Genomic DNA, 47,234 nt, shown 5'->3' with positions numbered 1-47,234 from the left:
GCTTCTGGCGCGCGGGGCGGTGGTGTTCGGCATGCTGCCCATCCTTGCCGCCACCAAGCTGTCTCCCCCCGTGCCGACGCCGTTCAAGGTGACAATGGTGTGGGGCGGGCTGCGTGGCGCCATTACGCTGGCGCTGGCGCTGGCGGTGACGGAAAACGAGCATGTTTCCAGCAGCATCGCGCATTTCATCGGCATTATCGCCACGGGCTTCGTGCTGATCACCCTGTTCGTCAATGGCCTGTCGCTGCGTTATCTGGTGCTGTTCCTGAAACTGGACCAGCTTCCGCTGATCGACCAGGCGCTGCGGCACCAGATCCTTGCCATCGGGCTGGGGGAGGTGCGTGACCAGACGCGTGACGTGGCGGGCGAGCTTGGTTTCTCTCCCACCGTGACCAGCACGGTGGTGGAAGTGCTGGACCGCCGCGTCCATGCCGAGGAACAGGCCAATACCTTTGATACCGCACTGGGTGACCGCCAGCGCGTGACGCTGGCGCTGATCGTAATCGCCAACCGGGAGCGCTCCATCCTGCTGGACCTGTTCCGCATCCAGGGCCTGTCGCGCCGGGTGATGGAAACGCTGCTGCGTTCGGCCGAGGCAATGGTGGACGGCGCGCGGCTGGAGGGGCGCTTTGGCTACGTGCGGGCCCTGCGGCGCAGGCTGCGGCCTTCGCTGCGGTTTCGCGTGGCGCAGATGATCCATCACCGCTTCAATTTCGACGCCCCCCTCATGTACTGCATGATGGAGCGGTTCGAGATGCTGATGATCGCCTATTTCGTCTCGCTGTCGCTGACGCGCTTCATGCGCCAGCGTATGGAGCCGACGCTGGGCCACCGCATAAGCGACATCGTGGGTGAGGTTCTGGACCGCCAGTGCAAGCTGCTGGACGAGGCATTGCAGACCCTGCGCCTGCACTACCACGGGTATTCCGAGGCATTGGAAAACCGGATGCTGCGCCAGATCGCCCTGAGGCTGGAAGAAGAGAAATACGATACCCTGATGTCCGAATCGCTCCTGAGCGAGGAACTGCACCGCGAACTGCATCGCGATGTGGAACATAGGCGCGAACAGCTTGATTTCAGGCTGAAGTTCAACATCCGCGCAGGCATCGAAAGCCGTATCCACAACTTCCCCGTGTTCGAGGGGGTGGCCGACGGCGTCCTGCACGACATCGCCATGAAAATGTCCATCCACTTCTCATCCCCCGGGGAGCGGCTGTACCGCAACGGGCAGAAGGTGCGGACCGTGTATTTCATCAGCGCCGGGCTGGCGGAGACGCATTACCCCAAGCATGATGTCCGCTTTGGCGCAGGTGCGGTGCTGGGCGCGGTGGAAGCTCTGAAGAACGGGCGGGTGAACGCCACCAGCCGCTCGTTGCAGTTCGGGCATTTCATGACCATGAGCGCGCGTGATTTCCGCAAGCTGGTCGAGGACTATCCCCGGATTGGCGAGAACCTTGAACGCCTCACCCAGGCGCATGCCAAGGGTGAAATGCCCGATGCGCAGCTTCTGCCTGTCTCTGGGGATGATGCGTCGGAAGCCCTGCCGTCCTACGATGCCATTGACCTTGCCACGGCTCCGGTCAACCGCGTCTTTCCTTCAACCAAGACCGACCAGAAAACCGATGCCTGATGGCGGCGCTACCGGACGCAGGGTCGTCCGGTAGAAGGGGGCGGGAAGTTGCCTGATAGGTGAGCATTTCACCTGTCGGGTGCAGCGTTTTCGAGAGATGCCGCCTTTTTTCAAAAAGGCGGCACCCAAAAACTTTTATTTTTCAGTTGGTTATTTAGAACGCGCGCAGCAGCCGGTCGAGATATTCCAGTTCCTCGGGTGGGCGGGTGCGGTCCGCGTCGCGGCGGCGGAGTTCCTGTTCGATCTCCCGCGCCCGCTCACGGCTGGCATTGTCGGGAACATGGGTGTCATTATCCATACCCTGCCGTGTATCGCCCGTCTTGCGGCCTAGCGGGTCGCGGTCGTTCTTGCTGTCTGCGGGTTGCTGGTCGGCATCGTCATCATCATCCTGATCGCCGGGGCGGTTGCCGCCACTGCCGCTGCTGCCCTGGCCATTACCCTGTGACATCATCGGCATGAAAATGGTCATGCTGCCCTGTGCGCCATGGTTGCGGATGGACTGGCGCATCTGCTGGTCGCCCTGCTGCAGGTCAGCCAGCACCTTTTTCTCGGCACTGGCAGCGTCCGTGTCCTTGCCAGTGCCCAAGGCTGCGCGCACCGCCTTCATATCCGCCTGTGCCTTGTCCAGGGCCGGGGTGTCCTTGCCGGAGAACTGCTTGAACTCATGGCGCAGTTCATGCAGCGCACGGGCCAGCGCATGCTGCACGGCGCGGTCGGCATGCTGCTGGGCGGCGCGGGCCTCGGGCGTCATGCTTTCTGGCGGCGGTGGTTTGGGGGGCTGCTGGGTCGGGGCGCCATCGGGGGGCGTGATCCCCAACTGGCGTAGCAGGTCGGCCGTGGACATGTTGGAAAGGTCCGGCCCGTCGTCATCCATGTCCGTCTGGTGTCTGGCGGCTTCACGTTCCTGCTCGCGCTGCGCCTGATCCAGCCGTGACTGGGCATGGTCGAGCAGTTGCGACTGGCGGGCCGTCAGGTCACGCAGGGCGTGGCGCAGTTCCTTTGCCCGCTGGCGGGCCTGCATCTGCTGGGCAAGCTGGACCATATCCTGCGGGGTCGCGTTGCGCATGCTCTCGGCCATGTCCTCCATCTGCTGGAGCTTCTGCATGGCGTCGGCATCACGGCCATTGGCGGCGTCGTCCTGCAACTGCTGCATCATGCGGTCGAGATTCTGCGTACCGCGCGCGGTCATCTGCGGCAGGGCGGGCATGGCCGAATGGTTGCGCATGGCCTGCTGGGCAAGGGCCTGCATCTTGCGTGAGATCGCATCCTTCAGCGCCTGCATGCGGTGCTGGAGTTCGGCCTGCTGGTCGGGGCCCTGACCCTTCGGGCCCATCTGGCGCATGTGTTCAAGCTGCTGGCGCACGGCTTCCTGCGCGGCCTGTACCCCGAAATCGGCCTGTTCATTGTTGATGTCATGGCGCTTGTGCTCGATGTCGAGCGCAAGGAACCACAGCCGCCCGGTGGCCTGCGTTATGGCGTAATCATCGGGCACATCCTCGCTATCCAGCAGTGCTGCCGTGCTGGTCAGGGCAAGCATCAGCCCGACCTGATGGGTCAGGAGGGTGTCGGCCTGACCCAGCGCGAGCAGTTCACGCATGCCCTGCGTGCGGTTTTCACGCCGTAGGGCGATTCGCTTGCGGATATCCAGTATCGCCTTGGCCAGCGGGTTGTTGAAGTTCCGCGCCCCGATCCGCAGCCGCACCGGGGCGGAGGTGGCCGTAACACCGCTGCTGCTTGTGGCGACAAGGCGTGCCGTCACGTCTTCCCCCGCCCACGGGTTTTCGGACAGGTCAACGGTTGCCACATCATCCGCCACGCGCGGGTGGCCGTTGAGCGGGATCGGCACGTCAAGCCTGTCGTGCGGGCTGTCCGGCATGACCAGTTCCGCATGCAGGCTTGCAATGCCGTAGGGCTGGGAGACGTGATAGGGCAGGCGGGTCCGCCATTCGCCATCCTGGCTGCCGGGATTCTGCCCCCATGCGATTTCGGGCGCGGGGTTTGGCGTGACCTTCAGGTGCCACCGCGCAAGCGTGCGCCCCCGCCCGCGCAGGGTCAGTGTGCCGCTGGCTAGCAGGCTGGCCTGCGTGGTCCAGCTTGCATTGCCCAGCGCGCGGAAATCATGCGGCCCCAGCGCGGGATATTGCGGCCCGCGCATGTGCAGGGCGGGGTGGCCGTTCAGCCCGTTCAGGGTCACGGTCAGTTGCGCGCCCGCGGGAATGGTGGCGTCCGTATGTGTGGCGTCTAGGAAGACCGGCGCGCCGGGGGCGTAGTCGGGCATGGTGATCCATGCGTTGATCTGCGCTGCCGGTGTGTCGGCATCATCCATGCCGGGCAGGAAGGCGGCCATGACCCGGCTGGGCGCATGCCCGCCGGACCAGACCAGTCCACCGGCCAGCACCACGCCCAGCACCACCGTCACCCGCCATTGCCCCGTGGCATGCAGGCGGGGCCGGGGCCAGCCGCCGCGCAGGTGGCCAAGTTCCGCCGTGATGCGTTGCAGGTGCCGGTGCCACAGATAGATGGTCTGCGGTGTGTCGGGGTTGGCGGGCCGGTCGAATAACGTGCGCAGTGGCTGGCCGGACAGGCCGGATGCCTGCTCCACCCGCCGGTCGGTTTCCTGCGCGGTGGGGGGGCGGATACGCTGGGCCGCCCGCCATGTCATGTAACCCGCGCCTGCGGCAATGCCTGCCAGCGCAAGCGCGTGGACGGAATCAGGCAGGGACTGGGGCAGGCGTGTCAGCCCGAGCACCGCCACGCCCAGGGCCGCATCGGCCCCCGGCAGCATGAGCGGCCACAGGCGTTCCGCCCACAGGGCGCGACGGGCCTGCTGGCGGGCATGGGCCAGACGTTGCGGCAGGTTGCCGCCGGGCTGGGTGCTGTCCTGCCCGGCTGTCATAGGCCTCCGCCAGCAGTGGCGAGGGATGCCCCGGCCCATTCGGGAATACGGTCAGCGGCCCACAGGTCCTCGATCTCCTGCCGTTCGCGGATGACGGCCCAGCGGCTGCCATCCACCATCACCTGTGCTGCCAGCGGGCGGGCGTTGTAGGTGGAACTCATGACCATGCCATAGGCCCCGCAATCCAGCAGCGCGAGGCGTGATCCCGCCTCCATGTGCGGCAGGGTGCGGTCATGGCCGAATGTATCGCCACTTTCGCATACCGGGCCCACCACATGCACCTGCTCGGTCGGGGCGACGGCCCCGGCGGCGGAAAGGGGCACGATGCCATGCCACGCATCATACAGGCTGGGCCGCATGAGGTCGTTCATCGCCGCATCCAGCACAAGGAAGGGCGGCATGCCGTCATAGCCACGCTTGCGCAGGATGACCGTGCTCAGCAGCACGCCAGCAGGGCCAGCCAGCCAGCGGCCCGGCTCGATGGCAAGGCGCGTGCCCAGACTGCCCAGTTCGGCATGGATCGCGGCGGCAAGGGCTTCGGGCGCGCCTTCGGTTTCATCGCGGTAGGAAATGCCAAGCCCGCCGCCACAGTCCAGCACGTCCACCGCCAGCCCGCGCGAACGGATGGTCCGCACCAGATCCGCAAGCTTCGCATAGGCGGTGCGGTAGGGCTGCATGCGGGTGATCTGGCTGCCGATATGCATGGCCAGCCCGACGGGCCGGATGCCGGGCAGGCCTGCCGCGTGGGCATAGAGATCGGCCGCGCGGTCATAGGGGATGCCGAATTTGTTGGTGGCGAGGCCGGTGGTGATCTTGGCGTGGGTGCCTGCGTCCACATCGGGGTTGATGCGCAGGGCGATGGGAGCGTCGATCCCTTCGGCCCGGGCGACGGCGGAGAGGAGTTCGAGTTCCTCCGCGCTTTCAACATTGATCTGGCCGATGCCCGCGCGCAGGGCCAGCCGCATCTCATCGGGTGTCTTGCCTACGCCGGAAAAGACGATCCGCCCCGCCGGGATGCCCGCCATCATGGCCCGGCGCAGTTCACCGCCGCTGACCACGTCCGCGCCAGCGCCTTCGGCCGCCAGTACGCGCAGCACGGCCAGGTGGTCATTGGCCTTGACCGCGAAGTGGATCGAAACCGGGCGGCCCGTGGCCTCAAGGGCCGCAGCCAGCCGCCGGTAGCGCGCGCGCAGCGTGCCCGCGCTCATGACCCATGTGGGTGTGCCAAGCGCGTCGGCAATGGCGTTAAGGGGTACGTCCTCCAGCACCAGCCCGTCCACGGCATGCATGGACAGCGCCGGACGGACGGCCAGAAGTTCGGCAACGGAAGGGTCCTGTCCGGGACAGGTAAGGGGAGCATCAGCCATGATGGGCTGCACGATACCGCCTTGCACCGTCCCTTCCAAGGTGCTTGACGCACGAAAGGCGGGGAAGCAAACATCAGTCATGAAAAATGACCCTCTGGTGCGCGCGGCGGTTGATGCACGGCTGCGGGCCTATGCCCCGTATTCGCGTTTTCAGGTCGGCGCCGCTGTCGAAACCGTAGATGGGCTGATTTTTGCCGGATGCAATGTTGAAAACGCCGCCTATCCGGAGGGAACCTGTGCCGAGGCCGGGGCCATCGCGGCCATGGCGCTGGCGGGCGGGCGGCGTATCCGCCGTGTGGTCGTGTGCGGCGGGGGCGATGCGCCGTGCACCCCATGTGGCGGATGCAGGCAGAAAATAAGGGAATTCGGGGTGGCCGACACGCGGGTCACCATGGTCTCGCCACAGGGAGAGACCATGGTTGAACGGACGCTGGCGGACCTGCTGCCCGACAGTTTCGGGCCGGGCAACCTGTCCTGAGCGCTTACCTGTCCGTGCTGGGGTAGCTGCGGTAATAGGCGGTCGAATGTTCCGGCGGGCGGGGCGTGCCAATGCGGCCACATGCATCAAGCGTCGTGGCCATGACCGCCAGCAGGCCGGTCAGCAGTATGAATGTGGCTATGCGCCTGTGCCGGGTCAGGAGGCGGCTCATTTTTCCGCCCCCAGCGCATCAAGCCAGCGCGCGGACTGCGCGCGCACGTTGTCGCTTGCCGTACCGCCATGGCTGGTGCGCGAGGCGATGGAGGAATCGACATCCAGCACCGAGAAGATGTCGCTGGTGATGCCCGGCTCCTCGGCCTGCATTTCCTCCAGTGTCAGGTCGGCCAGCCCCACGCCACGCGCTTCCGCCTTGCCAACCAGACGGCCCGTGACATGGTGGGCGGTGCGGAAGGGCACCTTCAGCACGCGCACCAGCCAGTCCGCCAGGTCGGTCGCGGTGGAGAAGCCTGAACCGGCATAGGCGCGCATCTGTTCGGCATTGACGCTCAGGTCACGGATCATGCCGTCCATGGCCGCAAGGCTCAGGGCGGCGGCGTCGGTCGCCGCGAAAACGGGTTCCTTGTCTTCCTGCATGTCCTTGGCATAGGCCAGCGGCAGGCCCTTCATCACCGTCAGCAGTCCCACCAGCGCGCCGGTAATGCGCCCGCCCTTGGCGCGGACCAGTTCGGCCGCATCCGGGTTGCGCTTCTGCGGCATGATGGATGAGCCGGTGGTGAACGCATCTGACAGGCGGATGAAGGAGAAGGGCGCGGAACACCAGATCACGATTTCTTCCGCCAGCCGCGACAGGTGCACCGCCATGATGGACAGGGCGGACAGGTATTCCAGCGCGAAATCACGGTCGGACACGGCATCGAGCGAATTGGCGGTCGGGCGGTCGAAGCCGAGGGCCTTTGCCGTCATCTCCCGGTCGATGGGAAACGACGTGCCCGCAAGGGCTGCCGAACCCAGCGGGGATTCATTGAGCCTGCGCCGCGCATCCGCCAGCCGCCCGCGATCACGCGCCAGCATTTCCACATAGGCCAGCAGGTGGTGGCCGAAGGTGACGGGCTGGGCGGTCTGCAGGTGGGTGAAGCCGGGCATCGGGGTCGCGGCGTGTTCCTGCGCGCGGCGCGCCAATGCACGCATGAGCGAGGCCGCCTGCTGGTCCAGCCCGTCAATCGCATCACGCACCCACAGGCGGAAATCGGTCGCGACCTGATCATTGCGTGAGCGCGCGGTGTGCAGGCGCTTGCCGGCCTCGCCAATGCGGTCGGACAGGCGGGATTCGATATTCATGTGAATATCTTCCAGCGCGGTGCTGAACTCGAACGTGCCGGCCGCGATCTCGCGCCCGATTTCGTCCAGTCCCTCGGTAATGGCGCGCGCATCCTCGGCGGAGATGATGCCGGTCCTGGCCAGCATGGCGGCATGGGCCTTGGAGCCCGCGATGTCCTGCCGCCACAGCGCCTTGTCAAACCCGATCGAGGCATTGATGTCCTGCATGATCTCCGCCGGTCCCCCGGCAAAGCGTCCGCCCCACTGCGCGTTGGCCTTTGGCGCGTCCTGATCCGTCAGCGTTTTCGCGTTCCCCGGCATTCCGTGTTCCAGCTACCCCAAGTGTGATTCAAGGACCATGCGGCATGATGCCGTGGTTGCCGCGCACCCTACCCACGTGGGCGGCCAGATACAATCATTCCTGCGGGATGTGGGTTGTAGCACGGGGTCTTTTACTCATGCGGCTTGGGCTGTAGGGTCGTCACGCAATCCGCCCACGGCCAGAGGACGCCCCGCACAATGCAGCACGCAGCCCTTGCGCAAGAGCCGTCACGTCTGCTGACGCAGGGTGATCCCGCACCCGTCATCCAGTTCGCGCCCCCGCCCGATGCGGGTGATGCCGCGCCGTCCGGCCTGCCTTTCGTGCTGGTCAGCGATCATGCGGGCCGCGCCATTCCCGCCGCGCTGGGGGATCTGGGGGTCAGCGCCGCCGACCGGGCGCGCCATATCGCCTGTGACCTCGGCATGGCCGAGACGGGCCGCCTGCTGGCCCGCGCGCTTGGCTGCACCCTGATCGAGCAGGCCTATTCCCGCCTCGTGATCGACTGCAACCGCGCGCCGGGACACCCGACATCCATCGTGCGGCGCAGCGATGGCACCGACGTGCCGGGCAACATGGAGCTTACCGCAACGCAGGAAGGCCAGCGGGTGGAGGAGATATTCCTGCCCTATCACCAGCGGATCGAGGGCGAGGTCTCCGCCCGGCTGGAGGCTGGCCTGCCGGTCGTGCTGGTTTCCCTGCACAGCTTTACCGAATGCATGAACGGGCAGGATCGTCCGTGGCATACCGGCGTGCTGCATAACCGCAACCCCGCCTTCGGCCTGCGGGTGCGTGACCTGCTGGCGGCGGAAGATGGGCTGGTCGTGGGCAGCAACGAACCCTATGCGCTGACCGACGCCAGTGATTACACCGTGCCCGTACATGCCGAGGGGCGGGGCCTGCCCTATCTTGAAATCGAGATTCGCCAGGATCTGGTGTCCTCCGCCGAGGGGCAGGCGCAATGGGCCGAACGCCTTGCCCGCATCCTGCCGCAGGCATGGGACGAGTTCAGCCGCCAGAGTGCCGGTTCACGCAAACAGACAGCCTGATGGAGCCTATGGAAAAGACAACGCCGCGCGCCCCGCGCATTGACGGGCATACACTTCTGGCCGGGGTGATCGGCTGGCCGGTGGCGCATTCGCGTTCGCCGCTCATGCATAATTTCTGGCTGGAAAAATGTGGCGTCAACGGCGCCTACGTGCCGCTGCCTGTCCGGCCGGGACAGTTCGAGACGGCCGTGCGTGGCCTGCAGGCCGCCGGGTTCCGGGGGGTGAACGTTACCATCCCGCACAAGGAATCGGCCTACGGGATCGTGGACCGGCTGGACCGTTCGGCCGAGCGTTCCGGCTCGGTCAACACGCTGGTTTTTGCCGATGACGGCAGGATTGAGGGCTATTCCACCGACGGGGACGGATTCGTCGCCAATGTCGAGGCGCATGGAATCCCCGTCCATGGTGGCTGCGCGCTGCTGCTGGGGGCGGGGGGCGCCGCCCGCGCAATCGCCGCCAGCCTGCTTGACCGGGGGGTGAAGGTCATCATCGCCAACCGGACCCGTGCGCGGGCGGAAGCACTCGCGGCCTCGCTGGCCGGAATCACCGTGATCGACTGGGCGCGGGCGGGCGAGGTGCTGGCGGAATGCACCCTGCTGGTCAACACCACCTCCATCGGGATGGAGGGGGCAGGCAATGCCGCCTTCCCGCTCGATCTGGGGCAGGCTGACAGGGCGCTGGTGGTGTGTGACATCGTGTATGTGCCCCGTCAGACCGCGCTGCTTGTCCAGGCCCAGGCGCATGGCCTGCGCTGTGTGGACGGGCTGGGCATGCTGATCCATCAGGCCGGGCTGGGATTTCGTAAATGGTTTGGCGTGACAGCGCCGATCGGGCCGGATGTCGAGGCCCTGCTTGATGCGGACCTGCATGCCAGCCGCACGGGCTGAAGGGCGGGCCATGCGGGTGCTGGGGCTGACGGGCGGCATCGGCATGGGCAAGTCCACGGCCGCCGCCCTGTTCCGCCGCGCGGGCGTGCGGGTGTTCGATGCGGATGCGGAGGTCCGCGCCCTGCAGGAACCGCATGGCCGTGCATTGACCGCCATTGGCAGGCTGGTGCCCGGCTCGGTGCGAGAGGGCGTGCTGGACCGGGGGATGCTGCGGCGCGTGGCGTTGTCGGACCCGGCCATCATTCGCGGGCTTGAGGGGATTCTCCACCCTATGGTGCGCAGGGCGCGCGAACGCTTCATCCAGCGCGCGCGGCGCGACGGGTGCCGCTGGGTCGTGCTGGATATTCCCCTGCTGTTCGAGACCGGGGCCGAGCGGGTATGTGACGCCGTGGCGGTTGTCAGCGCGCCCGCGCGGATACAGCGCGCCCGCGTCCTGCGCCGGGGCAAGATGACGCCCGCCCAGCTTGACGCGGTGCTGGCGCGCCAGATGCCCGATGCCCTGCGCCGCCGCCGGGCCGATGTGGTCCTGCAAACAGGGCTGTCGCGCCATGATACGCTGCGGCAGGTCCGGCGCCTGCTGCGCGCCATGCATGAGGGCACGGTGCCCGCACGGGCACGGACCAGAAGGAAACACGCATGAAACGCACGATCCTGTTTGATACGGAAACCACCGGCCTTGATCCGCTCAAGGGCGACCGGGTGATCGAGATCGCGGCGCTGGAACTGGTGGGCGACCTGCCCACGGGGCGGAATTTCCATGTCCTGATCGACCCCGAACGTGACGTGCCCGAGGAAGCGTCCCGCGTGCATGGCTTCACCCGCGCCGATCTGGAGGGCAAACCCAAATTTGCCGAGATCGCGCAGGGGTTCCTGACATTCATCGGCAATGACCCCCTGATCGCCCATAACGCCCGGTTCGACTTCGGCTTCCTGAACGCGGAGCTGGCGCGCGCGAAGCTGCCGGAGCTGGATATGGGCCGCATGGTCGATACGCTCGACATGGCGCGGGAGCGTTTTCCCGGCATGCCCAACAGCCTTGACGCACTGTGCCGGCGCTTTTCCATCGACCTGTCGGAACGCACCACCCATAACGCCCTGCTGGACTGCAAGCTGCTGGCGGCGGTCTATCTGGAACTGACCGGCGGCAGGCAGCGCGGGCTTGGCCTGGCGGTGGAAGAGGGCGATGGCGGCGGCGTGACAGGTTACAATTACGTGCGCGAACCGGGGCATGTGCCCGTGCGGGTGCGGCCGACAGAGGCGGAACTGGCGGCCCACGCGGCATTCATCGCCCGCCTGTCCGATCCGCTATGGCTGGGTTGAACTGTGCGCAGGCCATAAAGGGTTTGGCCAGCGCGCGATGTGTGGTCTAGGATTTGTGAACACACCGCACCTGATGTCTTGAAACAGGAAGAGAGCATTGTCCACGGACGAGATTGTCGATCCCACGATTGCCCCTTCCGACCAGTTCAGGCGCTTCCTGCTTCATATCGGCATTCCCGTGGCCGGGGTGGTCTCGGTCATTGCCATCATCGCGGGGGTGGGGTGGCATTCCTACCAGACCGCGCGCACGGGCGCGCTGGCCCTTACGCATGACCTGCTGGTCAGCCAGCAGGATTACATCGCCAAGGAAGTCAGTTCCTTCCTCATGCCCGCTTCCGCCGGGGCGATCGTGGCGCGTGACATGCTTGAACATGGCGCCCCGTCGGTCGAGCAGAAAATATTCAATGGCTACAGCAGCACCATGCTGCGCAACGTGCCGCAGATCCAGTCCTTCTACCTTGCGGATGGTGACGGCAGCTTCAGCGAACTCGAACGCGGCGGCAACAATCAGGGCATTTCCGTCACGACGCTGCAGAACCGTGGAACGGACAAGGCTACCTTCGCCCATGAACTGCGCGACGGGAACGACAAGGTCATAAAGCAGTGGCAGACCCCGGCGGGCAATTACGACCCGCGCGGGCATAGCTGGTTTGCCGATACCGTCAAGGCGGGGCAGGAATTCTGGACCCACCCCTACGTTGTGGAGGTAACGCGGCAACTGATCCTGACATCTGCGGTGCCTTACAAGGGCGCGGATGACAAGACGCATGTCTATGCCATCAACATCTCGCTCGACCACCTGAACAAATTCCTGAACTCGCTCAAGATCGGGGAAAGCGGCAACGCCATCCTGCTGGACCATGACGGGCACGTTTTGGCCGGGCATGGCATGGAGGAAACGCTCGTCCAGGCCAATGGCGACCCGATGAAGATGGTGATTGATCCCGCCCGCTTCCCGGTCATGACCAAGGCGTTCGACCAGTACCGCGTTCACGGCTACGGCGCGCGGACCGTCCGGGTAAATGACAAGAACTACGTCACGATCACCGCGAACCTGCCCGTGGGCAAGGATAGCTGGGTTCTGCTGCTGGTCGCGCCGGAAGATGATTTTTCACGTTTCGCCATGGCGTCGGGGCGGCAGAACCTGCTGTTTTCCATTCTGGTCGTGCTCATGGCGTCCGGGCTGGGGTTCATGCTGTTCCTGCAGGCCCGCAGGAGCGAACGCCTGCGGCGTGAGATCGAGCAGTCCCATGCCGTGGCCAATTACGAAAGCCATGCCCTGCAGTCCGTCGCGGCGTATCCCGAACTGTTCAACCCGGAGGATAACGCCCTTATCCTGACCGAGGCGCTGGCCGACCAGTCCCATGCCCGCCGCGCGGCCATATGGCGAATCCTGCATGACGGGCACACCCTCATGTGCATCGATTCCTATGACCGGCAGCAGGATGTACATTCCGGTGGCTTTGAAATGGCCACCACCGACCTCAAGAGCTTTTTTGATGCCGTCTCCCACGGGGATGCGCTGGCCATAGCCAGTGCGGCGGATGACGAGCGGACAGCCGCCTTCTACCGCGTGTACATGCGCAGCTTTGGCAGCAAGGCCCTGTTCTGCAATCCCATTCAGGGCGCAACCGGCCCGGTGGGCGTCATCACGCTGGAAGACGCGCCACGGGCGGACATGGTCTCGCATTTTGTGGACATGATCGCAGGTGTCGCGGCGGCCCGTTTCTCCGCGCAGCATTTCACCGCCGTCGCCGCCGCACGGGAGGAACTGGAAAGCGAACCCCCGGCGGATGAGGAGCCGCACGATCCCAGCCAGGGCTTCCTGCTGGCGCCCGGCGCGCTGGCCATGAACGGGCAGCAGGCCCCGGCGGACCTGAAGGAGATGAACGGTTTCTATCCCGCCGTCGCCATCATGGTCATAAGCCTGTCCGATATGGTGATGACGGCCCAGAACGACCCGACGGCCAACATCAAGCTGATTGATACGATGGCCGGCCTGCTGCAGGACATCGCGCATCAGTGCGGGCTGTATTCCATCCGTATGCTGGGGCACCGGGTCGTATGCGTGGCGGGCTGCTCGCACACGCCGGACAAGGGGGCCTCGTACCGCATGGCCAATGCGGCGCTGATGATGCGTGAGAACATGCTGGCCATGCTGGCCAAGGAGGATCTGGACCCCATATTCCGTATCGGGATGGATGTGGGGCCGGTATTTGGTGGCATGCTGGGCAAGGAGCCGCAGGCGTTCAACCTGTGGGGTGACGCCATGGGCATGGCTGAGATGATGGCGCAGGGCGCACCGGATGTCGGCACCATTCAGGTGACGGAGGATGTCTATCTTGCCCTGCGGCAGAACTTCCTGTTCCGTGAGCGCGGGCGCTTCTTCATCCCCGGCGTAGGGCTGACCCGTACCTATGTGCTGGCCGGGCGGCGATGACGGACGCTCCCCCTCCCACCACGCCGCAGGCGGGCGGCGGCAACGGGGCCGCGCCGCCGGAAGCTACGCCGCACGCCGAGGAAGATAACCGTTTCGTGCAACTGCTGGGGCGGTTCGCGCCCTGGCTGGCCAGCATCGGGCGGCTGACACGCCATCAGGTCCGTTTCACGCTGCTGCTGATCGGGGCAGGGTGGGGCACGCTGCGCGAGAGCCTGCGCCCCAACTCATGGCGCAGGCCGGTCCGCTATGAATTCCGCGCCACATTGCGGCAGGTGGTGGGCGGCGGGTTTCTGAGCATCGTGATCACCGCGACGCTGGCGGGGCTCATGGTCGTGTCACAGGCGGCGTACTGGCTGGGCTATGCCGGCATGGCGCAGATGACCGGCTCCATCCTCGTTTCCGTGCTGGTGCGTGAAATCTCACCCATTCTTGTGGGGATCATCCTGATGGGCCGCAGCGGCATGCTGTCGCTGACCGAGATCGGGATGCTGGTTCTGGGCGGCGAGGTGCGCAGCCTGCAGGTGCGCGGCATCGACCCGTTCCTGGCGCTGGTCATGCCGCGCACGTTCGCGTTCACGGTGGGGGGCTTTACGCTGGGCATGATCTTTTCGGTCGTGTCGCTGCTGATGGGCTTTGTGGTGGCCCATGCCAACGGGGTCATCACATCCTCGGTCTGGACGTTCTTCTTCAACGTCCTCGCTGCGATGACAACGTGGGATTATCTGGTCATTCCGCTGAAATTCGTGCTGGTCGGGTTCTTCGTGGGGCTGGGGGCGTGCATTAGCGGGCTGACGGTCAGCAGCAATGACACCATGGCCACCATCATGCCGCGAGGCTTTGCGCGCGGGATCATGCTGGTGCTGGTGGTCAATATTCTCTTCATGCTGGATTTCTGACCATGACGGCAAATGCTCCCCTGCTGGAACTGCGCGACGTCGTGCCCTCGTTTGCGGAAACCGGGCTCATGCCCGCGCCCTACAACCTGCGCATGATGCCCGGTGAATGTGTGGTGATCGACTGCCGTGACAGTGCGCGGGCCGCCATATTTGCGGATATGTGCTCGGGCATGGTTTCGCTCACGCAGGGCAGCATCAGGTTCATGGGGCTGGACTGGAGCACGCTGCGTGACAGGCAGCTCAACGCGCTGCGCGGGCGTATCGGCCGCATCTCGCGCCACGGCAGCTGGCTCAACCTGTTTGGCACGCATCTCAATGTCATGTTGCCGCAGCTCTACCATACGACCGATGAGTTCGAGGACGTGGTGGAACACGCAACCCAGCTGGGGTACAGGTTTGGCCTGCCCGGACTGCCCATTACCGCGCCGGACCGGCTTTCTGGTGCGGACCTGGCGCGGGCGGCCTGCGTGCGGGCCTTCCTCGGGCGGCCGGAGCTGCTGGTGCTGGAAGATATATCCGACACCCTGCCCGAGGAGAGCGTACTGCCGTTCTTCGAGACGGTCACCGCGGCGCGGGACCGAGGGTGCGGCGTGTTATGGTTCGTCCGCTCCCCGGCGGCGTGGCGCGAATATCGCAAGGCGGTGAATCTCCACATGCGCCTTCTTGATGAAGGTCTTTTTCCCATGCGGGTGGTGTAATGGTCCAGAAACAACAGTCAGACGGAATCCGGCAACTGGTGCGTGTCCGTTACGCGGATGAGTGGGTCGGGATTCTGGTTCTGGTCTCCCTCGTCATCCTGTTCGGCGCCGTGATCGAGGCCGGCGTGCTGCATGACTGGCTCACGCCCGCTGGCCGGTTGCGGATCGTCCTGCCCGAAAATGGCGTAAGCGGCCTTTCGGTGGGTGATGACCTGGAGGTGATGGGCATCCATGCGGGCACGGTGCGGCGCGTGCGCATCAACCCCTCGGGCGGGATGTACGCCATCGCGGAAATCGATCCGGACATCGAACCCTATATCCGCCGTGACAGCACGGCCATCATCCGCAAGCGTTTCGTGGTGGCCGGGGCCAGCTACATCGACATCTCGCGCGGGGTGGGGGACAAGCTGGACTGGAGCTACGCCGTGCTCAGCGCCACCAACGCGCCCAATCCGGCCGATACCATTACCCAGACCTTCAGCGATATCCGTGACCGCGTCATTCCGGTGCTTGATAACGCCCAGCACATGATGGCCACGATGGATGCGACCATTACCGACATGCATGCGGGCAAGGGCTCCATCGGGCGTCTCATGACGAATGACGACCTGGTCCGGCAGGCCGAGCAGATGATCACCACGCTTGACGCCACGATCAGCCAGCTCACGCCCATTGAAAAGCAGCTTGCCAGCGTGATGGACAAGGCCAACGCCAGCATGACCAACGTGCGCAACGCCACGGGCGACCTGAGCAACGCCACGCCCGCCATCACCCGCAACCTGCAGGATGCCAGCCAGCAGCTTCCGGTCCTGCTGGTGCAGGCGCAGAGCACGGTCAGCAGCCTGCAGAAGCTGGTCGACCAGATGCGTGGGCTGTGGATACTGGGTGGCAGTTCAAACAAGGTGAAGCACGGGCACCGTCTCCCGGCGCAGAGGGTGCAGCCATGACCATGAAAAAGGACTACGCGGCCATGGCGCTGCTTCTCGCGCTGGCAGGATGCGGCGGGGGCGCGCAGAAGGCGGACTCCCCCACCGACACCACCCTGTCACAGGATATGGATACGGCGGGCGAGGCCGTGGGGATGGACCGCCTTGCAGTGGCGGAGCAGCAGTACCGGGCTGCGGGTGAACGCGCGCTGGCGCGTGATGATGTCACGGCGATAGGCGATTCCGGCTATAATCTGGCCACCGTGCAGCTTGACGCCAACAAGCCGCAGGATGCGCTGGCCACCATCACCGCAACGCGCGCGGCGCTGGCGGTGCGCGGGCAGTCAGGCGATGATTCCGGGCTTGATCTGGTGCAGGCGGGTGCGTTGCACCGCCTTGGCCGTGAGGCCGAAGCCGCTACGGCCGCCGCGCGTGCGGCAGGCGCGCAGGATTCGGATATTGCGGAAAAGGGGCAGTTCATCCGGGGGCTGATTGCCGATGATAGCGGGGATCAGGCCACGCTGGCCTCGGTCGCGGCCTATTTCGCCACGCTGACAGGCCGGGTTCCACCGTCATGGAGTGCGGATGCGAAGGAAATCGCGGCCCGCAACCTGCTCGCCACCAATGGCGATGCCCGGACGGCCTGGCAGGATGCGCTGCAGGCCGTCACGATCCGGCGGCATCAGGTAGCGTATCGTGATATGGCCCGCGCGCTTGGCGTCGCGGCCCGCGCGGCGGACAGGGCAGGGGACGGACAGGCCGCGCTACAGCTTTATGCCCGCGCCAGCCAGAGCGCGCGGCAGGCGGGTGATACCGCCGCGGCTGATCGCTGGGCCAAGCTGGCGGGCGCACCCGCAGCGGACCCCTTTGCCCAGCCCGCGCCCCCCGCGCATACGAAATAGTCCTTGCCCCGCGCCGTTTCCGGTCTCCGGGGCGCGTGGCTGGGGTCAGCCCTGTGACTGCAGGGCGGTATGGCGTTCAAGCAGCGAACTGCTGGCATGGTTCAGCCCGGTCAGTTGCACCTGCTTGCCCTGCGCTTCCAGCCTGCCCACCAGTTCCTCAAGCGCGCCAATGGCCGTCATGTCCCACAGATGGGCCTGTGTCAGGTCAATGGTGATGGTGCGCGCCGTGTCATGCAGGTCAAAGGCATCGGTAAAGCTGTCGGATGAGGCAAAGAAGACCTGCCCGTCCACCCGGTAGGTCCGGCTGCCGCCATCGGCGGACAGCGTGCTGGTGACCGAGAGCATGCTGGAAACCTGAAAGGCGAAAAACAGGCCATTGAGCAGGACACCCACCGCAACGCCTGCCGCCAGGTCATGCGTGCCGACAACAACGGCTACGGTCGCGAGCATGATGACGCTGGTGGTGCGCGGGTGATGCGCCAGATCGCGCAGCGACGACCATGAGAATGTGCTGGCCGATACCATGATCATGATCGCGACCAGCGCCGTGACCGGCACCTGCGCCACCCACGGCCGCAGCAGGACCATGAGCAGCAGCAGGAAAGCCCCCGCCACGAAGGTGGACAGCCGCCCCCGCCCGCCATAGCGCAGGTTGCCCACCGTCTGCCCGATCATGCCGCAACCCGCGATGCCGCCAAACAGGCCAACGGCGATGTTGGCCACACCAAGGCCCACACATTCCTGTCGCTTGCTGCTGTGGGTTTCGGTCATGTCGTCCACAACGCGGGCGGTCATCATGGATTCGAGCATGCCCACGCTCGCCATGGCCAGCGCGTAGGGCGCGATCACCTCAAGCGTATCAAGCGAGAACGGCACGTCCGGCCAGACCAGATGCGGCAGGCTGTCGGGCAGGCGGCCAAGGTCGGCCACCGTATGCAGTGGCATGGGGTGAAGGACCGACACCACCGTCAGCACCACGATGCAGATCAGGGGCGAGGGAATGGCCGTGAACACACGCGGCACGGTGTAGATGATGGCCAGCCCCAGCGCGATCATGGCGTAGCTGTGCCATGTCACATGCAGCATGTGCGGAACCTGTGCCGAAAAGATCAGGATGGCCAGCGCATTGACAAACCCGGTGCGCACCGGGCGCGAGACATAGCGCATGAGCACATGCAGCCGCAGCATCCCGAACACGACCTGCAGCAGCCCGCATAGCAGGGTGGCCGCCAGCAGGTACTGCACGCCATGCCCGCGCACCAGTGCCGCCGCCACAAGGGCGACCGACCCGGCCGCGCCCGAGATCATGCCCGGCCTGCCCCCGGTCAGGGCGATCACGACGCTTATGACGAATGACGCATACAGCCCGACCGCCGGGTCCACGCCAGCCACGAATGAAAATGCAATGACTTCCGGTATCAGCGCGAACGTCCCGACCATTCCGGCCAGTGTGTCGCGCGTGATGTTACCGAACCATTCCTGACGGTAACGGACAAAAGCTGACATGGATGCGGCGGGGCCTTTCAACGGTGGAAATGGATCAGGTGTCGGCAATGGTCATGTCCGGGCGCTGCCACCAGCACTGCGCGGCGGGGCGCGGCCGGGGCAAGACGGCAAGGGGATCACCACTGTAGCGGACGGTGTTGGTGGGCGTTTCCTCGATTTCGAGGGTGGCGCAGGTCAGTATGCCCCCGTCATGCGCCAGAAAGGCGTTCAGCTTGGCCATGAGCAGGCAGGCCAGCAGCTCGGTCGTGGGGTCGCCGGGCGTGACCAGTATGCGCCGTGCGCGCTGGGGTTCATGTTTGGCAAACCATTCCAGCAGGGGGTCACGCTCGCCCAGTTGCAGCGCGTGGTCCACATGGCCGTCTATGAAGCGGTGCCATGTCTCCTTCGCGCGCTGGAAGGGCAGGACCATGTTGGCGCGCCCGTCCAGTGCGCCGGGGGTGGTGGCGCGCAGGCTGGCGCGGACATATTCATTATGCCCGTGCGGCAGGGCGCAGCGTTCGCTCCCGCCGGACAGCAGGCGGTGCGCCATGGAAAAGCGGCGGGTAAAGACCAGTTCAAACATGGTGGCGTTCTGCCATGAACCGTTCCCATCCGGCCTTGCGCAACAGGCAGGCCGGGCATGTGCCGCAGCCATGTCCCCATGCATGCAGCGTGCCGCGCGTGCCAAGGTAGCAGCTATGGCTTTCGTGGTTGATGAGCCTGACCAGCGCGTTGCCGCCAAGCTGGAGGGCAAGCTCCCATGTCTGGGCCTTGTCGATCCACATGAGCGGGGTGTGGATGATGTAATGGCTGTCCATGCCCAGGTTGAGCGTGACCTGAAGCGACTTGATCGTGTCATCCCGGCAGTCGGGGTAGCCGGAATAATCGGTCTCGCACACGCCGGTCACGATATGGCGGACGTTGCGCCGGGCCGCGAGGGCGGCGGCAAAGGTCAGGAAAATGAGGTTGCGCCCGGGCACGAAGGTATTGGGCAGCCCGCCTTCGGTCATGGCGATCTCGGCCTCACGCGTCAGCGCGGTGTCCGATACGGTGCCAAGGGCCGCAAGATCCAGCGTATGGTCCGCGCCAAGGCGCTGCGCCCATGTCGGGTTTTCGGTGGCCATGCCCTCGCGCAGCGTAGCGCGACATTCCAGTTCAACCGCGTGGCGTTGCCCGTAGTCAAAGCCCAGCGTTTCCACCCGGCCAAAGCGTGACAGCGCCCATGCAAGGCAGGTGGCTGAATCCTGCCCGCCGGAGAACAGGACAAGGGCGGCTTCGTCTTCAGGGCGGGAAAGGGGCGGGGGAACGCTCATGTCAGGGTATCCCGATCAGCTTGTGGGTCTGCAATGATAGACGCCATTGCGGATGATGCATGCAGTAATCGACCGCTGCGGCGGTATTGATGTCACGATGGGCGTTATCCATCGGCTGGAGCCAGAATTTCTGGAAATCCAGATCCGCAACTTGTTCGGGCGGCAGGCCGGGCTGCGGGTGGACGAGCTTCAGCTCATCCCCGCTTTTCTGCACAAGCACGGCGCCGGCCTTGGGGCTGACACAGAGCCAGTCGATCCCGTCGGGCGCGGCAAGGGTGCCATTGGTTTCCACCGCAATTTCAAAGCCGCGCTCATGCAGCGCCGCGATCAGTGCGGCGTCAAGCTGGAGCAGCGGTTCCCCCCCGGTAAAGACGACAAAGCCCGGCCCCTGGCCCTGCGCGGGCCAAGCGGCGGCAATGGCGTCGGCCAACTGTGCGGCGGAGGCAAAGCGCCCGCCGCCCGGGCCATCCGTCCCGATGAAATCGGTATCACAGAACCGGCAGGTGGCTTGTTCCCGGTCCCGTTCAAGGCCGGACCACAGGTTGCACCCCGCAAAGCGGCAGAATACCGCCGTGCGGCCAGCCTGCGCGCCCTCACCCTGCAGGGTGGGGAAAATTTCCTTTACCGTATAGGACATGTTCCAGATTTCGTAATGCACGCGTCCGGACACGGACCAGCGCGGGAAAATGCCCTGCCGGCCCGCGCCGGCTGCGTCGGGTTCAGCCCTGTTTGTGGGATGTATGCATGCCCAGCCGGTCAAGCAACTGCCGGTCGCGCGTGGCGGCGGGATTGGGGGTGGTCAGCAGGCGTTCGCCATAGAAAATCGAATTGGCACCCGCCAGGAAGCACAGGGTCTGGGCCTCGTCGGTCATGTCCTCGCGCCCGGCGGCCAGACGCACGCGGCTGGCGGGCATGGTGATGCGGGCGGCGGCAATGGTGCGCACGAACTCGATCGGGTCCACCATCTCATCCGTCCGGTCGGCCAGCGGCGTGCCTTCCACGCGCACCAGCATGTTGATCGGCACGCTTTCGGGGTGCTGGGGCAGGCTGGCCAGGGCCGCGATCATGCCTGCGCGGTCGGTGCTGTCCTCACCCATGCCGACAATCCCGCCACAGCAGACATTGATGCCCGCGTCACGCACGTTGTCCAGCGTGTCGAGCCGGTCCTGAAAGGTGCGGGTCGAGATGATGTCGCCATAATATTCGGGCGAGGTGTCGATGTTGTGGTTGTAGTAATCCAGCCCCGCCGCCTTGAGCTTGTGCGCCTGCCCGTTATCGAGCATGCCCAGCGTCACGCAGCTTTCCAGCCCCAGTTCCTTTACGCCCTTGACCATGGCGCACACGGTCTGCAGGTCGTGCTCCTTCGGGCTGCGCCATGCCGCGCCCATGCAGAAGCGCGTGGCCCCGGCGGCCTTGGCGGCGCGGGCTTCCTTCAGCACTTCTTCCACCGCCATGAGGCGGCTGGCCTTGACGCCGCCATCCTCATGCTGGGCGCTCTGCGGGCAGTAGGCGCAGTCTTCGGGGCAACCGCCGGTCTTGATGGACAGCAGGGTGGAGACCTGCATTTCCGTGGGGTCGAACCGGGCGCGATGCACGGTCTGGGCACGGTAGATCAGGTCGGGAAAGGGCAGCGCCATCAGGGCCGCGACTTCATCACGCGTCCAGTCTGTCCTTACGGGGGGCAGGCTGGTGGGGCCAGCATGCGCGTGCAGGGTTTCCGGGCGGCTCCCATCGGGCATCGGTCGTGATCCTCTGGCGGTCATGATGTGAAAAAGCCGTTCTGCCTGTGCCATATAACAGGGCTGAACACCATCATATTTATATTTTATGGCACGGGTGGCGCGGACCATCTCGGTCCGTGCCACCCATGTCCGGGCGGGATCAGCCCAGCACGCGCGCCAGCGTGGTGCCCAGCTCCGCCGGGCTGGGGGAGACGTGTATGCCCGCTGCGTGCAGGGCCTCTATCTTCGCACTGGCGGTTTCATGCCCGCCGGTAATCACGGCGCCCGCATGGCCCATGCGGCGGCCCGGAGGGGCGGTGGCGCCCGCGATGAAGCCCACGACCGGCTTGCGCGTGCCGCTGGCGCGGATCAGTTCCGCACCCTCGATTTCCGAGGTGCCGCCGATCTCACCGATCATGACGATGGAATGCGTGTCCGGGTCCGCGATCATGCGCTCGAGCACATCGGTAAAGTCCATGCCCTTGACCGGGTCGCCGCCAATGCCGACGCAGGTGCTCTGCCCCTGGCCGATGGCGGTGGTCTGGGCCACGGCCTCGTATGTCAGGGTGCCCGAGCGCGAGACGATGCCCACATGCCCGCGGCGGTGGATGGGGCCGGGCATGATGCCGATCTTGCATTCATCGGGCGTGATGATGCCGGGGCAGTTCGGGCCGATCAGGATGCTGTCGGACTGTTCCAGTGCTGCGCGCACGCGCACCATGTCCTGCACCGGAATCCCTTCGGTAATGCACACGATCAGCGGGATGCCGGCGGCTATGGCCTCAAGGATGGCGTCGGCCGCGCCCACGGGCGGCACGTAGATGACCGAGGCATCGGCCCCGGTGGCCTCACGCGCCTGGGCAACGGTGTCGAACACCGGCAGGCCGAGATGGAGGCTGCCGCCCTTGCCCGGGGTGACGCCGCCGACCATGCGGGTGCCATAGGCAATGGCCTGTTCGGTATGGAAGGTGCCCTGCGCGCCGGTAAAGCCCTGCGTGATCACCTTGGTGGAACGGTTGACGAGAATGGACATTCGCTCAGGCTCCGGCGTTACGGACGGCGGTTACGATCTTGCGGGCGGCGTCGCCCAGATCATCGGCGGGAATGATTGTCAGGCCGGATTCAGCCAGCAGCGCCTTGCCGCGTTCGACATTCGTGCCCGCCAGGCGCACCACCAGCGGCACGTTCAGCCCGGTTTCGTGCGATGCGGCGATGATGGCCTCCGCAATCACGTCACAGCGCATGATGCCGCCGAAGATGTTGACAAGGATGCCGCGCACCTTGGGGTCACCGATCAGGATGCGGAAGGCGGCCGCCACCCGTTCCTTGGACGCGCCACCGCCGACATCGAGGAAGTTGGCCGGCTCTTCGCCTTCCATCTTGATGATGTCCATCGTCGCCATGGCCAGGCCCGCGCCATTGACCATGCAGCCGATGTTGCCATCCAGCCCCACATAGGCCAGCCCGTATTCGGCGGCTTCACGTTCGCGGGGGTCTTCCTCGTTCTCGTCACGCAGCTTCGCCACCTCGGGGTGGCGGAACAGGGCGTTCTCGTCGAATGACATCTTGGCGTCGAGCGCCAGCAGGTCGCCTGCCCCGGTCACGACCAGCGGGTTGATTTCCACGATCGCGGCGTCAAGGTCGGTAAAGGCGTCATAGGCGGCGCGCACCACGTTCTGGAACGCGCGGATTTCACGGCCCTTGAGCCCAAGGCGCACCGCCAGGCCACGGGACTGGTAATCACACAGCCCCCGGGCGGGGTCGATGCTTTCCTTGAAGATGCGTTCGGGCGTCGCCGCCGCCACATGCTCGATTTCCATGCCGCCATCGGGCGAGGCCACGATGACCAGACGCCCGGTCGAGCGGTCCACCAGCAGGGAAAGATACAGCTCACGCGCGATGTCACAGCCGGACTCGACATACAGCGTGCGGACAAGGCGGCCCGCCGGGCCGGTCTGGAGGGTGACAAGCACCTCGCCCAGCATGGCGTCCGCTGCTTCCGAGACCTCTTCAATGCTGCGGGCCAGGCGGACGCCGCCCTTGCCTTCGGGCCTGCCGGCAAAATGCCCGGCCCCACGCCCCCCGGCGTGAATCTGTGCCTTGACCACGGTAACCGGCGCACCCAGTGCGCGGGCGGCCGTTACGGCTTCATCCGTGGTGGCGGCAGCACGTCCTTCAGGCACGGGCATGCCGTAGGAGCGCAGCAGCGCCTTTGCCTGATATTCGTGAATGTTCATATGGCGACCCAATCTGTCTTTCTTATTGGCGGTGTCGGGCAACGCCCCTAGCACGATATGGGACCGGTATGACAGGGGGAGAGCGCGCGGGATTGGCGTAAACGTGAAACATGTGTCATGTCCTCCCCGGCAGTGGCACGTTCCGGATGCCGTTATGGAGAACATGCAGAAGACAGGTTGAGATGAAACACTGGCGCATTGAACAGATGAACTGGGACCGTTTCGACCCGCAGCGGGTGGATCCTGATATTGTCCCCTTGGTCAAGGCCGCATCGGTTGTCGAGCGCAATGGCCTTGAATACGCCCATTACCTGAAGAACGTGTTCGCTGATGACCCTGACTTCAGCCAGGCGGCGGATAACTGGGCGCAGGAGGAGGTCCAGCACGGCGATGCGCTGGGCCGGTGGGCGATGCTGGCCGATCCGTCATGGGATTACATGGCCGCGTTCGCGCGCTACCGGCAGTCCTACCGGCTGGATGTGGATGTGGATGCCTCCATCCGTGGTTCACGCACGGGGGAACTGATCGCGCGCTGCATGGTGGAAACCGGCACGTCATCTTTCTACACCGCCCTGGCCGACGCCACGCGCGAGCCGCTGCTGCAGGCGATATGCCGGCAGATCGCGGCGGATGAGTACCGTCATTTCAAGCTGTTCTATGACCATATGCAGCGCTACCTGCGCCGGGAGCGCCTGGGCGTGTGGCAGCGCACGCGCATCGCGCTGGGCCGGGTGACGGAAAGCGAGGACGATGAACTCGCCTCCGCCTTCCACACCACGAACGAGCCGCCCGGCGTGCCTTATGACCACCGGCGCTGCATCGCGGCCTACATGTCGCGCGCGCTGCGCTTTTACCAGCCGCGCCACGCCGCGCGGGTCACGGGCATGATCCTCAAGACCATTGGCTGGACGCCGCACGGGCGGCTGCATGCCGTGCTTGCGGCGGGGATGTACCGCGTGCTCCAGATGCGCCAGCGCAAATTCGCCCGGATCGGGGCGGCCATGGCCTGATGATACCAACCTACTGATTTACAGGAACAAAGACGGACAGGATGAAGGTTAAGCATATCAAGACGCAGGGTGCGGCGTTTCTGGCCATGGGCGGGCTTCTGCTGGGGGGTGTGGCGCATGCGGATACGCCGCCCGCGCCCGCCCCGGCGGCACAGGCTGCATCGGCCGAGGAAACGCCCATCAGTGACGCCACGCGCGCGCAGCGGGTCATGGCATCACGGATCGGGCTGCGCACCTTCACCTCGGCCGGGTTCCACATGGGTACCGTCCGTCATATTGTCCTGATGCGCTTCCTGCCCACCATTACCGATGCCCAGCGCGCCGAAGTTGTGCGGCGGTTCATGGCCCTTGCCCAGATTTCGCGGCGCGAGGATGGTTCACCCGTCATCGCCGCCATCGAGAGCGGTGCCCAGATCAGCGGCGAGGGCGCGGATGAGGGGCTGCAGCAGGCCTTCGTGGTCACGTTCCGCTCCGAAGGGGACCGTAACTATTACGTGGGTCGCCCCGTGGTGAACGACCCGGCCTATTTCGATCCCGCGCATGAGGCATTCAAGAAATTCGCGGCACCCTACATCATCGCGACCGTAGTGTTCGACTACGCCGTCCCGTCCGCATCCCCCCGCCACGGCGCGCCCGCACGGCCCGCGCATGTGCAGATGCCCCAGCCACAGGGCTGACAGGTCGGGCCTGTCCCCCCTTCAAGGAGTGAAATGACATGACAACCGTGACCCTCGGGCATCTGGACACGACCGTGCAGCAGGCATCCGCCGCCGCCGTGGCGCGCGTGCTGGAAGCCTATGAACTTGAGATAGAATACGTCGTGGCCCCCCGTGCGGAAATGCAGGAACACATGCGCCGTGGGGATGTGGACCTGTTCGTCTCCGCCTGGCTGCCGGATGTGGATGCCGGGTTCCTTGCCCCCGATCTGGGCATGCAGGCATTCGGGCAGCTTTACCGCCCCGCCTTCGGCTTCGGCGTGCCCGCTGCGGCGGGGGCTGGTGTCACATCGCTTGCGGAGCTTGCCGCGGCAGGTAGTGCAATCGGGCGGGAAATCGTGACGCCCGCATCGGTTCTGGATCGGGTAAGGCAGGTCGTGGCGGCCTATGACCTGACGGCGGCGGGCTACACCATTGCCAGCCGCCCCGATGCGGAAGCCTTTGCCCATGCGGCGGAGGTGCTGGAAAAGGGCCAGCCTGAACTCATCCCCACATGGCAGCCGTCCTCCCTGCATTACGGCAGCCGCATGGTCGAGCTTGCAGACCCGAAATCCGCCTGCGGCGCGGAGCAGGAGGCCCGTATCCTGATCCGCTCGGCCATCCGCGCCGATATGGATTCGGACCTGCTGGATGAACTGGATGAACTGACGCTGGGCAACAAGGTGGTCAGCGCGCTGGACCACGCCATGCGCAATGACGGCATGAGCGCCGAGGACGCTGCCGAGGCTTGGCAGCGCGGCAAGCTGCTGCCGCGCTGAGGCCCGCCATGACCAGCAATGAAAGTGGCGCCCCCGGCGCAGGGGATGCGCGTGACGCCGGGCTGCAGGCCCAGTACGAGCAGTATCCCTATCCCGCCCGTGACCCGCGTGAGGAAAAAAGCAGGCTGCTGATCGGCAGCCCCAGCCACCTGCGTGAGATTGATTACTGGGTGTTTGGCGCAACCCGCTCCCGTTCCCTGCCGCTGCGCGTGCTGGTGGCCGGGTGCGGCACGGGGGATGGCGCGATCATGCTGGCCACCCACATGGCGCGCGAGGGCCGACCGGGGGAGGTCGTGTGTCTGGACCGCTCCGCCGCTGCGCTGGAAACGGTCCGTGCCCGTGCGGCGGTGCGCGGGCTGGAGAACATGCGTTTTGTCAGTGGCGACCTGACGGACCTTGCTGGCGCGGTGTCCGGCCCGTTTGACTATATCGACTGCTGTGGCGTGCTGCACCACCTGCCGGACCCCGATGCCGGGCTGGCGGCACTTGAGGGCGTGCTGGCGCCCGGTGGCGGCATGGGACTTATGGTCTATGCGCCCTATGGCCGGACGGGCGTGTACATGCTTCAGGACGCGCTTGAACGCCTTGCCCCGTTGGCGGAACCCCCTGCGCGGCGGCTGGATACAGCGCGTCGGGTCATGCGGCACCTGCCCGCTACGGCATGGCTGCGGCAGAATACCAATTTTGGTGACCACCTGACCGGCGGTGATGCGGGGCTGTACGACCTGCTGCTCAACCCGCGTGACCGGGCCTATGACATAACGGCCTTCCATGCCCTGCTGGACCGCGCGGGGCTGGCGGCTTCCTGCCTGATGGAACCGGCGCGCTACGACCCGGCCCTGCTGCTGCCCGACCCACGGCTGCGTGAACGGATCGCGGCGCTGCCCGAACGCGCCCGGCAGGCCGTGGCCGAGGACGTGGCGGGCAACATGGCCACGCACGTCGCCTATGTGCGGCGCGCGAGCGAGCCGGTCCGGCGGGCCGACGCATTCGCCCCGGATGCCGTGCCGGTCATGCGCGAGATTCCCGGTCTCGAACTGGCCCGCATGATCGGGCCGGATGACCGGCTGCCCTTCGCCTTCGGCACGTTGCAGGTATCCATCCCGCTGCCGCCACAGGCACGCGGTATCCTGCCGCTGATTGATGGCGTGCGCAGCGTGGCCGACCTCGCCGCGATCTCGGAGACACGGGGCCTGTCGGCCTCACGCTTCGCCCGGGCGTGGGAGCAGATCTTCACCACGCTGGAATCGCTCAACCGGGTGCTGCTGCGCGCACCGGACTGACCCACCATGCAGTGTGGAGCGGGGATGGCCCTGCCAGTCGTCATCTTCGGCGCGAAGCTGCGGCCGGATGGCACGGCAGGGCGCACGCTGCGGTTGCGCGTCGCCGCCGCCCGGGCCTTTGGCGCGGGGCGGGATGGGGCGGTCATGTATATGCCCACCGGTGGTCTGCCGGGACCAGCGGGGCTGACGGAAGCCGCCGTCATGACCCGCCTGCTGGTGGAAGCCGGTGTGCCGCCTGACGCCGTGATGGCGGAGGAAACCGCACCGGACACACTCGCCTCGGTCCTGGCCTGTTCGCGGCTCCTGCAGCGGCAGGGATATGGGGGGCCGGTTGCGGTGGCCAGCAGCGCCTATCACCTGCCGCGCTGCATGCTGCTCATGCGCATGATGGGGTGGCGGGTGGTGCGTGTGCCACCGCCCGGCGTGCCCGCCGCGCGCGGATGGGGCCGACGCTGGTTCTGGCGCCTGCGTGAAGGTGCTGCGCTGCCATGGGACGTGCTGCTGCTGGCGCTGTGGCGGCTGCGCCATGGGCGCGGGGGTGATTGACACTGCCTGTCATAGCCCGCATCACGCGGGGGCGTTGAAGAAACAATATCAGTCTGGATGGAAGCCATGCCTGTGCAAGCCTTTGTTTTCCCCGGTCAGGGAAGTCAGTCAGTTGGAATGGGACACGATCTGGCCCAGGCGTTCGCGCCGGCGCGGGAAGTGTTTCAGGAAGTTGATGACGCACTGGGCCAGCACCTCTCGAAGCTGATTTTCGAAGGGCCGATGGACGAACTGACCCGCACCGATAACGCCCAGCCCGCGCTGATGGCGGTCTCGCTGGCCGTGCTGCGGGTGCTGGAGCGTGAGGGCGGGCTTGACCTGAAGCGTGACGTGGCGCTGGTGGCCGGGCACTCGCTGGGGGAATATTCAGCCCTTGCCGCCACCGGCGCGCTGGGTGTGGCCCAGACCGCGCGCCTGCTGCGCCTGCGCGGCAACGCCATGCAGAAGGCCGTGCCCCCGGGTGAAGGCGGCATGGCCGCCCTGATCGGCGTGGGCATGGACCTTGAGCGCGCCAGCGCCCTGTGCGCGCAGGCCGCCAGCTTTACCGATGAGGCCGGCCAGACCCACCGGCAGGTGCTGGAAGTCGCCAATGACAATGGCGGCGGCCAGGTGGTCGTGGCGGGCGAGATGGCGGCGATTGACCGCGTGATCGCACTGGCGAAGGAGCAGGGCGTCAAGCGCGCGCTCAAGCTGCCGGTTTCGGCCCCGTTCCACTGCTCCATGATGGCGCCCGCGGCCGAGGAAATGCGCAAGGCCCTTGCCGATGCGCCGATCAACGTGCCCGTCGTGCCGGTGGTGGCCAATGTCACGGCAGCCAAGGTGACCCAGCCCGACATGATCCGCGACCTGCTGGTGCGCCAGGTCACGGGCACGGTGCGCTGGCGCGAAAGCGTTGACGCGATGGTGGCCATGGGCATCGACAGCTTTGTCGAGATCGGGGCAGGCAAGGTGCTGGCGGGGCTGGTGCGGCGCATCAATGGTGATGTCGCCACCTGCTCGGTCGGCACGCCTGCGGATATCGAAGCCTATCTCGCCGCGCGCTGAGCGCTGGCGGCACCTGTTTCATTGATGGATAGCTTGGGGGACGGAGGGTTCATGTTCAGACTGGACGGAAAGGTTGCGCTAGTAACCGGCGCATCGGGTGGAATCGGGCGCGAGATTGCCCGCGCGCTGCATGCGCAGGGGGCCACCGTGGTGCTGTCGGGCACCCGGCAGGCGGTGCTGGAGGAAGTGGCGGCCGATATCGGCGCGCAGGGCGGGGCCGAGCGGCTGCATGTATGCCCTGCTGACCTGTCCGATGCCGCCGCGGCTGACGCACTGGTCGCCAGCGCCGAGGAAAAGGCAGGCGCGCCGCTGGCCATTCTGGTCAACAATGCGGGCCTGACGCGCGACACGCTTGCGATTCGGATGAAGGATGACGACTGGAACCGCGTGCTTGACGTGGACCTTGCCGCCCCCTTCCGTCTGTGCCGCGCGGTGCTGAAGGGCATGCTGCGCCGCAGGGCGGGGCGGATCATCAACATCGCCTCCGTCGTGGGGGTTACGGGCAATGCCGGACAGGCCAATTACGCCGCCGCCAAGGCCGGCATGATCGGCATGGGCAAGTCCCTGGCGCAGGAAGCGGGCGCGCGCGGCGTGACCGTGAACACCATCGCCCCGGGCTTCATCCAGACCGCCATGACCGATGTCCTGCCTGATGCGCAGAAGGAAAAGCTGGTGGGCGCCATCCCGCTGGGCCGCATGGGCCAGCCGGGTGACATCGCCCCCGCCGTGGTCTATCTGGCATCGGACGAGGCCGGATGGGTGACCGGGGCCACCCTGCATGTCAACGGCGGCATGGCGATGCCCTGAGGGATGTGATATTTTGCTGGACAGCGGGCCCGAAGTGACAAAAAAGATAGGCCTGACAGCCCGGCTGTCCCCTTAAATTCGGGGCGAACGGACACGAAATGCAATCGCTGCCTTGGCGATGGCATCAAAACCGTGCTAATCGCCCGCAGCTTCGTCCGAAGCAGGCCGGTGTGCAACATCGGCGCGCAGGGACGTTACACGACGAACACGTTTCGAACCGCCCGTTTCTTTCAGGGGCAGACAGGAAGCAGAGACAGATGAGCGAAATCGCCGATAAGGTTAAGAAGATCGTAGTCGAGCACCTTGGTGTGGACGAAAGCAAGGTCACCCCGGATGCGTCTTTCATCGACGACCTGGGCGCGGACAGCCTGGACACGGTCGAGCTGGTCATGGCTTTCGAGGAAGCTTTCAGCGTCGAAATCCCTGAGGACGCCGCCGAGAAGATCACGACCGTGAAGGACGCGATCGATTACATCGAGAAGCAGAAAGCGGCCTGATCGGCTTTACGCCGATCACACTTTAATACGAATTCAGTCAGGTATCGTTACTTTCTAGGGAGCAGGACGGGTTGATGCAGTCTACCGGATTGACGTCTGGACAGCGGCGCGTTGTCGTAACCGGTATGGGCATGGTCAGCCCTCTCGGACTGGGTGTTGAGCGTAACTGGTCACGTCTCGTGGCCGGGGAAAACGGCTTTGGCCGTATTTCAGCGTTCGATGCGTCCGACCTGCCGGCACAGGTCGCGGGCGAAGTGCCCGCAGGGCCAACGGAAAGTGGCGGCCTGACCCTTTCGGACTGGGTGCCGGTCAAGGACCAGAAAAAGATGGACCGCTTTATCCATCTTGGTCTCGTGGCGGCGACCGAAGCGGTCGAGGATTCGGGCTGGAAGCCGGAATCGGAGGAAGATCGCTGCCGTACCGGCGTCATGATCGGTGCGGGTATCGGCGGCCTCCAGACAATTTACGAGGCATCGGTAACGGTAAAGGAAGGCCGGGCACGCCGCCTGTCGCCTTTCTTCATCCCGTCCGCCCTGATCAATCTGGTCTCGGGGCATGTCTCCATCAAATACGGTTTCAAGGGGCCGAACCATTCGGTCGTCACGGCCTGCGCCACGGGTGTGCACGCCATTGGCGATGCCGCGCGCATGATCATGCTGGGCGATGCGGATGTTATGGTCGCCGGTGGGGCCGAGGCCGCGGTGTGCCCGCTGGGTATTGCCGGGTTCTGCTCCGCCAAGGCTCTTTCCACCCATTTCAACGATACGCCGGAAAAGGCATCCCGTCCGTGGGACAGGGACCGCGATGGCTTCGTGATGGGTGAGGGTTCCGGCATCGTGGTGCTGGAAGAATACGAACACGCCAAGGCCCGTGGCGCCAAGATCTATGCCGAGGTGATCGGTTACGGCATGTCGGGCGATGCCCATCATATCACGGCGCCCGCGCCGGGGCATGAAGGGGCATATCGCGCCATGCAGAACGCCCTGCGCAGCGCGGGGCTGACCACGGCGGACATCCAGTATGTCAACGCGCATGGCACATCCACCATGGCGGATGACCTTGAGCTGGAAGCGGTCGAGCGCCTGTTCGGTGATGACGCGCGCAAGCTCGCCATGTCCTCCACCAAGTCTGCGACCGGCCACCTGCTTGGCGCGGCCGGGGCGATCGAGGCGATCTATTCCATCCTCGCCATTCGTGACAATGTCGCGCCGCCCACGCTCAACCTCGACAACCCGTCGCGTGAGAGTGTGATCGACCGCATCGCGCACACGGCGCAGGAGCGCAAGATCGACACGATCCTGTCCAACAGCTTCGGCTTTGGCGGAACCAACGCCAGCGTGATCCTGCGCGGCGTGTAAAGGGACGTGCCTGCGGGCACACCCTTGCCAGAAATACGTAAGGAGATGGGGTGCGCAGGGTTCTGACGGCCCTGGGGCTGGTGTTCTTGCTGCTGGTCCTGTCAGGTCTGGGCATCGTGTTCGTGGGGGCAAGGCACTACGCCGCCCCCGGTCCCCTGACCGAACAGCGTACGGTTGTCATTCCCCATGGTGGCGTGGCGCAGGTTCTTGCCACCCTGCAGCAGGCGGATGTGCTTGATCGCAGCCTGCTTACGCAAAAAGTATTCATGGGGGCTACGGCCCTGACCCGCGTTGACGGGTCTTTCCATGCGGCCGAACTGGTCTTTCCCGCACATGCATCCATCCGCCAGGTACTGGTGGTCCTGCGCCATGGTAGGCCGGTCGTGCACCGTCTGACCGTGCCGGAGGGGCTGTCCGCCATCCAGATTGCGGCCTTGCTGGACCGTGCCCCCTATATGGATGGCAGCTTTCCCTTCCCGGCGGAGGGATCTGTCATGCCCCTGACCTATGATTACGAATGGGGCATGCCACGCGCCCAGATGCTGGCGCGCATGCAGCATGCCATGGATCGTGCCCTTGATCAGGTATGGGATGGGCGGGAGGTTGACCCTGCCGTGGTGAACCGGCACGACCTGCTGGTCCTGGCCTCGATGATCGAACGCGAGACAGCGGTTGCAGATGAGCGGCCCATGGTTGCGCGGGTGTTCCTCAACCGCCTGCATAAGGGCATGCGGCTCCAGTCCGATCCCACAGTGGTTTACGGGCTGAACAAGGGGGTGGGGCCGCTTGGGCATGCGCTGTCGCGTGCCGATCTTTTACAGCCCACGGCCTATAATACCTATGTCATTCCCGGCCTGCCGCCGGAGCCGATCTGTTCCCCCGGTCTGGCGTCGCTTCAGGCCGCAGCGCACCCGGCGCAGGGGGACCAGCTCTATTTTGTGGCAAACGGCCATGGCGGGCATGATTTTGCATCCTCACTGGATGACCATAACCGCCATGTCTCGGTCTTCAGGGCCGCGAAGCACGCGCAGGACGCGCCGCAGCCTGCAAAATAGCGGCCGCGCCGGTCCTGTCCTGCCGTTTGCTACCCCGTTCCTCTGGTTACTGGGGGGGCAGGCTCTGGCTTGTAACCGCGCCAGCGGGGGCCGTGGCCACGGGCTGGGGTGACGTGCTGGTGGTTGATGTGGCGGCACTTCCTGTCTGGCCATTCTTGCCCGGGCGGCTCTGGGCCGTGGCCAGCACTTCCGACAGGGCGGCGCGTAGCGGGTCGGCCCCGGAGTTGTTGACCCGCATCGACACCACAATATCCTCCGGTCCGACAACCTGGTTGTAATAGGCCCGGTTGGCGGCGCTGTTCACTCGCATCTTGGAGCCGCCAAGGGCCGCCCCGGCAAACAGCCCCTTGGACTTCTGCACCCCGAGGATGCTGGTGTTATGTTCGCCCGCCGTGCCCCGCTCCAGTCCGGAACCGGAGGAGGCGAAGGACGTGCCGACATCGGCGCTGAGCTTGAACTGGCTGTCCAGCAGCGACTGCACGCCCTGATCGGTCATGACGAACAGCATGACCTCAACATCCTGCATGCCGAACTGCACGCCGAAATTGGCCGAACTCATGCGGTAGAAGGCCGGGTCAGACCATGAGCCATGGGCATCACGCGTCAGGAAGACGCAGCCACCACCGCCACCGCCAAAGGCGATCGACATGCGAAAGACCGAGGGGCAGACAATCACCCCGCGGGAATCCGCAAGGTAATGGGTGATCCTGCTATCGGCCGTGGCAGAGGTGAACATGTCCCGAACGGTCAGGGTCGCGCGGTCAACCAGGTTCTGTTCTTCTTCCATGCTCGCTGCCAGGGCGGCATGCAGCGGCATCATCAGGGCCATGGCGGCGAGTGATGTCCTGATGAGATGAAACTTGTGCAAACCCATCCTCCCTTTCCGATTCGTAACCGCAGATCCACCCAGACGGCCCATGCGCTGGAGTGGCCTGTTTTCATGGCTGAATCATGGCCGGTTAGGCAAGCCCGTTCATACCCATGCCGCCCGTATGGTCAAAAGGATACGCCCACGGCATCCGACAGGGCATCGGCAATGCCGGGAGCCGCCGCGAGGATGCTGATGCCGTCCGTAAGCCCGCCATCACGCAGGAAGGGGGAGACACGCGCACCGGCTTCTTCAAGCAGTACCAGCGCGGCCGCCACGTCCCACAGGTTGATGCGGATTTCCAGGTAGCCATCCTGCCGCCCGCAGGCGACTTCGGCCAGCGCAATGGCACCGGACCCGCCCGAACGCGGCATGGCGCCCAGATTCAGGATGGCGTCGATCTTTTCCTGAAACACGCCGGGCGGTACGCGGTTGCTCCACCCCATTTCAATCAGGGAGGAAGCGGTATCCGTCACCGGGGAGGCATGGATGCGCTGGCCGTTGAGGAACGCCCCGTGCCCGCGCACGGCGGTATAGGTCTCGCCAAGGGCAGGGGCCTCGATAATTCCGGCAACCGGTGTATCGCCATCCATCAGGCCCAGCGAGATACACCAGCGGTTGCGGCCGCGCGCGTAATTGGAGGTGCCGTCGATCGGGTCCACGACCCAGCGCAGGGTGCCGGTGCGGGTGCGGCCTTCTTCCTCGCCCTGAAAGCCATCTTCGGGGAACAGGGTGCCGATTCGCTCCGAAATGAAGGACTCGACCGCGCCATCGGTTTCCGTCAGCCAGTCCTGCGCACTCTTCTGGGTGCCCTTGGGGCCGCCGGGGGCGGGGCGCATTTTCATGGCCAGGGCGGCGGCATCGCGCACGACCGAACGTGCGGCTTCAAAACGGCTCAGAATGGCCTGTGTCATGGGGTAACCTTTCCTGTCTCAAACTCTATTCCACGCGTAGCGCCGTTTTGACCGCGTGTTCCACCTGCGGCATCTCGATGCGGCCCAGACGCCCGGCGGCCTCGATCGCGAACTGTAGCGTCAGCCGCCGCCTGCGGGCCGGGGCAAGGGGCATGCGCGGCGGGTGGCGGATAATGGCACAGTCCACGCAGGTGGTCATGCCATCCACGCCGTGGCCCGTCGCGGCCACGATCAGGCCGGTGTCCTGGGGCAGCACATCGGGGGGAAAGTCCTGACTGACCGCAAAATACATCTGGTCGCACCACGGCAGGTAATCCTGCCATTTATGGTCGGCACGGAAATCCGGCAGGCCGGACTTGATCTCGATACAGATGAAGGAGCCATCGGCCGTCAGGGCCATAATGTCGGCCCGCCTGCGGTCGGGCAGGGTGAACTCATGCAGTACCGCCCATCCATGCAGCCTGCACATCTGGCTGGCTCCGGTACGGATGGCGGACTGGACCTGCGGGGCTGATGGGCGGGACATTGCGTGGGAGGGCAGGCCCTCAGCCCGCCGGTGCGGTGGAGAGAAGGCGCGTTACAAGTTCAAGGTCGGCCGGCTTGTCCACATCCACGGCGGCCCGGCCGAAGGGCAGTGGGATCAGCGCGACCCGTGCGCCCGAAAGGCGGCCGATACGGCGGCAGACATCGGCACGTGTCAGACGCCGCAGCACGAAGCGCAGCAGGATGCCAAAGCCGAGGATGCGGGCCATCTTGAGCGGGTTCTTGCGGTCGGCTTCCAGTTTCTGCCACAGCCGGATCACGCCATGGGCGGCGGGCGTGCGGAACAGGAACATGTTGCAGCCTGAAAAGGCGCCATCCGCCAGCCGGATCATGGTGCGCTTGGTGTCCGGCACATCGCGCAGGATCTGGGGTTCCATGGCAATGCCGGCGGCAACGTCACACCCGCTGTCCTGCGCGGCCCGTACGAAGGCACGGACCCATTCCGGCTCAAGCAGGGCGTGGTCGGCGGTGGTGACCAGCAGGGGCGTGCCCAGCATGTCCAGCGCCTTGAGCACGCTGGCGCTGGGGCCTGCCGCGGGCGGGATAAAGGTGACGCTTTCCGGCACGACGCCGTCAAGCACATCGGGTTTTTCTATGCAAATGGCGATGCGGCCAATCGTCTCGACCGCCTGCAGGGCCTTTATGACCCGGCTGATCATGGGAACGCCGCAGACGGGCAGGATGGCCTTGTGCGATATGCCTGCCGCCTGGGCCATCGGGTCGGGGCGTCCCGGGCGGCTGCCCGCCAGTATGAGTACGTTCAGCCCCATTGTGCCGCTCACGCCGCGTTGCGGGTGATGTTCGCCCCATCGGGCCGGTCACGCGGCGGCGCGCCGGTTTCTTCCATGACCCAGGGGTACTGCTGCGCTTCCTTTACGTCGTAGCCGAGGTTGAACACGCTCGGGCTGCGCGGGAAGCTGCGGGCATCGACATAATAGCTGCCGAACAGGCGGTCGGCCACGAAGCTGGTGATGCCGTAATTGCCGTTCTCGTTATGGAAGTGATGCAGGACGTGGCGCTGCTTCATGCGCTGGATCCAGCTCATGCGCGGCTTGTAGTTCAGGTGCTGGATGCAGTGGAAGAATTCGTAGATGCAGGTGATGGTCAGCCCCGCGCCAAAGGCGGCGGCGGCCCCGGCCATGTTGCCGATGGCATAGCCGATGGGCACGGTCACGATGGCGATGGTGGGAATGGTGTTGAGGGGCGAGCCGAACAGCACGTCAAGCAGGTGCGGGTCCTGGTGGTGATCGAAGTGGATGCGCTTCCACAGCGATGCGCTCCATTTCATGCGGTAGAGGAACCGCCCGTGCAGGATGAAACGATGGATACCGTACCACACCAGCGGGTAGACGAGCATGACCGATACAATGCTGATCGCGATCGGAAGCAGGGAGGTGTGCGCGTACACCATGACGGCGTAACTGGCGATGGCGAGGGCGAAATACAGCATGATGGTGGGATAGGTCAGGTAGGCAATCCAGAGCTGACGAAGGTTCATCTTGCCCAGGTCGAAGCTTCGGCCTGTCCGGATGGAACTGTTCTTCAGGGTGTTCGTAATCATCGCTCTTCGATCCTCAGTAGCACGGTAATGACGCCAAGGATGAAAATGAGAATCCCGACGCATATTGCCATAAGTGAAGGCAAGGTTCCCGCATTGCCCAGGGCGCGCAGCAGCCCCTGGAACACGACAAATAGCAGACCCGCGCCCAGGCACCATATCGGAAGCCAGCTACGCGCACCGGCACGCGGTGGGATATAGACCACCGGCACCGCCAGTAACAGCATAACCGTAAATGTCACGGGTAACATGATGCGTCCCAGTATTTCCGTCAGGAAAAAAGACGGGGACTGGCTGGAAGCGAGTACGCCACGCTGTTCATCAAGCATGGTGCCGATGGACTGGGTGAAGCTGACCGTAAGCTGCATGATGTAGCTGGGGGTAAGCGATGGCGGCCAGTCCAGCCGCACGACCTGGCCCTCCTGTATGTCCAGCAGGTCCACCCGGGTCGGGCTGATGACGCTCAGGATTCGTGACGGCGTGCCATACCAGTGCCCGTGCACGTAATGCACATCCGCCAGGGTCGTGACCTTCTGCAGCAGGGCTTGATGGTCGCGGTGATAGACGGTCACGTTCTTCATGTGCGTGCCGCCACCATCGAGATAGTTGATGTTGATCAGGTCGTCATGGGAGCGGATCCAGTAATTGCGCCATGTGGTCGCGGCGTTGGGGGATGTGGCGTTCCACCACCGCGCCAGCGCGAGTTCACTGCGCGGGGTGATCTGGTCATCCACGATTCCGCTCAGCACGCCCAGCGCGAGTATGGTGGGCAGGAACAGTTTGATCAGCCCCGGCGTGGACAGGCCGGCCGCCCGCATGATCGAGATCTCGTTCGATGTGGTGAGCTGCAGCAGCGTCAGCAGCGAGCCGATCAGGACGGCAACCGGCATGGCGTTGCCAAACAGCAGCGGCATGTGCAGCACCGCGTAATACAGCACGCCCGACAGCCCCAGATGGCGGTGCATGATTTCCGTGACCTGCTCCAGCAGCGTCAGGATTTCCATGAGCGCCACCACGATGATGGTCGTGGTGAATACCTTGGTCAGAAGTTCGCGCGACAGGTACCCGATCAGGACCGTGCCGCAGGCCATGCGCAGCCTGTGCTTCATGCCGGGCCTTCCGCAACGTGGCGTCGTGGCAGGCCATCGGCCGAGAGCTGGCGGGCAGGCAGGGCCGGGCCACGGGTCAGCAGCATGCGCAGTCCCCCCGCCTGCCGGATCAGCATGCCAACGCAGATGGTTGCGAACCCGGCGGTGGGCAGCCAGATGACCAGCAGCGGCGACATATGCATGTTGGCGACGAAGCTCAGCCCCATCTGCAGCGTATGGTCGAAGCCGACCAGCGTGATGGCGGCGATGGCCAGCCCCGGGTTGCCGCGCTGGCGCTTGCGCACACCCGCCAGTGCGCAGGCCAGAAGGGGAATGAAGGGAATGGCGACGGTGCGCGCCAGACGGAAATGCAGTTCGGCCACCATGTAGGAATGGCTGAGGCCATTATAGCCGTGGCGTATGCCCTCATACAGTTCGGGCACCGTCAGTTCGCGTTCGGTCTCCCCCCGGTTGCGGTAGGCTTCGTCATCCAGCTTGTGGTTGGGGGAGATCAGCTGGGTGGTGCGGCTGAAGCCGGTGATGCTGGGCGGCTTGTCCAGACTGTCGGTTATGATCGTGCCGTCCACCAGGTCCAGCCGTATGTTCGACCCGTCGGAGGGGTTGTAGAGGTAGCCCTTCTGCGCGGAAATGAAGCGGACATGCGACTTGTCCGTGTTGTCGCGGATGAAGACATGCCACATGCGCGAACCGGCATGGTCCACCGTCTCCGCCGTGAGCACGATATTGTCCGATACGGCGAACATCTTGGACTGCAGATGGGGCGCCCACCCGGCATGGCTGGCGAAGTAGAAGGCCGCCCGGTAATCATAGCGCGCGTAAGGCTGGATGAACCCGTAAAGCGAGAAGGCAAGCAGGCCGAATACCGCGCCGGTCAGCACGAAAGGCTGGCAGATGCGGAAGATCGAGACGCCGCTGGCCATCAGCGCATCGATCTCGTGGTTCGTGCTCATGCGCCGGATGACGGAAAACACGCTTACGCACATGGCCGCGGGTAGCGCCAGCCCCAGATAATGCGGGATCAGGTCACTGAGCAGGCCGAAGAACGTTTTCATCGAACTGCCATTGGCGGCCAGTATGTCAAACAGCACCAGCAGCCGTTCCAGCAGCAGTGCGATCATGACCACACCAAGCGCAATGGAAAACGGCGGCACAACCTGGCGCAGGAGATAGCGATCCATTGTGCCGGGCAGCAGTTTTCCCATTATCCGGTGCTGAAAGGACATGCGGCTCATCAGGGCGTGCTTATACCCGAAAAACGGCTGGATGGAGGGGGCTGTTCAAAAATAGTTTCCTGCGTTGTGCCGTCCTTCCCCTCGGCTGGAAAGAAACGTCTTGTAACGCCGAGTGTGTAGCCAGCCCCGTTTCCGGCCACGGTAATACGATTCCAGGCCGCTGCGCGCAGGGGATCACACGATCGTGCTGAAGCCGAGGCGATCCCGACCACTGGTACGGCCCTGTCAGGCCCGGGCAGGGAGGACAGGGTGGAAAGATGCACATGTCCGTGCAGGACCATCTCGGCCCCTTCGTGTGCAATGCAGGTGGCGAAATCATCCATATCCGTCAGCGCTTTGCGCGGGGATGCAAGACCGGGCACGGGGGGGTGGTGGATCATGACAATGCGGCACAGGCCCTGGCGTGCCGTCTCGTGCAGCACGGTGCGCAGGCGCTGCAACTGGTGCGCGCCCACCCGGCCCGTTGCCAGGAGCCAGGGCACGGGCACGCATGAACTGACACCGATCAGCGCCACATTTCCGATCCGGCGGACGAAGGGGAAGGGCAGGGGCCCCATCCATGGCGCCCACAGGCCGACCGTATCGTGCCAGTTGTCCTGAACAAGGGTGTCATGATTTCCGGGTATGACTGTACACGGCGCCGGCATCTGTTCCAGCCAGCGCATGGCCTGACGACATTCACCCGGCAGGCCCATATTGGTCAGGTCGCCGGTCACCGCGATCATGTTGACGGAACTGCTGCGGATATCGGCCATTACACGGGCCAGGATTTCCGGGCGATGTATGAAACGGCGGCGTCTCTTCCATGAAAGGTAGCTGAACATGCGCTTGTTCAGTCTCTCCCGCAGGCGGGGCGGGACCATCTCGGTCGGCAGGTGAGGGTCCGAAAGATGGGCGATCGTGACAGTGCTCAAGCTGGTGTCTTTCCTTGCCTCAAACCCGCCCCGGCTGGTCCGGGCGGATGTTATGCCTGCCGGTCCGTCGGGGGGAACCATCGTTTCGTGCCTTGCAATAGAAGGCAGATGGTTGCTTATGGCCTGTACGTCAAATTTCAGACAGGGATGGGATAATCAGTGACCGGACGTTTTGCGCTTGTTTATAATCCGCGCAGCCGGCGGAATGTGAATGACGGCAGCCTGTACGCCCGGACAGCCCGCAGCCATCTGGGGGAGAATTTCATTGATCCCGCAGATCGCGCCCATCTGGATAACCACATAGCGGACCTGGCCGCGCGCCAGATGGACTGCATCGCCATTGACGGGGGTGACGGCACCGTCAGCGATGTCATGACGGCGGTCCATCGCCATTATGCGCCCGACAGGCTGCCTGCCCTTGCCATCCTGCCTTCGGGCAATACCAACCTGATTGCCGGGGATGTCGGGTTCGGCATGCGCGGGATCGAGGCGCTCGAACATCTCCTTACCCTTGCCGCGTCGGACACGCTGCGGCGTAACGTGCGCAGGCGCAGCGGGCTGGTTGTCGAATGGCCCGAGGCCGATGGGCGGGAGCCGGTGGTGGGCATGTTCCACGGGGCGGCGGCGTTTACGCGCGGGATCGAACTGGCCCACCAGCCCGCCATTCTGAATCACTACGCGCATGAGACGGCTGTTGTGGTTTCGTTCCTGTCCTCGGTCGCGCAACTGCTTACGCGGCGCTCGCGGCAGGAATGGATGCAGGGCGACCCTATCGGCATAAAGGCGGGCAAAACGGTGCGGCCACAGGAAAACTGCTTCCTGTTCCTGTCCACCACGCTGCAGCACCTGCCTTATGGTATCTGGCCGTTCTGGACGGACCATGGCGCGCGTGATGATGTCATCAATTACCTGCATGTGGCGGCTTCCCCCTCGCGCCTGCTCAGGACGGCGGTGACGCTGCTGCGGGGGCGGCACCCGGGCTGGCTGCGCCGGAACCCCGATTATTGCAGCGGATGCGAGGCGCGCATCGAAATGACGCTGACATCCGATTTCGTGCTGGATGGTGAGGTGCTTTCGCCCGGTGCAAGCGGGCGGATCACCCTGTCATCAACCGCGCCCATAGACTTCATTCAGGCCTGAGGATTGGTCAGCATGCCGCACGCCAGCCCACTCCGTCTTGCCGCCGCGGGGCGGATTGCCCACCTGCTGGCCAATGACCTGACGCAGCCGGTCGCCCTCTCGGTTACGCAGTTTGTAACGCAGATGGTCGGCACGGCGCGCCCCATGGGGGTTCTCTTTTACGGCTCGGTCCTGCGTGAACCCGATCCTGAGGGGATTCTGGACTTCTATGTCATTGTCGAGCGGCTGGAGGACTGGGGCGCTGGCTACATGGCGCGTGAGGCCAACCGCCTGCTTCCCCCCAATGTGGAATATCACGAGATTACGGTGGATGGCCGCGTCATGCGCGCCAAGGTGGCGATCCTGTCCATTGCCCAGTTCCGGCGCATGACGGGGCAGGCGACGCTTGATACCACCGTGTGGGCGCGCTTCTGCCAGCCCGTGCGGCTGGTGTGGGTGCAGGGGCCGGAAGCGGCGGACGCCATTCTTGCGTGCATCATCCGCGCGGTGGCGCAGGCGGGGCGGTGGGCCGCCGCACTCGGTCCGGAGCGGGGAACGGCGGACGAATTCTGGCTGGCCCTGTTCGCCCATACCTATGGGGCGGAACTGCGGGTGGAAAATGGCCGCAGGCCCCGGACCCTGCTGGATGGGGCGGAAGCCCGCTACAGGGCGCTCCTGCCGGACATATGGACTGCGGAGGGGCTTGCCTTCGATCAGGACGGCGCGACCCTGGTGCCTCATCTGGCCCCTACGCAGCGCCGCTCCCTGCAGGATGGGTGGTGGCTGCGTGGACGGCTGGGGCGGGTGCTGAATGTCAGCCGCCTGTTCAAGGCCGCCTTCACGTTTGAAGGCGGTGCGCGCTACATCGCCTGGAAAATCCGGCGTCATTCCGGCATTGAACTGCCGCTAGGGCCGTTTTCCGAACGGCACCCCCTGATCTGCCTGCCTTATCTGTTATGGAAGTTAAGGCAGGCCGGTCTATTCAGGCGGCGTGGTTAAGACCCATTTCCCGCGCCACGACCGCGAATATCTCAACAGCGCGGTCAACCTGTTCGGGTGTATGCGTCGCCATGACGGAGGTGCGCAGCAGCGGATGCTGGTCCGGTGTTGCGGGCGGGAGGCTGAGGTTGACGTAAACCCCCAGATCCAGCAGCCGGTTCCAGAACGCCACGGCAACCGGAATGTCATCCAGCACGACGGAAACCACCGGGCTGGCCTGCGGCCCGGTGCGCAGACCGGCGGCCTGAAGCCCCGCATGCAGCCTGCGCGCATTGTCCATCAACTGCACACGCAGTTCGGGATGGCGCTCCATTTCGTCCAGCGCGGCCATGGTCGCGGCAATGACTTCAGGCGGCAGCGATGCGGTGAACATGTATGGGCGTGAGCACAGGCGGATCAGATCCAGCCCGGCATGGTTGGACACGCAGTATCCGCCAACCGTGCCCAGACTTTTGGAAAAGGTGCCGACGACGAAATCTACATCGTCTTCCACGCCGTCAGCTTCCGCCACGCCGCGCCCGTGTTCACCCATGACACCAACGGAATGGGCTTCATCGGCCAGCAGCCACGCACCCGTTTCCCGCTTGACTGCCGCGAACTCCGCCATGGGCACGACATCACCCATCATGGAGTAGATGCCTTCGACCACGACCAGCTTGGCACCCGGCGTGCCATCAAGGCGGCGCAGGCGCTTGCGCAGGTCATCGGCGTCATTATGGCGGAAGCGGATGACCTGCGCATGACCCAGGCGGCTGCCGTCATAAATGCTGGCGTGACTATCCGCATCCAGCAGCAGGTAGTCATCCTTGCCCGCCAAGGCGGAAATCGTGCCCAGATTGGCCTGATAGCCGGTGGAAAACACCATGCAGTGCCGCCGCCGGAAAAACGCAGCAAGGCGCTGCTCAAGCTGACGGTGCAGCCCCTGCGTGCCATTGGCGATGCGTGACCCGGTGGTGCCGACGCCATAGGCCCGCGCGGCCTCGACCGCGGCTTCAATCGCGGCGGGAGACTGGCTCAGGCCAAGGTAGTTGTTGGTGCCGAAAAGCAGGGTCTCGCGCCCCTCGATCAGCCCGACGGTGGAGGAAATGGGCTTTTCGATAACGACGTTGAAGGGGTTGCGCCCGCCCCCGGCCGTAACGGCTTTCAGCGAGGATGCCAGCGATTCATATTTGGAAAAGATGGACATGGCGCGTCAGGACGCCTGCTTGAGGGAGACGATACACGCAGCCAGATCATCAATCGTGCGGATATCGGCCAGCCGGTCCAGCGGCACGGAAACATCGAGGGTATCCTCGATTTCCATGACGAAATTCATGACGGCCAGTGAATCAAAGGCCAGATCCTCAACGATCTTGCTGCTGCCATTGATATCACGGGGAACCTTGGGGTTCGCCAGCAGCGTCTTCACGATCAGCGCGGAGACGCTCGCTACCGTTTCAGTCATTCCTACATCCTTATGGCACGTCCTGCCTGGGCAGGGGATCAGCATGAATGGCCAGCCCGCAATTCATGAATCACGGGTGGGGCTGCAATCCGGCCCCTGACCGGAAGTTTTATGATCGAAAAACTGGTTTTTGGCCAGTCCCGCTTTACACTTCCGCCCGTGCGGAAAAACGGGCTGGCCGCAACCCGTCAGACAACCGGGACGGAACTTGTCTCAAGCGGCTGGAACGCGCCGGAAAGCAGCATGGCCTTTGCCCGTGCCCGTGTCAGCTTGCCTGATGATGTCTGCGGCAACGTGTGGGGCGGTACAAGGATAATGGAAACATCCACCCCATGCTGCCGCCGGAACAGGCTGGCGGTTTCCGTCTTCAGCGTCTCACGTGCTTCGGGGGAGGACGCACGGCACTGCACCAGTGCCACGATCTTTTCCCCTTCGTCCTCATCCACGGAGAAGACGGCCACATCGCGGCTGCGCAGCGTGCTGATTTCGGTCTCGGCCGACCATTCCAGATCCTGCGGCCAGATATTGCGGCCGTTGATGATGATCAGGTCCTTGGCCCGGCCGGTCACGACAACCTGCCCGTCCAGCATGTAACCCAGATCGCCCGTATTCAGCCATCCATCGGAATCAAGCGCGCGGGCGGTTTCCTGCGGCCTGCGGAAGTAGCCCTGCATCAGGCTCGGGCCACGGACAAAAATGGTGCCGACCTGACGGTCCTGCAGTACGCGGCCCTGCGCGTCACGCACCTCTAGCTCATGCTCTGGCAGCACTTCGCCACAGATGACGAAAGTGCGCAGCGCCCGTGCCGGATCGTTGGAGGGAATGGCCTCCCCACGTGTTTCCAGCGCGCGCAGGTCGATCGTGTCGGTGCGGATACCCGAGCCGAGCGGGGCGAAGCTTATGGCCAGCGTGGCCTCGGCCATGCCGTAACTTGCGGTAAACGCGCGGCTGTCAAAGCCGGAAGCGGCGAAGCGCTGGGCGAAGTCCTCAAGGATATGATAGCGGATCATATCCCCCCCGATGCCAGCGATCCGCCATGATGACAGGTCAAGCTCGATCGAGGTGGCGCGTCGCGCGCAGAGTTCGTAACCGAAGGACGGGCTGTAGGAGATCGTGCCCCGGTTGCGGCTGATCAGGTCAAGCCAGACATGGGGCCGACGGGCGAATTCCCGGGTCGGCAGCATGTCAACGCTAAGCTGGCAGGTCATGGGGGTGAGGAAGAAGCCAACCAACCCCATGTCATGATAAAGCGGCAGCCACGATACGCAGCGATCACCCGTCTCGCGCACCTTCAGACCATTGAGCGCAATGGCGTGCGCGTTGGCCATGCCCGAACGCTGGGTGACTGCAATCCCCATCGGGAAACGGGTGCTGCCCGAGGAGAACTGCAGATAGGACAGGTCATCCGGCCCGATGGCCGGAAGTGTCTCAACCGTAATCGGGGTTTCGAGCAGTTCGCTCGGCGTACCGGCGAATTTCAGGTCCAGACCCGCCGTGATCTCATCGGTCCATGAGGAGATGATCGAGGCGATCACCACGGCTGAGGCCGCCGCACCTTCGATCATGCCACGCAGGGTGCCGACATAACCTTCACGGCCACCAAAGGCCACGGGCAGGGGCAGGGGGGCCGAGACGAGGCCCGCGTACTGGCAGCCAAAGAAGATACGCGCAAAGTCACCATCGCTTTCCGCCACGATGGCCACCCGGTCACCGGGCTTCAGCCCGAGTGAGAGAAGGCGCTTTCCGGTCTCGATCGCCTGCTCACGCAGTGCGCTGTAAGGCAGAGTTTCGAGCAGGACACCCTTGCCGGAGTAGATGTTGAATCCGCTGCTGCCCTGCGCGGCATAATCCAGCGCCGCGGGGAACGATGGAAAATCGCCGTAACGACGCGGCAGACCAGAATCGGAGGGGGTCGGGAGGCTTGTCATTTCTGGTAATGTGACTTCCACAGACGTATTTTGAAACGGCGAATGGGCGGTCTTCAACCAATTACCCTCAAAAAGTCAATAATCGATTTCGCGCCCTTGGCAGCCGTATCAACTGGCGCCGCAAACCCGAATGTGTCGCGTATATACTCTTTTTGCCGATCAAGGAAATTTGCATGTGAGCGGAAAGCAGTGTCAAGACCTGTCTCCAGCCCGTCCACATTGTTCATGACCCGCCCCAGCGTCCAGCTCTCATAATCGGGGTTTTCCCGCCATCTGGTCCGATGCGCGTCAAGGAACAGGCAGGGGCGGGGCCTGATCAGGAACTCGCCGATCTGGCTGCTGACGTCGCCCATATATAGGTCGGCCGCAAGGGTATAGGTCATATCCACGCTCCTGTCGCTGCCCGGGTCAATGATCATATGGGATAGCGACATGAAAGGGGCCAGAATTTTCATGGTTTCCTGCCGATCCGCGTCGAACAGCCGGTAATGAGGGGCAAAAACCAGATTGTACTTTGTCTGGTATGCGAAATATTCAAGCACCTTCCTGCCAAAGCGCGGCCATGACGAAAACCTGGGGCTGAAATGCGGGTTGTAAATTATGGTGGGGCGATCATTGGCAAACAGCCGCGCGTGGCCGGTATGTAACCGGCGCACCATATCGAATTTCGCATAAATGCCGGTTGTATAATGTTCCGGACGTAAGGCGCCCGCTTCCAACAGGCGCCTTTCCACCTTGGGGCCTGCCAGAAGGATATGGTCGAAATGCCGGGCGTCCCGGGCAAAGCCGATGGCCCGGTCACCCGCGCCATGACGCGTCCATATAAGACGCGGATGGATAACGCCCATCCTGCGCAAATAAAGCGATGTGCGCTCTGGTACGACAATGGCCTGAAATCTGTTGAAATAATTTCTGTTTGAAAAAAGAACCGCCAGTTTACTTAAAGGTGTCGGACCATACCGCTCCAGATGCCGCCGAATCCATGCGGGCTGGCGAAGGAGGTCGAAGCTGACACGGGATTGCGGATAGCACTGTGATAACCGGCGTATCCGCGCATCACGCTCCGGGGTCAGGCTTGCGATGTGAACCTGAATGTCCGGGTAAAGGCGGCTCATTTCCAGGGCAATCGGAAGCGAATGGAATTCCTGATGTGGCTGGGCAATGTAAGGGAACAAGATATGAGCCACTGGATGGACCCTGCTGCATGGCCTGAAGGCGGATTATCGAGACGGCCTGACGTGATCCGGGGAAATATGGTTTTCTGATGGTGGCCTCTGCTGCCGACTGGTCAGCTTGAAGCTTATCGTTTGATGATAGCTGAACGGGTAATGGCGCGCTTCATATATAATAGATGATCCTGAGGTGGGGACCGGAAGGGGGATTGCAGCCTCCTTCGCAGGGCAACGCCATAAGAAGCATTGCATTGCAAAACGGGGGCAGATTTCGTCCTATGACCCCAACCCGGCCGGTCGGAACCTGTCCGGCAGGATGCGGTCCTCTTTTTTCATATATTTTTCATTATTCGTGCATTTTTTTCGGTGCGAGTAGTGAACGTTTTATGTGTTTAGTGGCTGATTTCCGTGCATTTCATGTGTTTTTGGGGTGGCGTTGACACGGTGCCCCAATATCCGTAAAAGCCCCTTCACCGGACGGCGATGCTGCTCCGGCGGGTTCTTTGACAAGAGAATAT

General features: G+C 64.5%; 45 protein-coding genes and 1 pseudogene. 23 read left to right on the top strand and 23 right to left on the bottom strand.

Features of this window, described 5'->3' with window-relative positions; all coding sequences use genetic code 11:
- A pseudogene (locus tag DY926_RS03270) lies at nt 1-1,630 on the top strand (sodium:proton antiporter); the annotation flags it as partial.
- Between the two features lie 154 nt (nt 1,631-1,784).
- Here DY926_RS03270 and DY926_RS03265 read toward each other — a convergent pair.
- Nucleotides 1,785-4,526: a DUF4175 domain-containing protein gene (locus tag DY926_RS03265; protein ID WP_116702053.1), complete on the bottom strand. Its 2,742-nt coding sequence runs from the start codon at nt 4,524-4,526 to the stop codon at nt 1,785-1,787.
- A complete protein-coding gene (gene lysA / locus DY926_RS03260; protein ID WP_116702061.1) occupies nt 4,523-5,893 on the bottom strand; it encodes a diaminopimelate decarboxylase in 1,371 nt (456 codons plus the stop codon). The genes DY926_RS03265 and lysA overlap by 4 nt, the downstream gene beginning before the upstream one ends.
- Before the next feature lie 79 nt (nt 5,894-5,972).
- On the opposite strand from lysA, the gene DY926_RS03255 reads away from it, so the two are divergent.
- Nucleotides 5,973-6,371, top strand: coding sequence for a cytidine deaminase (locus DY926_RS03255; RefSeq protein WP_116702052.1), 399 nt, complete (start codon nt 5,973-5,975; stop codon nt 6,369-6,371).
- A gap of 4 nt (nt 6,372-6,375) precedes the next feature.
- Here DY926_RS03255 and DY926_RS17470 read toward each other — a convergent pair whose 3' ends face one another.
- Nucleotides 6,376-6,543, bottom strand: a complete 168-nt coding sequence (locus DY926_RS17470) for a hypothetical protein (RefSeq protein WP_186336056.1) — start codon at nt 6,541-6,543, stop codon at nt 6,376-6,378.
- A complete protein-coding gene (gene argH, locus DY926_RS03250; protein ID WP_116702051.1) occupies nt 6,540-7,970 on the bottom strand; it encodes an argininosuccinate lyase in 1,431 nt (476 codons plus the stop codon). Before argH ends, DY926_RS17470 begins: the two co-directional genes overlap by 4 nt.
- Before the next feature lie 198 nt (nt 7,971-8,168).
- On the opposite strand from argH, the gene DY926_RS03245 reads away from it, so the two are divergent.
- The 9 genes from DY926_RS03245 to DY926_RS03205 all read left to right on the top strand — a co-directional run bounded on the left by DY926_RS03245 (nt 8,169) and on the right by DY926_RS03205 (nt 17,086).
- Complete coding sequence (locus tag DY926_RS03245; RefSeq protein ID WP_116702050.1) at nt 8,169-9,017, top strand: N-formylglutamate amidohydrolase; 849 nt, start codon at nt 8,169-8,171, stop codon at nt 9,015-9,017.
- Between the two features lie 8 nt (nt 9,018-9,025).
- Nucleotides 9,026-9,904 (top strand): shikimate dehydrogenase, encoded by an 879-nt coding sequence (locus DY926_RS03240; RefSeq protein ID WP_116702049.1) that lies wholly within the window; start codon nt 9,026-9,028, stop codon nt 9,902-9,904.
- Nucleotides 9,905-9,914: 10 nt separating this feature from the next.
- The gene (gene coaE / locus DY926_RS03235; protein ID WP_116702060.1) at nt 9,915-10,544 is read left to right on the top strand and encodes a dephospho-CoA kinase; all 630 of its coding nucleotides are present in this window, start codon (nt 9,915-9,917) and stop codon (nt 10,542-10,544) included.
- The gene (gene dnaQ / locus DY926_RS03230; RefSeq protein WP_116702048.1) at nt 10,541-11,224 is read left to right on the top strand and encodes a DNA polymerase III subunit epsilon; all 684 of its coding nucleotides are present in this window, start codon (nt 10,541-10,543) and stop codon (nt 11,222-11,224) included. The genes coaE and dnaQ overlap by 4 nt, the downstream gene beginning before the upstream one ends.
- Before the next feature lie 97 nt (nt 11,225-11,321).
- A complete protein-coding gene (locus DY926_RS03225; RefSeq protein WP_116702047.1) occupies nt 11,322-13,664 on the top strand; it encodes an adenylate/guanylate cyclase domain-containing protein in 2,343 nt (780 codons plus the stop codon).
- Nucleotides 13,661-14,560 carry an MlaE family ABC transporter permease gene (locus DY926_RS03220; protein WP_241503026.1) on the top strand — a complete coding sequence of 300 codons (900 nt, stop codon included), beginning with the start codon at nt 13,661-13,663 and terminating at the stop codon, nt 14,558-14,560. The genes DY926_RS03225 and DY926_RS03220 overlap by 4 nt, the downstream gene beginning before the upstream one ends.
- A gap of 2 nt (nt 14,561-14,562) precedes the next feature.
- The gene (locus DY926_RS03215) at nt 14,563-15,258 is read left to right on the top strand and encodes a P-loop NTPase family protein (protein WP_116702046.1); all 696 of its coding nucleotides are present in this window, start codon (nt 14,563-14,565) and stop codon (nt 15,256-15,258) included.
- The gene (locus DY926_RS03210; protein WP_116702045.1) at nt 15,258-16,205 is read left to right on the top strand and encodes an MlaD family protein; all 948 of its coding nucleotides are present in this window, start codon (nt 15,258-15,260) and stop codon (nt 16,203-16,205) included. Before DY926_RS03215 ends, DY926_RS03210 begins: the two co-directional genes overlap by 1 nt.
- Complete coding sequence (locus tag DY926_RS03205) at nt 16,202-17,086, top strand: hypothetical protein (protein ID WP_116702044.1); 885 nt, start codon at nt 16,202-16,204, stop codon at nt 17,084-17,086. Before DY926_RS03210 ends, DY926_RS03205 begins: the two co-directional genes overlap by 4 nt.
- A gap of 45 nt (nt 17,087-17,131) precedes the next feature.
- On the opposite strand, the gene DY926_RS03200 is transcribed toward DY926_RS03205, so the two are convergent.
- From DY926_RS03200 to sucC, 7 genes are all read right to left on the bottom strand, one after another.
- Nucleotides 17,132-18,592, bottom strand: a complete 1,461-nt coding sequence (locus DY926_RS03200; protein WP_116702059.1) for a SulP family inorganic anion transporter — start codon at nt 18,590-18,592, stop codon at nt 17,132-17,134.
- Between the two features lie 34 nt (nt 18,593-18,626).
- Nucleotides 18,627-19,154, bottom strand: coding sequence for a 6-pyruvoyl trahydropterin synthase family protein (locus DY926_RS03195; protein WP_116702043.1), 528 nt, complete (start codon nt 19,152-19,154; stop codon nt 18,627-18,629).
- Nucleotides 19,147-19,884, bottom strand: a complete 738-nt coding sequence (gene queC / locus DY926_RS03190; RefSeq protein WP_116702042.1) for a 7-cyano-7-deazaguanine synthase QueC — start codon at nt 19,882-19,884, stop codon at nt 19,147-19,149. Before queC ends, DY926_RS03195 begins: the two co-directional genes overlap by 8 nt.
- A gap of 1 nt (nt 19,885) precedes the next feature.
- Nucleotides 19,886-20,521, bottom strand: a complete 636-nt coding sequence (gene queE, locus DY926_RS03185; protein ID WP_116702058.1) for a 7-carboxy-7-deazaguanine synthase — start codon at nt 20,519-20,521, stop codon at nt 19,886-19,888.
- Nucleotides 20,522-20,603: 82 nt separating this feature from the next.
- Nucleotides 20,604-21,623, bottom strand: a complete 1,020-nt coding sequence (gene bioB / locus DY926_RS03180) for a biotin synthase BioB (RefSeq protein WP_116702041.1) — start codon at nt 21,621-21,623, stop codon at nt 20,604-20,606.
- A 142-nt stretch (nt 21,624-21,765) separates the two neighbouring features.
- Complete coding sequence (gene sucD / locus DY926_RS03175; RefSeq protein ID WP_116702040.1) at nt 21,766-22,638, bottom strand: succinate--CoA ligase subunit alpha; 873 nt, start codon at nt 22,636-22,638, stop codon at nt 21,766-21,768.
- A gap of 4 nt (nt 22,639-22,642) precedes the next feature.
- The gene (gene sucC / locus DY926_RS03170; protein ID WP_116702039.1) at nt 22,643-23,842 is read right to left on the bottom strand and encodes an ADP-forming succinate--CoA ligase subunit beta; all 1,200 of its coding nucleotides are present in this window, start codon (nt 23,840-23,842) and stop codon (nt 22,643-22,645) included.
- Nucleotides 23,843-24,024: 182 nt separating this feature from the next.
- On the opposite strand from sucC, the gene DY926_RS03165 reads away from it, so the two are divergent.
- The 10 genes from DY926_RS03165 (at nt 24,025) to mltG (ending at nt 32,916) form a co-directional block, all read left to right on the top strand.
- The gene (locus tag DY926_RS03165; protein ID WP_116702038.1) at nt 24,025-24,852 is read left to right on the top strand and encodes an acyl-ACP desaturase; all 828 of its coding nucleotides are present in this window, start codon (nt 24,025-24,027) and stop codon (nt 24,850-24,852) included.
- Between the two features lie 41 nt (nt 24,853-24,893).
- Nucleotides 24,894-25,529 carry a Dabb family protein gene (locus DY926_RS03160; protein ID WP_186336055.1) on the top strand — a complete coding sequence of 212 codons (636 nt, stop codon included), beginning with the start codon at nt 24,894-24,896 and terminating at the stop codon, nt 25,527-25,529.
- Between the two features lie 38 nt (nt 25,530-25,567).
- Nucleotides 25,568-26,326: a glycine betaine ABC transporter substrate-binding protein gene (locus DY926_RS03155; RefSeq protein WP_116702037.1), complete on the top strand. Its 759-nt coding sequence runs from the start codon at nt 25,568-25,570 to the stop codon at nt 26,324-26,326.
- Between the two features lie 8 nt (nt 26,327-26,334).
- Nucleotides 26,335-27,609: a class I SAM-dependent methyltransferase gene (locus DY926_RS03150; protein WP_116702036.1), complete on the top strand. Its 1,275-nt coding sequence runs from the start codon at nt 26,335-26,337 to the stop codon at nt 27,607-27,609.
- A 24-nt stretch (nt 27,610-27,633) separates the two neighbouring features.
- Entirely contained in the window at nt 27,634-28,155 is a 522-nt protein-coding gene (locus DY926_RS03145) for a YdcF family protein (RefSeq protein WP_241503025.1), read from the top strand.
- Nucleotides 28,156-28,272: 117 nt separating this feature from the next.
- Entirely contained in the window at nt 28,273-29,199 is a 927-nt protein-coding gene (gene fabD / locus DY926_RS03140; protein WP_241503024.1) for an ACP S-malonyltransferase, read from the top strand.
- Nucleotides 29,200-29,250: 51 nt separating this feature from the next.
- The gene (gene fabG, locus DY926_RS03135) at nt 29,251-30,006 is read left to right on the top strand and encodes a 3-oxoacyl-[acyl-carrier-protein] reductase (protein ID WP_116702034.1); all 756 of its coding nucleotides are present in this window, start codon (nt 29,251-29,253) and stop codon (nt 30,004-30,006) included.
- A gap of 257 nt (nt 30,007-30,263) precedes the next feature.
- Nucleotides 30,264-30,503: an acyl carrier protein gene (locus DY926_RS03130; protein WP_003618476.1), complete on the top strand. Its 240-nt coding sequence runs from the start codon at nt 30,264-30,266 to the stop codon at nt 30,501-30,503.
- A 74-nt stretch (nt 30,504-30,577) separates the two neighbouring features.
- The gene (gene fabF, locus DY926_RS03125; protein WP_116702033.1) at nt 30,578-31,861 is read left to right on the top strand and encodes a beta-ketoacyl-ACP synthase II; all 1,284 of its coding nucleotides are present in this window, start codon (nt 30,578-30,580) and stop codon (nt 31,859-31,861) included.
- A gap of 50 nt (nt 31,862-31,911) precedes the next feature.
- Complete coding sequence (gene mltG, locus DY926_RS03120) at nt 31,912-32,916, top strand: endolytic transglycosylase MltG (protein WP_116702032.1); 1,005 nt, start codon at nt 31,912-31,914, stop codon at nt 32,914-32,916.
- A gap of 46 nt (nt 32,917-32,962) precedes the next feature.
- Here the strand turns inward: mltG and DY926_RS03115 are convergent, their stop codons facing one another.
- The 8 genes from DY926_RS03115 to DY926_RS03080 form a co-directional block, all read right to left on the bottom strand.
- Nucleotides 32,963-33,790, bottom strand: a complete 828-nt coding sequence (locus DY926_RS03115; RefSeq protein ID WP_186336053.1) for a lipid-binding SYLF domain-containing protein — start codon at nt 33,788-33,790, stop codon at nt 32,963-32,965.
- A gap of 122 nt (nt 33,791-33,912) precedes the next feature.
- The gene (locus DY926_RS03110) at nt 33,913-34,698 is read right to left on the bottom strand and encodes an inositol monophosphatase family protein (RefSeq protein ID WP_116702031.1); all 786 of its coding nucleotides are present in this window, start codon (nt 34,696-34,698) and stop codon (nt 33,913-33,915) included.
- 25 nt (nt 34,699-34,723) lie between these two features.
- The gene (locus DY926_RS03105) at nt 34,724-35,224 is read right to left on the bottom strand and encodes an MmcB family DNA repair protein (protein WP_116702030.1); all 501 of its coding nucleotides are present in this window, start codon (nt 35,222-35,224) and stop codon (nt 34,724-34,726) included.
- Nucleotides 35,225-35,243: 19 nt separating this feature from the next.
- Nucleotides 35,244-36,011: a nucleotidyltransferase family protein gene (locus DY926_RS03100; RefSeq protein ID WP_116702029.1), complete on the bottom strand. Its 768-nt coding sequence runs from the start codon at nt 36,009-36,011 to the stop codon at nt 35,244-35,246.
- Nucleotides 36,012-36,019: 8 nt separating this feature from the next.
- Entirely contained in the window at nt 36,020-36,802 is a 783-nt protein-coding gene (locus DY926_RS03095) for a sterol desaturase family protein (protein WP_116702028.1), read from the bottom strand.
- Nucleotides 36,799-37,908: an LptF/LptG family permease gene (locus DY926_RS03090; RefSeq protein WP_116702027.1), complete on the bottom strand. Its 1,110-nt coding sequence runs from the start codon at nt 37,906-37,908 to the stop codon at nt 36,799-36,801. The genes DY926_RS03095 and DY926_RS03090 overlap by 4 nt, the downstream gene beginning before the upstream one ends.
- The gene (locus DY926_RS03085; protein ID WP_116702054.1) at nt 37,905-39,086 is read right to left on the bottom strand and encodes an LptF/LptG family permease; all 1,182 of its coding nucleotides are present in this window, start codon (nt 39,084-39,086) and stop codon (nt 37,905-37,907) included. Before DY926_RS03085 ends, DY926_RS03090 begins: the two co-directional genes overlap by 4 nt.
- A gap of 53 nt (nt 39,087-39,139) precedes the next feature.
- Nucleotides 39,140-40,054, bottom strand: a complete 915-nt coding sequence (locus DY926_RS03080) for a metallophosphoesterase family protein (RefSeq protein WP_116702026.1) — start codon at nt 40,052-40,054, stop codon at nt 39,140-39,142.
- A gap of 159 nt (nt 40,055-40,213) precedes the next feature.
- Here DY926_RS03080 and DY926_RS03075 point away from each other — a divergent pair, with 159 nt between their 5' ends.
- A complete protein-coding gene (locus DY926_RS03075) occupies nt 40,214-41,194 on the top strand; it encodes a diacylglycerol/lipid kinase family protein (RefSeq protein WP_116702025.1) in 981 nt (326 codons plus the stop codon).
- Nucleotides 41,195-41,206: 12 nt separating this feature from the next.
- Nucleotides 41,207-42,172 (top strand): hypothetical protein, encoded by a 966-nt coding sequence (locus tag DY926_RS03070; protein ID WP_116702024.1) that lies wholly within the window; start codon nt 41,207-41,209, stop codon nt 42,170-42,172.
- On the opposite strand, the gene spt is transcribed toward DY926_RS03070, so the two are convergent.
- The 4 genes from spt to DY926_RS03050 all read right to left on the bottom strand — a co-directional run bounded on the left by spt (nt 42,156) and on the right by DY926_RS03050 (nt 46,731).
- Complete coding sequence (gene spt, locus DY926_RS03065; protein ID WP_116702023.1) at nt 42,156-43,358, bottom strand: serine palmitoyltransferase; 1,203 nt, start codon at nt 43,356-43,358, stop codon at nt 42,156-42,158. The two genes, DY926_RS03070 and spt, sit on opposite strands and share 17 nt — an antisense overlap.
- Before the next feature lie 6 nt (nt 43,359-43,364).
- Nucleotides 43,365-43,616, bottom strand: a complete 252-nt coding sequence (locus DY926_RS03060; protein ID WP_025812499.1) for an acyl carrier protein — start codon at nt 43,614-43,616, stop codon at nt 43,365-43,367.
- A 188-nt stretch (nt 43,617-43,804) separates the two neighbouring features.
- Nucleotides 43,805-45,544 (bottom strand): fatty acyl-AMP ligase, encoded by a 1,740-nt coding sequence (locus DY926_RS03055; RefSeq protein WP_186336052.1) that lies wholly within the window; start codon nt 45,542-45,544, stop codon nt 43,805-43,807.
- A 53-nt stretch (nt 45,545-45,597) separates the two neighbouring features.
- Complete coding sequence (locus DY926_RS03050; protein ID WP_116702021.1) at nt 45,598-46,731, bottom strand: sensor domain-containing protein; 1,134 nt, start codon at nt 46,729-46,731, stop codon at nt 45,598-45,600.
- Nucleotides 46,732-47,234: the final 503 nt, after the last annotated feature.

It is taken from the genome of Komagataeibacter melaceti, from assembly GCF_003403295.1.
Lineage (GTDB): Bacteria > Pseudomonadota > Alphaproteobacteria > Acetobacterales > Acetobacteraceae > Komagataeibacter > Komagataeibacter melaceti.
This window is presented reverse-complemented; position numbering and strand designations above follow the sequence as displayed.

What these genes read in the sequence shown, in the direction of transcription:
- DY926_RS03265 (WP_116702053.1), bottom strand. Translation starts at nt 4,526, where the DNA reads ATGACAGCCGGGCAGGACAGCACCCAGCCCGGCGGCAACCTGCCGCAA.
- lysA (WP_116702061.1), bottom strand. Translation starts at nt 5,893, where the DNA reads ATGGCTGATGCTCCCCTTACCTGTCCCGGACAGGACCCTTCCGTTGCC.
- DY926_RS03255 (WP_116702052.1), top strand. Translation starts at nt 5,973, where the DNA reads ATGAAAAATGACCCTCTGGTGCGCGCGGCGGTTGATGCACGGCTGCGG.
- DY926_RS17470 (WP_186336056.1), bottom strand. Translation starts at nt 6,543, where the DNA reads ATGAGCCGCCTCCTGACCCGGCACAGGCGCATAGCCACATTCATACTG.
- argH (WP_116702051.1), bottom strand. Translation starts at nt 7,970, where the DNA reads ATGCCGGGGAACGCGAAAACGCTGACGGATCAGGACGCGCCAAAGGCC.
- DY926_RS03245 (WP_116702050.1), top strand. Translation starts at nt 8,169, where the DNA reads ATGCAGCACGCAGCCCTTGCGCAAGAGCCGTCACGTCTGCTGACGCAG.
- DY926_RS03240 (WP_116702049.1), top strand. Translation starts at nt 9,026, where the DNA reads ATGGAAAAGACAACGCCGCGCGCCCCGCGCATTGACGGGCATACACTT.
- coaE (WP_116702060.1), top strand. Translation starts at nt 9,915, where the DNA reads ATGCGGGTGCTGGGGCTGACGGGCGGCATCGGCATGGGCAAGTCCACG.
- dnaQ (WP_116702048.1), top strand. Translation starts at nt 10,541, where the DNA reads ATGAAACGCACGATCCTGTTTGATACGGAAACCACCGGCCTTGATCCG.
- DY926_RS03220 (WP_241503026.1), top strand. Translation starts at nt 13,661, where the DNA reads ATGACGGACGCTCCCCCTCCCACCACGCCGCAGGCGGGCGGCGGCAAC.
- DY926_RS03215 (WP_116702046.1), top strand. Translation starts at nt 14,563, where the DNA reads ATGACGGCAAATGCTCCCCTGCTGGAACTGCGCGACGTCGTGCCCTCG.
- DY926_RS03210 (WP_116702045.1), top strand. Translation starts at nt 15,258, where the DNA reads ATGGTCCAGAAACAACAGTCAGACGGAATCCGGCAACTGGTGCGTGTC.
- DY926_RS03205 (WP_116702044.1), top strand. Translation starts at nt 16,202, where the DNA reads ATGACCATGAAAAAGGACTACGCGGCCATGGCGCTGCTTCTCGCGCTG.
- DY926_RS03200 (WP_116702059.1), bottom strand. Translation starts at nt 18,592, where the DNA reads ATGTCAGCTTTTGTCCGTTACCGTCAGGAATGGTTCGGTAACATCACG.
- DY926_RS03195 (WP_116702043.1), bottom strand. Translation starts at nt 19,154, where the DNA reads ATGTTTGAACTGGTCTTTACCCGCCGCTTTTCCATGGCGCACCGCCTG.
- queC (WP_116702042.1), bottom strand. Translation starts at nt 19,884, where the DNA reads ATGAGCGTTCCCCCGCCCCTTTCCCGCCCTGAAGACGAAGCCGCCCTT.
- queE (WP_116702058.1), bottom strand. Translation starts at nt 20,521, where the DNA reads ATGTCCTATACGGTAAAGGAAATTTTCCCCACCCTGCAGGGTGAGGGC.
- bioB (WP_116702041.1), bottom strand. Translation starts at nt 21,623, where the DNA reads ATGCCCGATGGGAGCCGCCCGGAAACCCTGCACGCGCATGCTGGCCCC.
- sucD (WP_116702040.1), bottom strand. Translation starts at nt 22,638, where the DNA reads ATGTCCATTCTCGTCAACCGTTCCACCAAGGTGATCACGCAGGGCTTT.
- sucC (WP_116702039.1), bottom strand. Translation starts at nt 23,842, where the DNA reads ATGAACATTCACGAATATCAGGCAAAGGCGCTGCTGCGCTCCTACGGC.
- DY926_RS03165 (WP_116702038.1), top strand. Translation starts at nt 24,025, where the DNA reads ATGAAACACTGGCGCATTGAACAGATGAACTGGGACCGTTTCGACCCG.
- DY926_RS03160 (WP_186336055.1), top strand. Translation starts at nt 24,894, where the DNA reads ATGAAGGTTAAGCATATCAAGACGCAGGGTGCGGCGTTTCTGGCCATG.
- DY926_RS03155 (WP_116702037.1), top strand. Translation starts at nt 25,568, where the DNA reads ATGACAACCGTGACCCTCGGGCATCTGGACACGACCGTGCAGCAGGCA.
- DY926_RS03150 (WP_116702036.1), top strand. Translation starts at nt 26,335, where the DNA reads ATGACCAGCAATGAAAGTGGCGCCCCCGGCGCAGGGGATGCGCGTGAC.
- DY926_RS03145 (WP_241503025.1), top strand. Translation starts at nt 27,634, where the DNA reads ATGGCCCTGCCAGTCGTCATCTTCGGCGCGAAGCTGCGGCCGGATGGC.
- fabD (WP_241503024.1), top strand. Translation starts at nt 28,273, where the DNA reads ATGGGACACGATCTGGCCCAGGCGTTCGCGCCGGCGCGGGAAGTGTTT.
- fabG (WP_116702034.1), top strand. Translation starts at nt 29,251, where the DNA reads ATGTTCAGACTGGACGGAAAGGTTGCGCTAGTAACCGGCGCATCGGGT.
- DY926_RS03130 (WP_003618476.1), top strand. Translation starts at nt 30,264, where the DNA reads ATGAGCGAAATCGCCGATAAGGTTAAGAAGATCGTAGTCGAGCACCTT.
- fabF (WP_116702033.1), top strand. Translation starts at nt 30,578, where the DNA reads ATGCAGTCTACCGGATTGACGTCTGGACAGCGGCGCGTTGTCGTAACC.
- DY926_RS03115 (WP_186336053.1), bottom strand. Translation starts at nt 33,790, where the DNA reads ATGGGTTTGCACAAGTTTCATCTCATCAGGACATCACTCGCCGCCATG.
- DY926_RS03110 (WP_116702031.1), bottom strand. Translation starts at nt 34,698, where the DNA reads ATGACACAGGCCATTCTGAGCCGTTTTGAAGCCGCACGTTCGGTCGTG.
- DY926_RS03105 (WP_116702030.1), bottom strand. Translation starts at nt 35,224, where the DNA reads ATGTCCCGCCCATCAGCCCCGCAGGTCCAGTCCGCCATCCGTACCGGA.
- DY926_RS03100 (WP_116702029.1), bottom strand. Translation starts at nt 36,011, where the DNA reads ATGGGGCTGAACGTACTCATACTGGCGGGCAGCCGCCCGGGACGCCCC.
- DY926_RS03095 (WP_116702028.1), bottom strand. Translation starts at nt 36,802, where the DNA reads ATGATTACGAACACCCTGAAGAACAGTTCCATCCGGACAGGCCGAAGC.
- DY926_RS03090 (WP_116702027.1), bottom strand. Translation starts at nt 37,908, where the DNA reads ATGAAGCACAGGCTGCGCATGGCCTGCGGCACGGTCCTGATCGGGTAC.
- DY926_RS03085 (WP_116702054.1), bottom strand. Translation starts at nt 39,086, where the DNA reads ATGGATCGCTATCTCCTGCGCCAGGTTGTGCCGCCGTTTTCCATTGCG.
- DY926_RS03070 (WP_116702024.1), top strand. Translation starts at nt 41,207, where the DNA reads ATGCCGCACGCCAGCCCACTCCGTCTTGCCGCCGCGGGGCGGATTGCC.
- spt (WP_116702023.1), bottom strand. Translation starts at nt 43,358, where the DNA reads ATGTCCATCTTTTCCAAATATGAATCGCTGGCATCCTCGCTGAAAGCC.
- DY926_RS03060 (WP_025812499.1), bottom strand. Translation starts at nt 43,616, where the DNA reads ATGACTGAAACGGTAGCGAGCGTCTCCGCGCTGATCGTGAAGACGCTG.
- DY926_RS03055 (WP_186336052.1), bottom strand. Translation starts at nt 45,544, where the DNA reads ATGACAAGCCTCCCGACCCCCTCCGATTCTGGTCTGCCGCGTCGTTAC.